Genomic DNA, 41599 nt, shown 5'->3' with positions numbered 1-41599 from the left:
GATCGCCGGAAAGATTGCGGAAGCGCGGCAGGATGATGCTGTCGCTAACCCGGCGCATCAGGCGCTGAATGTCGTGATCGAGCGGGTTCATACCCACCACATCACGAACGGTAATCGGCGTTGATCGAGATGTAACCGTGGGTCAGGTCGCAGGTCCACACCGTGGCTTGGCCCTCGCCAATGCCGAGATCGACGGTGATGTCGATATCCTGCCCCTTGAGATGCTCAGCCACCGGAGCCTCGTCATAATCCTCAACCGGAAGGCCGTGTTTCGCGGACCAGATTCCGCCGAACGCGATCGAGAGCTTGTCACGGTCTGCAGGCTCGCCTGCCTTGCCCACGGCCATAACCACGCGGCCCCAATTGGCGTCTTCGCCCGCGATTGCTGTCTTGACCAGCGGTGAATTGGCGATCGACATGCCGACGCGGTGCGCACTTTCATCAGAGGCCGCGCCAGTAATGCGGATCGCGATGAACTTGCTCGCGCCTTCGCCGTCGCGGACCACCAGCTGTGCGAGCTGACGGCAGATGTCCTCCAGTGCGGCGGCAAAGGCATCCGCACCCACACTCTCGAAATTGGCGAGCGGAGCGTTGCCCGCCTTGCCTGTCGCAAAAGCGAGCACAGTGTCGCTGGTCGAAGTGTCGCCATCGACTGTGATGCATGAGAATGTGCGCGTGTTTGCATCGGCCAGCAATGCCTGCAGGAAAGCGGGCTCAACCGCCGCATCGGTGAAGATATAGCCGAGCATGGTCGCCATGTCGGGCGCGATCATGCCGCTGCCCTTGATAATGCCGACCAGCTCCACTGTCTTGCCGTCCACTACCGCGCTTGCTTTCGCTGCCTTTGGGAAAGTGTCGGTCGTGCCGATCGCATTGGTGGCGTCGATCCAGCCGCAGGGCGCGGCCTCCAGCGCTTTCGCGACCCCTTCGCGCGCCTTGTCCTTGGGCAGCGGCACGCCGATTACGCCGGTCGAGGAGACGAACACTTCGTCCTGCGCGCAACCCAGATGCCCGGCCACTTGCGTAATGATCTGGTCGACAGCCTCGCGCCCGCGATAGCCGGTGAAGGCGTTCGAATTGCCTGCATTGACAATCAGCGCCCGCGCGCGGCCCTGCTTCACCTGCTCGCGGCCCATCTCCACCTCGGAAGATGCGCAGGCGCTTTGCGTAAAGACACCCGCGACTGCTGTTCCTTCCGCCAGCTCGGCAAAGGTCAGGTCGGCACGTTCAGGGTCATTGGCCCAATCCTTGTATCGCGCTTTGGAAACGCGCAGCGTCACCCCCTCGATCGAAGGGAGGTCGGGGAAGGGCAGAGCGAGGGGCGAAGCTTCGAGATCCATGGCTCCGCCTGTAAGAGCGCTTCACTGCACAGTAAATGCGGTAATGCGGTGGACGAATTGAGGCCAAGGGACTATATTCCGCGCCATCATGCTACGCCGCCTGCTCGCCTGCCTTGCGCTTTTATCAGGACTTGCCGCCATTGGCGCGCCTTCGAGTCCCGCCTTGGCCGAGGCAACGACAGGAGAAATCGGCGCTAGCCTGGTGGCCCAGCAGGCCGAAGCCCTGCAGGATTGCCCCAGCACTTCACCGTCGCCGGTCATGCCGGTCCGCGAACCGCGTGCGACCCCGGGATCTACGCAACGCAAGATCCGGATTCACATACCGACGGTGCAATTCGGGGCCGACCGAGCCTTCGAATAGCGCCTGACCGCGCAACTCCATTTCTTCCGGTAGCTGGCGCCAATGCGCGGGGCTGCCGATTCCCGCATATCCAATCGTTACGGCCCGTCCGTCACCCACAGGACCACATTCATGTTCCAAACCATCGCCAAATCCATCTTCGGCTCGTCGAACGACCGCTACGTCAAATCGATGGGGAAGATTGTTAATCAAATCAATGCTCTGGAGCCGCAGATTCAGGCTCTTTCCGATGAGGAGCTGAAGGCGCAAACGGACAAATTCCGCCGCCAGATGGACGAGGGCGCATCGCTTGACGATATTCTGCCCGAAGCATTCGCAACCGTGCGCGAGGCGTCGGTCCGGGTTCTGGGTATGCGGCATTTCGATGTCCAGATGATTGGCGGCATCGTGCTTCATCGTGGTGAAATCTCCGAGATGAAGACGGGCGAGGGCAAGACGCTGGTGGCGACGCTGGCAACTTATCTGAACGCAATCGAGGGCAAGGGCGTTCACGTAGTCACCGTCAACGATTATCTCGCCAGCCGCGACGCAGAATGGATGGGGCGGCTCTACAACTGGCTGGGCCTGAGCGTTGGCGTGATCGTGCCCAACCTTGGCGAGCACCAGCGGCGCGAGAGCTACAATGCCGATATCACCTACGGCACCAATAACGAGTTCGGTTTCGACTATCTGCGCGACAATATGAAGCATTCGCGCAGCGAGATGGTGCAGCGTCCCTTCAATTTTGCAATCGTTGACGAAGTCGACTCGATCCTGATCGACGAAGCACGTACGCCGCTGATCATCTCGGGTCCGACCGAAGACAAGTCCGACCTCTATGTCGCTCTCGACGAGGTGGTGAAAGGCATCCCCGAGGATTGGTTCGAGAAGGACGAGAAGACCAAGAGTATCCAGCTGACCGAAGATGGCACCGAGGAAATCGAGAAGCTGCTGATCGAGAAGGGGCTCCTCGAAACCGACAATCTATACGATGTCGAGAACACGCAGGTCGTCCACCACATGGACCAGGCCCTGAAGGCTGTCCACATGTTCAAGAAGGACACCGACTACATCGTCAAGGACGACAAGGTCGTGATCATTGACGAGTTCACTGGACGCATGATGGACGGCCGGCGTTGGTCGAATGGTCTGCACCAGGCGGTCGAGGCCAAGGAGGGCGTCAAGATCGAGCCTGAGAACCAGACCATGGCATCGATCACCTTCCAGAACTACTTCCGCATGTATCCCAAACTGTCGGGCATGACCGGCACCGCAGCGACCGAAGCGGCCGAGTTCTGGGACATCTACAAGATGAATGTGGTGGAGATCCCCACCAATGTGCCGATCCAGCGGATCGACGAGGAAGACGAGTTCTACAAAAACACGCTCGACAAGTTCGGCGCCATTGCCAAGGCGATCAAGGAGAAGAACGAGATCGGCCAGCCAGTGCTGGTTGGTACGGTCTCGATCGAGAAATCGGAGCTTCTCAGCCAGTTCCTTGAGAAGGAAGGTGTGAAACACGAAGTGCTCAATGCGCGCCAGCACGAGCGCGAAGCCCATATCGTGGCGCAGGCCGGGCGCATCGGTGCGGTGACCATTGCCACCAACATGGCTGGTCGCGGCACCGACATTCAGCTTGGCGGCAATGCCGAGTTCCGCATTGGCGACGAGCTGGCTGAGCTTTCCGAAGACGATCCCAAGCGCCAGCTCGAAATCGACCGGATCAAGGCCGAAGTTGAAGCGGAAAAGCAGAGAGTTCTGGAAGCGGGCGGATTGTTCGTGCTCGGTACCGAACGGCACGAAAGCCGCCGGATCGACAACCAGCTTCGCGGCCGTTCGGGCCGTCAGGGTGACCCGGGCCTGTCGCGTTTCTATCTCTGCCTTGAAGACGATCTGCTGCGCATCTTTGGTCCGGACACGCTGTTCTCCAAGATGATGAATTCGAACCTGGCCGATGGCGAGGCGATCGGGTCCAAGTGGCTGTCAAAGGCGATCGAGACCGCGCAGAAGAAGGTCGAGGCGCGCAATTATGACGTGCGCAAGCAGGTCGTTCAGTACGACGATGTGATGAACGACCAGCGCAAGGTGATCTACGAGCAGCGCGGCGAGATCATGGAGGCCGATATGGTCGACGATGTCGTGCTCGACATGCGGCATGATACGATCAACGCCATCGTCAGCGATGCCTGCCCGCCGGGATCCTATCCCGAGCAGTGGAATATCGAAGGGCTGAAGGAGCGGGTCGAGGATATCCTCGGCATAGCTCCTCCGATCGATGCATGGATGGAAGAAGACCATGTCGAGCCCGAGCTGATCGAGGAGCGTATCCGCGAACAGACTGACGAGATCATGGAAAGGAAGATCGCCACACATGATTCCGCCATGTGGCGCCAGATTGAAAAGAGCGTGCTGCTGGAGCGGCTCGACTACCACTGGAAGGAACACCTCGCGACGCTGGATGCTCTGCGGCAGGTCGTGTTCCTGCGCGCCTACGCGCAAAAGCAACCGATCAACGAATACAAGCAGGAAGCATTTGGCCTGTTCGAGCGCCTGCTCGACACGCTGCGCGAGGACGTCACCAAGATTCTGGTCAAGGCAGAAATTCGCGCCGCGCCTCCAATCGAGACTCAGGACCTTCCCGACCTGCCCGATTTCCTCACCGGCCACATCGATCCGTTCAGCGGATTGGAAAATTCGAATGATGGCGATGGCTCTTTCGAGCGTCCTGAACTGTTTGGCTCGCTTGCCGGTTCGCCGCGTGCGGCTGTGGGGCCAGGTGGTGCTGCGAGCGAAGATCCCTATGCCGGCATGGAGATCAGCCGCAATGCGCCGTGCCCATGCGGTTCGGGCAACAAGTACAAGCATTGCCATGGTGCCGCAGGAGGCAAGGCGGCCTGAGGGGATTTGGTTACGCCGTCAGCGCGGTTTGCGCAGCATGGCTTCGAGCGGAGGGCACCCTTCAACCGGGTAGATCATCTCGACCCGCTCGAAACCATGCGCGTTGTAGAACCCGCGATTTTCGGGATTTGAGTTTTCCAGGTAGGCGGGTACGCCTTCGCGGTCGCATGCTTCCAGCATCGGCTTGAACAGCTCGCGGCCCAATCCCTTTCCCTGTGCCGTTTGGCGTACACCGATGGTGAAGAGATAGGCGTGCGGGAATTGCGGATGATGTGCCTCCATCGCTTCCGTCGTGCGCCGGATGCGCGTGAAACCGCCGCGGCTGCTGGCCATGATCGAACGTAGCAATGTCGGAAGCGTAATGAGTGGAAGCGAGCTGTCACCACCGGGCAGCATCCACATTGCCGCACCTTCGTCTCCCAATCGGTAGCAGAAGCCGCGCCTGGTATAGAGGTGTCTCGCCAGCCCAATAAAGGCGATTTCCATCGCTCTGAAATTGCCGAACAGCCAACGGTTGAAGGGATCGTTGCGGAAGGCGTCGGCGGTGATGTCGCCGATCCGGTCAGCCCCATCATGCATCGCACGAGTAAGCGGGGCGTTCAGTTCGATCGTGTTCGCCTGCATTTCCCGTGCGGTCCTTTCTCTCTTCCAAAGCCACTAGCATGAAGCCCATTCGCCCGATAGGGAGCCGCGATGCCGTTGCTAGCCGCCGCCTTTTTCGTCACCGCCGTCCTTTATGCTGCGGTCGGGTTCGGTGGTGGATCGACCTACAATGCGCTGCTGGCGCTTTCCGGCATGGATTATCGCCTGCTGCCGGTGCTGGCGCTGTCCTGCAACCTGGTGGTGGTGGCGGGCGGCAGCGTGCGATTTGCTCGCGCAAAGGTCACACCATGGCGTGGAGCGGCGCTGCTCACTGCGATCGCGGCCCCAGCCGCGTTTCTCGGAGGACTGACACCGATTGGCGAAGATGCTTTCCTCACCATTTTGGGTGTGAGCCTGTTGCTGACCGGGCTGACCATGCTGTTGCCGATTACGCAAAGCGATGAAGCCCGGCCCACCAGGCTGGCGCGCTTTATGCCACTGGTGGCTGCGCCAATCGGCTATCTGGCCGGGCTGGTGGGCATTGGTGGAGGCATTTTTCTCGCGCCACTGCTGCATCTTACTCGCTGGCGCGATGCTCATGCGGTGGCGGCCACGGCCAGCTTCTTTATCCTGGTAAACTCGGGATTTGGACTTGTCGGGCAGCTGATCAAGAACGGCAGCGGCATGTTGGGCGCCGCCGTGGAGAGCGGGCTTCCGCTGCTGATTGCCGTGGCGGTTGGCGGCCAGATCGGCAGTTTCATGGCAGTGCGATTCCTGCCGCAACGCGTGATCCGGTGGATGACGGCTGCACTGGTGATCTGGGTCGGGTTACGTCTCTTGTACGGCGGGTAGGGGCCTGATGTCAGGCTCGAGTTGCTTGATCTCGACGCGGCCGAGAAGGCGCCAGAATGCCCAGACGCAGATGATTGAAACAATGCCATCCCAGGCATAATGCCATGCGAGGTGGAAGCTGCCGATCCAGATCAGCAGCGTGAAACATCCGGCCGCTGCGACAGCCCAGGCTTTGCGATATTTCTCCCACACTACAAGATAGGTGAAATAGGCGATCGCCACATGGACCGATGGCATGGCGGAGATTCCGCTGCCCATCTGGCCGCTTTCGCGCATTTCCAGCAGCCAATCGGCGATTGGCAACATGGCCAGTGGCGAAATGGAGTCGGCGCGGCGCAACTCCGTCATCAACGGAACGTAATAGTCCGAACCGTAGAACTCCTGATAGAACACCGGCCCGCTGGAAGAGAGCGCCATGGCGGCGAAGGCGCCAAGGCCGATCCAGATGAAGAACAGGGTCAGGATTCCGCGCAGTTGGAAAGTACGATCGCTTGAAGCGACGATTGCAGCCCCCAGGAAGGGGATCAGGCTGAACCAGGCAATATAGACCTTGTCGAGGAAGATGGTGCCATAGTCGCCTAGCAAAGCATGCGAGACACGCCACGGATCATGTCCCAGGAACAGCCAGCGATCTGCCATCACGAATAAGGGATCGCTGTAGAAGGGCACGTATTTGGGAATTGCGTCCTTGAGGTAGGAAAAGGCGCTGCTCGGATAGGCTGCGAGCAGGATAAGCCCTGGTGGCGTTAAGACCAGAGATGGGCGTTCCTGGACGCGCGCAACAAGATATCGGGTAGGGCTCGCTTCCCTTGCACGCAGCGCTTCAAACAGGATGAGGCATATCGCGCCAATCGTGGCCAGCGCGGCAATCGCAATCACCTGCTGCGAGAATGGCAATCCATAGAGCCATTCTGGCCCATCGAAGAACGCGAGCGCTATGCCGGTCGGCAGCAGGGCAAGGAATGCTACCAGCCCCAATGCAACGGGATAGGATATCCTCAGCAAGTGCGTCTCTTTCGGGCGATTGGCGAATTGCCGTTAATGAATAACGGCATCGCATTTACCGTCCAGTCGCTGAGAAAGTATTACACAGCGCTGGATGCCCTCTAGCGCGCTCCAAACAGCCGGGCGAAGAATCCGGGCTCTTCTTCCATCGGCAGCACGGGCCCGTAGTGGTGCTCGCGCAGGAGCGGATTCGAGGTCGGGCGCGGACTGCTCCACCTGTCGGGGGCGCTCGAGCGGAATGTATATTGCGACATGGCGCTTGCCTCCTTTCGGCAGCAAGGAACATGCCCGCGTGCAATCACAGTCCCTATCGCGTTAACCGGGCGTGTCCCGCAATGGGATCGGCGCGCGCGCATGGGTTAAGCGCCTCTACGGCCCAATGCTGTTGATTTATGGATTAAAATGGCTCCCCGAGTTGGATTCGAACCAACGACCAAGTGATTAACAGTCACCTACTCTACCGCTGAGCTATCGGGGAGCAGCCCTCCAAGCGGTATGGAGGAGGGCGGAGGCGAGCCTATATGGGCGAGGCGAGGGCTTTGCAACCCCCGTTTTGCGTCACTTGCGGGCTCTCAGGTTACGAACTGTTCGGCGACGATACGTTCGTCCAGCGCATGGCCGGGATCGAACAGTAACGTCAGCTCGTTCTCGCGCGCGATTTCCAGCGAAACCTCTGCAATATCACGCAGTTCCTTCTGATCTGCGACGACCGAAACGGGGCGTTTTTCCGGCTCGCGCACGCGGAATTTGATCGCGCTGCGATCGGGCAGGATCGCACCGCTCCAGCGGCGCGGCCGGAATGCACTGATCGGAGTGAGCGCGAGAAGCTGCGAATCGAGTGGCAGGATGGGGCCATTGGCGGACAGGTTGTAGGCGGTCGAACCGGCGGGAGTCGCAACAAGCACACCGTCGCAAACCAGCTCCTCGATCCGCACGCGGTCATCTACGGAGACTTCTATCTTTGCCGTCTGGCGCGTTTCACGCAGCAGGGAAACCTCGTTGATCGCGCGCCAATCGCAGGTCGCGCCGGTTTGCGTTACCGCGTGCATGCGCAAGGGCGCTATGGCCATTGCGCGAGCCTTCGCTAGCCGTTTGTCCAGGTTCGCGCCATTGCGGTAGCGATTCATCAGGAAGCCGACTGTGCCTAGGTTCATTCCATAAGCGGGTATGACTCGCCCCGCATCAAGCATGGCGTGGAGCGTGTGCAGCATGAAACCGTCGCCGCCCAGCACAACCACTGCGTCGGCTTCGTCCATTGATACCCATTCACGCTGACCGGAAAGCTCGGCAAAGGCCTCCTGCGCGCGGGGGGTTTCCGATGCGACCAGCGCAATATGTTCGATATTCAACGACTTGGCCAATTGGTTGCTCCCCCGTGTCTCGCAGGACCCGGCAATTCTCCGGTTGTCACTCCTATGGTGGGTTGTGCCATTTTTCAACGGAACTGATTTTATACAGGCAATCTACCACGGCAGCGCTATTCCTTGTGCCATGGCAAGCAAACCAATTCCATCGCGATCGACGCGCAGCGGCGGGCTCTCTCCTGCTGTGGCAAAGGCGTTGGAGGGAGAGCTCATAAAGGCGTTGGGGCATGAAGAGATCGTGGTTCTGTTCCAGCCGCAGTTTTCCTGCCGGGACGGCGCGATCCTGGGGGCAGAGGCATTGGCGCGCTGGCAACATCCGACCTTGGGGACGATCGGCGCGCGCGACCTGTTCGCCATTGCAGAAGGCGCGGGCCTGGTGGCGCCCATCTCTCGCCATGTTGTGGCGCAAGCGCTGGTGCAGGCCGCGCAATGGCCCAAACATCTGCGATTGGCGCTGAACGTTACGCCGGAAGAAATTGCCGAACCCAGCTTTTCGCGTGCTTTCGCGTCATTGGTGGGCCGATCCAAGATGGCTCCAGACCGGTTGACGATGGAGATCACCGAAGACGTGCTGCTGGGCGATCTCGGCCTGGCGGCGGAGGCGCTTGCCGTACTCAAACAAAGCGGAATGCGGGTTGCGCTGGACGATTTCGGCGCGGGATTCTGCAATTTTCACTATCTCAAGCAGCTGCCGCTCGATGCAATCAAGCTCGATCGCACCATGGTGGTCGGGATCTGCCGCGACGAACGTGACCTCGCTGTACTGCGCGCGATTGTGCAACTTGCCGCGGCGCTTGGGCTGGAAGTCGTGGCCGAAGGGATCGAGACAGAAGCTCAGCGTGATGCGGTGATCGCGGAGGGCTGCGCCTATTGGCAGGGCTTCCTGCAGGCCGAACCCATGCGCAATGATGAGATGCTGCGAATGGTAGCGAAGGCGGCCTGACGCCCTAGGCGGCCTGTTTCGCACCCTTCTTTGCCTTCGTGACAATGCCCGATAGCCCCTTGGTCAGCTGGAACAGACCGTTGAGGCGGCTCTGCGGATCGCCCCATGCCCGGTTGATCACCAGCTTCATGTCTGGGCGCAACTTGGCCGTGTCCTTCAATCGCTCGACATAGGACAAGAGACCGACCGGATCGGGGAAATCGTCCTTGTGGAATGTCACCAGCGTGCCGCGCGGTCCGACATCGATCTTGGCGATATTTGCCGTGATTGCCTGATGCTTGATCTCGATCAGGCGGACGAGATTGGCCGTCGAATCGGGAAGTGGCCCAAAGCGGTCGATCATTTCTGCAGCCAGCGCTTCGATCTCCGCCTTGTCGGCAGCATCGTTGAGTCGGCGATAGAGCGCCATGCGCACGGCGAGATCGGGCACGTAATCCTCTGGGATCATGATCGGCGCATCGACGGTGATTTGCGGGCTGATCGAATCGCGTTCCGGCGCAAGACCCGCTTCGCCCGCCTTGGCGGCCAGGATCGCATCCTCCAGCATCGATTGGTAAAGCTCGAACCCGACTTCGCGGATATGGCCCGATTGCTCGTCGCCCAACAGGTTCCCCGCGCCGCGAATGTCGAGGTCGTGGCTCGCAAGCTGGAAGCCGGCGCCAAGGCTGTCGAGATCGCCCAGCACCTTAAGGCGCTTTTCTGCGACTTCGGATAGCTGCACGTCACGGCCATAGGTGAGATAGGCATAGGCGCGCAGTTTCGCGCGACCCACGCGCCCACGCAGCTGATAAAGCTGGGCCAGGCCAAATCGATCTGCACGGTGGATGATGATGGTGTTGGCCGTCGGAATGTCGAGCCCGCTTTCGACGATCGTGGTCGATAGCAGCACGTCATATTTGCGGTCGTAGAAAGCGCTCATGCGTTCCTCGACTTCGCCAGCACCCATTTGCCCATGCGCGGCAATGAACTTCACCTCGGGCACATGCTCGTGCAGCCAGTCCTCGACTTCGGCCATATCGGAGATGCGCGGCACGACAATGAAGCTCTGCCCGCCGCGGTGATGTTCGCGCAGCAATGCCTCACGCATCACCATGTCGTCCCATTCCATCACATAGGTGCGCACAGCGAGCCGATCGACGGGAGGTGTCTGGATGGTCGAGAGTTCGCGCAGGCCCGTCATCGCCATCTGCAGCGTACGTGGGATTGGTGTGGCGGTAAGCGTCAGCACATGCACATCGGCGCGAAGCTGTTTGAGCCTTTCCTTGTGCGTGACGCCGAAGCGCTGCTCCTCATCTACGATCACCAGGCCGAGATTGCGGAAGGCGGTGCTCTTGGAAAGGATCGCATGGGTGCCGATCACAATATCGACATCGCCCTTTTCCAGCCCTTCGCGCGTTTCCGCCATTTCCTTTGACGGGACGAGCCGTGAAAGGCGCCCGATCTTGAGCGGAAAGCCGGCAAATCGTTCGCAGAAATTGCTGTAGTGCTGGCGCGCCAGCAGTGTGGTGGGGGCGACCACGGCCACCTGCTCGCCGTTCATCGCCGCCACGAAGGCCGCGCGCAGTGCCACTTCGGTTTTGCCGAAACCGACATCGCCGCAGACCAGCCGATCCATCGGACGACCGCTTTCGAGATCGCGCAATACGTCTTCGATGGCGCGATCCTGATCGTCGGTCTCGTCCCAGGGGAACTTCTCGACGAACTGGTTGTAGACCGAATCCTCCGCCGCCAGCACAGGCGCCTTCCTCAGCGCGCGTTGCGCCGCGACCAGCATCAGCTCGCCAGCGATCTCGCGGATGCGTTCTTTCAGCCGTGCACGGCGTTTCTGCCATGCCTCGCCGCCAAGCCGGTCGAGCATGACCGCTTCTTCGCTGCTGCCATAGCGGCTGAGAACGTCGATATTTTCGACCGGGATGTATAGCTTGTCGCCGCCGCGGTACTCCAGCATCACGCAGTCATGCTGGCTCTTGCCGACGGGGACGGGCTCCAGCCCAAGATATTTGCCGATTCCGTGCTCGACATGGACCACCAGATCGCCGCGATTGAGCGCCTGCAGTTCGGCCAGGAAAGCGTCAGAATCCTTGCGGCGTTTCTTGCGGCGGACGAGCCGGTCGCCAAGCACGTCCTGTTCAGTCAGCAGCTCCAGCTCGCTATTGGAGAAGCCGGTTTCGAGCGGCAGCACTGTCGCCACCGGCTGTCCCTTGGCCGCGAGGCCCAGCGCTTCCTGCCATGTATCGGCGAGCTTGGTCTTACAGCCTGCTTCGCTGAGGATCGAAGCAATACGCGCGCGGCTGCCGGTGGAATAGGCGGCCAGCAAGGGTCGCTTGCCCGCCTTGCCCAGCGCGGCGAGATGTTTGGCCGCCGATTCATAAACATTGTCGCCACGCGCTCGCTCGGGAGCGAAATCGCGCGCCGATGCAAAGCCGAAATCGATCACGTGGTCGCTTTCGGGTTCGGCAAAGATGACGCTGCGATGGACAGGAGCAACTTTCAGCGCAGCGCTGAATTCGTCCGAACTGACGTAGAGCGTGGAGTCTTCCAGCGGGCGGTAGCTGCCCGCCGCCTGACCCGCTGTCTTCTGGCGAGCCTGATGGTAGTCGGCGATATCCTTGAAGCGCTCGTCGGCGGCGGAAAGTGCGGCGCTGTCGATCACCACCACGTCATCTGCGACGAGATAGTCGAACAGGGTCGCCAGCCGTTCTTCGAACAGCGGCAGCCAATGCTCCATTCCGGCCAGCCGCCGACCCTCGCTGACCGCTTCGTAGAGAGGATCCTGCGTCGCCATGGCTCCGAACAGTTCGCGGTAGCGGCTGCGGAAACGCTTGATCGTTTCTTCGTCAAGCAGCGCTTCGCTGGCGGGCAGCAGCAGATGCGATTTGAGCGTTCCGGTGCTCATCTGCGTGGTCGGATCGAACAGTCGCAGGCTTTCCAGCTCGTCACCGAAGAAATCTAGCCGCAATCCCTGTTCGAGGCTGGAAGGGAAGATATCGACGATTGAACCTCGCAGCGCATATTCGCCGTGGTCGATCACCGTGTCCGTGCGTGAATAGCCCTGACGTTGCAGCAACGCGGACAGGCTCTGGTGGCCGATCGTGGTGCCAGGTTTGAACTCGCGCACGCTTTCACGGATGCGGAAAGGCGTGAGCACGCGTTGAAGCACCGCATTGATAGTAGTCACCAGCAGCTGCGAACCTGCTGTGCCGTCGCTTTGCCCAGCCTGGAGCCGGAACAGTGCGGAGAGGCGACGCGCGCTGACAGAGAGGGCGGGGCTGGCGCGGTCATAGGGGAGGCAGTCCCATGCCGGGAACTCGATAACTTCCAGTTCTGGCGCGAAGAATTGCGCGGCTTCGCTGACAGAACGCATCGCCGCTTCGTCCGGTGCGATGAACACCGCGCGGCCCTTCGCTGCGCGCGCCAGATCGCTCATCACAAGCGGCTGTGCACCGCGAGCGATCGAGGTCAGTGTAAGCGGCTTTTTGGCCGAGAGAATACGGGAGAAATCAGGCATATTTGTTGTGTTCAGGCACAGGTTTGCCGCCATTTGCCCTTCGACAAGCTCGGGGTAAACGGGTTGAGGGTCATTCGGGTTCAGTTACCAAGTAACCGCTCGTGATGAACCTGTCGAACTGCGAATGCGTCAGCGCGGAATATCGACGTAATCGAGCTGCTGCATCAGATCCATCATCGGCCCGCGAAAGAAGTCCGGCACGGGCTGGCTTTGCATCGCCCAAGCCATGATCTCCACATCGTCCTCTTCCAGCAGCGCTTCGAACCAGGTGAGGGCCGCCTCGTCCCAGCCTTCCGAATAGCGGTCGAAATAGCCGCCGATCATGAAATCGGCTTCGCGTGTGCCGCGATGCCAGGCGCGAAACTTGGCGCGGGCCAGGCGGGCAGGGAAGGTAAGAGCTTGAGGCATGAAAAGGGCGCCAATCTTGCAGGAGTGGCGCCCCTCTGTCCGATCACGGCCCCGTAATCAACCTGTAATCAGGGGCCGCTTCTGTCACGGGTGGGTGTGGCTGAATGTCTGCATGCTTTCCGTTTCAAGAGAATCGGATTCATCCGTGATTTTCTTGGCCGCTTCTTCCGATCCGGCAATCTTGGCGAGAGCTTCGTTGAATGCCTTGCGTTCGGGCGATGCATGTGTGTCGAGCGAGGCCATGCCACGCGGCATCGTGAAGATCATCATGATGTCCCACGGCCCGGCCACCAGCCAGTGTACTTGTGCCTTGGGCAGTCCGGCTGCTTCTGCAGCAGGCTCGAAATACTTTTCCTCCAATTCGCTCCACCGTTGCCCGGATCCATCCTTTAGCTTGATGTATTCAATCATGTAGGTGGTTCGTGGTGCTTCAGGATCGTCCTGCGCATGGGCAGGCGCAGCGAAGGCAAGGGTAGCGGCAGCCGCAAGGCCGAGTGCGAACTTATTCAACATCTTCATTCTCCCCCAGTTAGGTTCCACGACCCGAGGAGACTGGCTGTGTCAGTTCCGCATTGCTTCCCGACCCCGGAAAAGCCGCCTGGGCGGCGTTAGACGCCTTAATTGACGTGTTGGCAATAGGCGGGGCACATCTTCGCAGGAAGGCGCAAAGCGGTTAGGACAATGCGATGCGTCCCGAAGCACTCAATCCGCTGTTCGTCGAATGTGATGCGCTGGATGGCGTAGGGCCGAAGATCAAGAAGCCGCTCGACAAGCTGGGGCTCACTCGCGTGCGCGATCTGGCGTATCATTTGCCGGAGCGGTTCGTGACGCGGCGCCCGGTCGAAGACCTCGACCAGGCGAGCGAGGGCGAGCAGATCGTCATTGCACTTACGCCGGTGGAACACCGTGCGCCACGCAACAATCGCGGCCCCTATCGCGTGTTGGCGCAGGATAGTGTGGGCAATATCTGCGCGCTGACCTATTTCGGGCGCGCGTCCTACACGGCAAAGAAGCTGCTGCCGGTGGGCGAGAAGCGTTGGGTATCGGGCAGGCTCGACCGCTATGGCGATATGCTTCAGATCGTTCATCCCGATCATGTCGAGAAAGAGGGCGGCGGCGCGCTCGCGCGGCTCAACGAGCCGGTCTATGGCCTGTCCGAAGGGTTAACCCAGCCGCGTGTTGTCGGTTTGGTGGAACAGGCGCTGGCGCGGCTCCCTGAACTTCCCGAATGGATCGAACCCTCGCAATTCGAACGCGAGGGCTGGCCTGCTTGGCGCGATGCAATGCACTTGGCGCACAAGAGCGAGAATGCCAGCGCGCGTGACCGGCTTGCCTATGACGAGTTGCTGGCCAATTCGCTTGCGCTGATGCTGGTGCGGGCGGACAATCGCAGCCGCAAGGGACAGTCGCTAAGGGGTGACGGGAGCCTGCGCGGCCAACTCCAGCTGCCGTTCCCGCTAACGGGCGCGCAGACCCGTTCGATCAGTGAAATCGAGGGCGACCTGGCGCAGGAAGCGCCGATGTTGAGGCTGCTGCAAGGCGATGTCGGCGCGGGCAAGACAGTGGTTGCACTCGAAGCCATGCTGATCGCCAATGAAGCGGGCAAGCAGGCGGCATTGCTCGCACCTACGGAGATCCTGGCACGCCAGCATTACGAAACGATCCGCAGCATGGCCGCACCGACCGGCGTCGAGGTCGCGCTGCTGACTGGCCGCGACAAGGGAAGGGCGCGCGAAAGCATATTGATGGGGCTGATGGATGGCTCGATCGATATCGTGATCGGCACTCACGCGATCTTCCAGGATAGCGTCGCCTACAAGGATCTGGCGCTGGTGGTGGTGGATGAGCAGCACCGCTTTGGCGTGCAACAGCGCTTGCAGCTCGCCAGCAAGGGCAAGCGTACGCCGCATACTCTGGCGATGACCGCGACGCCGATCCCGCGCACGCTCACGCTGGCGCAATATGGCGAGATGGATGTCAGCCGGCTCGACGAGATGCCGCCGGGCCGCAAACCGATCATCACCCGTGTCATGTCGATGGAGCGGATGGGCGAGATCGTGGACGGGGTCGCGCGCCACCTCAAAACCGGGCAGCAGGCCTTCTGGGTCTGCCCGATGGTTCACGAAAGCGAGGCTGCCGATCTTGCTGCCGCCGAAGCGCGTTATGCCGCACTAAATGATCGATTCGGAGATGCGGTTGTGCTCGTCCACGGGCAGATGAAGCCGGAGGAGAAGGACGCGGCAATGGAGCGTTTCGTCTCGGGCGAGGCGAGCCTGCTGGTCGCGACGACCGTGATTGAAGTCGGGGTGGACGTGCCCAATGCAACTCTGGTTGTCGTCGAGCAGGCCGAGCATTTCGGGCTCGCGCAACTGCACCAGCTCCGCGGCCGGGTAGGGCGGGGGAGCGAACAGGCGGTGTGTTTGCTGCTGCGAAGCAATGCGCTTTCCGAAACGGCCAAGCGTCGCCTTGCCCTGATGCGCGAGACGCAGGACGGTTTCCGCATCGCCGAAGAAGATCTCGAACTGCGCGGCGGCGGCGAATTGCTCGGTACGCGGCAATCGGGCGATACGCCCTTCCGGGTAGCCAATCTTGAGCAGATCACACGGCTGCTCCCGGCCGCCCATGCCGATGCGCGACTGCTGATGGAGCGCGATGGCGGGCTGTCGTCCGAGCGGGGGAAGGCCGCCCGGCTATTGCTCTATCTGTTCGAACGCGATTGGGGCGTGCAGTTGCTGCGGGGCGGTTAGTCTTGTCAGTGAAATTGTAAGATACTCATGCGATACCTCATAATTCGATGGGAGTATATGATCATGAATACTGTTCATTATTCTAAAGTGCGCATGATAATCATGTTCGTTGGGGTTTGTCTTTTTGTAGTACTTGGTGCTTGGGCCAATGCCAGACTCGAAGGTCGCGCTGCCTTTGCCGGGTTCATACTGATGTGTCTTGGCGCGATCACCTTTCCGATCTTCGCGCGGTACATGCTCATCGGCGCCAAGGTACTGGAATTCGATAGCACCATTGTAACATTTCATGGTCTACTGGGCAGCAAGACGGTGCGCTGGGATAGAGTTACCTCGATTGATATCTATACAGTCACAGTCAATTGGTTTTCCAAGACTCGCCATCTCAGGATTCACGGGCCATTCGGCATCATGGGTTATGCCAGCATTTCCGAAAAGATGCTGACGAGCGAGCATCGTCCTCTGGAGAAGCTCATCGCCGCAATCTCAGAGGCGCATGCGCGGCCGGCGAGGCAAGCACCCCGCCGCGAGGAATCAGCGATCATTCCAGCATCGCCTATGCCGCGAGAAGCCGGTTTCGGTCGTAAAGGTATCTAAAAACTCAGCGCGGCAAGCTCGCGTTCCACTGCACCGCGATAGGAGCTGCCAAACAGGCGCAGGTGCACCAGCCATGGCCATAGGCGATAGAGCGGTTGCCGCTCGTGCCAGCCCTCTTCTGGATCAAGTGCAGCAAAGAAGCTTTCGGGCGGATGATCGAACAGCGTCAACATGGCCCAGTCAACCTCGCGATGGCCGTAATAGCAGGCTGGGTCGATCAACACTGCTTGCTCGCCAGACCAGATGATATTGCCGCCCCACAAATCGCCGTGAAGCAGCGAGATCGGTGGGGCGTGCGGCAAGAGATCTTCGATCGAATGCGCGAGGCACTCGATGCGGCGGGCAAGGCTCTCATCGATATGCGGGCAATGACAAAGCAGGCGGTTTTCGGCCCAGAAAAGTGGCCAGCTGTCGTTCCGCGTGTTTCCGATCGCGACTGGCCCGAAGGCGTAGTCTTGATCCCATCCACATGCTTCCGGGGTAGGCTGGTGCAGGTGGCGTAGCGTTTCAGCAAGCGTCCGCCACCTGTCACCTGAAGGTGCCGCCTCGATATCGTCCATCACCAGCCAGCCATCGCCGTTGTAGAACACTAGCGGGGCAGGCGTGCCGGTTTCAGCAATAGCACGCAGCATTTCGCCCTCTGCAAGTACGAGCGGGCCGCTTTTGGCTACGATATGGCGGCCATCTGCGAGGGTAAGTCTGGTCGCACCTGAGATGTCCCCGCCTGCCAGACGTGCGCTCTCGGTGACGGGAGAGCCGAGTGCAGGCTCGATCCAGTCGAAGCCCTGTCTCAAGCCAGCCCACGCCTGAGCATGGCGACCAGCGCCTGCGCGGCGGCATCGACATCGGCCCAGGTTTCGAGAAACCCGTCCGCGCCGCCATAATAGGGATCGGGCACGGCCTCTCCCGCGCGGCCCTCGACCACATCCATCAGCAGGCCGACATGCGCGGTGGCCTCTTCAGGCATACGCGACAAGATCGCGTCGAGATTGGAATGGTCCAGCGCAAAGATGTGCGTGAATCTGGTGTAATCGTGGTGTGCGAGCTGCCTGCCGCGATAATGCGCGATGTCCACGCCCATGTGCGCCGCCGTTGCGATGCTGCGCGGATCTGGTGGTTCGCCGACATGGTAGGCGGCGGTGCCGGCGCTATCGGCATGGGCATCCAGCCCCGCGTCCTCCGCTGCCTTGCGGAACGCGGCCTCTGCCAGTGGCGAGCGGCAGATATTGCCGAGACATACGAAGAGAACTGACGGCTTACTCAGAGCTTCCTCCCGCGCTATCGCTTGGGACCAAATCGGCCGAAAGTGTCTCCCAGACACTTTCGTGTCGCGATTTGCTGGTCGGGGAGAGAGGATTCGAACCTCCGGCCCCTGCCTCCCGAAGACAGTGCTCTACCAGGCTGAGCTACTCCCCGACCGTGTCGGCCCCACAAAGTTGTGGGTCGAGGCAAGGCGCGCCCTATAGGCAGCGTTTGCCGGGGTGGCAAGCGGGCAATTGCGGGTTTAGGAACACATTATGGCGAGCATCGCGATTCCCCCTGCCGGAACCTCCACGCGTCACCCTGAGTGGCAGTATCTAGAGTTGATGCGCCGCATCTGGGAAGACGGCAGCGAGCGGATCGACCGCACCGGGGTGGGGACACGCTCGGTTGCAGGCGCCATGCTGCGATTTGATCTGGATGGTGGCGCGATGCCGCTGCTCACCACCAAGCGAGTCTATTGGAAGACAGCCACACGCGAAATGCTGTGGTTCCTCACCGGCGATACCAATATCCGTCCGCTGGTTCTGCAAGGCGTAAAGATCTGGAACGAATGGCCGCATGTCCGCTACGTCAAGGAAACGGGTGAGGACGTTTCGCTGGAGGACTTTATCCAGCGGATCGCCGATGACGAGGCCTTTGCCGCCGAATGGGGCGATCTTGGCCCAGTTTATGGCAAGCAATGGGTCGACTGGCCGACCTATCGCTATCGGCCTGATGGGCTTTACGAGAAGGGGCCGGGCATCAACCAGGTGGCCGAAGTGGTCGAAAGCCTGCGCACCAGCCCAGGCAGCCGCCGCCACATCATCGAAGGCTGGAATGTGGCCGAGCTGGACCGGATGGCACTGCCGCCGTGCCACAAGACCTACCAGTTCCATGTCGCAGGCGAGGGCGAGAATGCACGGCTCAACTGCCTGCTCTACCAGCGCAGTTGTGACGTCGCGCTAGGGCTGCCATTCAACCTGTGGTCGGCGGCGCTGCTCACCCGGATGATGGCACAGCAGACCGATATGGAAGCTGGCGAACTTGTGTGGATGGGGGGCGATGTGCACCTCTACCTCAACCACGAACATCTCATTACCGAGCAGCTGACACGCGAACCGCAAGGTCATCCACGGCTCGAAATCACGCGCAAGCCATCCAGCATCTTCGACTACGCCATCGAGGATTTCGAGGTGCATGATTATGCCCCGTTAGGCCCGATAAAGGCTCCTGTAGCGGTCTGAGGGATGCCTCAGCGGGGGCCAACTTGACCTGAGAGCGTGTTTGTAATAAAATAACGTGGTCGCGTAAGATTGATGCTCATGCGATTTCTCGAAGGGAGAGCGTTGTTATGGCCGACAGGCCTGATGGTGCAGGTGCTGCAGGGCGCAACCGGCCCGCGCTGGCACTGCACGTACCCGAACCGAAATTCCGCCCCGGCGACACGGTCGACTATTCGCATCTCGATGTCGGTGCACCGGGCGATATGCCGCGACCTGACGAGAGCTGCGATCCGTCGGATATGCGCGACTTGGCCTTTGGCCTGGTGCGTGTGCTGGGCGACGACAATCTTGCCGCGGGCCCATGGGATCCGAAGCTCGATCCGGATACGCTGCGCGAAATGCTGGGCCATATGGCGCTGGTGCGCGCCTTTGATGAGCGCATGTTCCGTGGCCAGCGGCAGGGCAAGACCAGCTTCTACATGAAATGCACCGGTGAGGAAGCGACGAGCGTTGCCGCCGCTATGGCTCTTGCCAGCGACGACATGGTGTTCCCCAGCTATCGCCAGCAAGGCATCCTGATCTCTCGCGGCTATCCGATGGTCGAGATGATCAACCAGATATATTCGAACAAGGCGGACAAGTTGATGGGCCGCCAGCTGCCGATCATGTATTCGAGCCGCGAGCACAGCTTCTTTTCGATCAGCGGCAATCTCGCCACGCAATGCCCGCAAGCCGTGGGATGGGCGATGGCGAGCGCAATCAAGGGCGACAGCCGGATCGCGGCAAGCTGGGTGGGCGAGGGCTCGACGGCGGAAGGTGACTTCCACTCCGCCTGCACCTTCGCGTCGGTCTACAACGCTCCGGTGATCCTCAACGTGATCAACAACCAATGGGCAATTTCCAGCTTCTCGGGTTTTGCCGGTTCAGAACGCACCACTTTCGCCGCGCGCGCGCTGGGTCACGGCATTGCTGGCCTGCGCGTCGACGGGAACGATGCGCTGGCTGTCTATGCTGCAGAGCGCTGGGCTGCCAACCGCGCCCGCGCCAATGCCGGGCCGACGCTGATCGAACATTTTACCTATCGCGCGGAGGGGCATTCCACCTCCGACGATCCGACCGGCTATCGCAGCGCGCAGGAACGCGAGGAATGGCCGCTGGGCGATCCGATCATGCGGCTGAAGCGCCACCTCATCGCGATCGGCGAATGGGACCTGGAACGGCAGGAAAAGATGGATCTGGAAGCATCCGAACGGGTCAAGGCAGCGACCAAGGAGGCCGAGAAGAACGGCATCCTCGGCCACGGCTTGCACCATCCGTTCCGCACCATGTTCCAGGACGTTTACGAAGAACTGCCCTGGCACCTGAAGGAACAGGCCGCGCAGGCCCACCGCGAGCGACTGATCAAATGGCCTGAAGGGAGGCCTGAGGAATGAGCGCGCAGGTCAAGGAAGCTGCGGCACAAGAAGCCGCTGTCGAACGCCGGATCAACATGATCGAGGCAATCAACGATGCGCTCGACATCATGCTTGCCCGCGATCCCGATGTGATCGTGATGGGCGAGGATGTGGGCTATTTCGGCGGTGTGTTCCGCTGCACTGCCGGTCTGCAGGAAAAGCACGGCAAGACGCGTGTGTTTGACACGCCCATTTCCGAATGCGGGATCATCGGCGTGGCGGTGGGGATGGGCGCCTATGGCCTGCGGCCGGTGCCCGAGATCCAGTTCGCGGACTATATCTATCCCGGCCTCGATCAGCTTATCAGCGAAGCCGCGCGGCTGCGCTATCGCTCGGCCTGCGATTATATCGCGCCGTTGACTGTGCGCTCGCCTTTCGGTGGCGGTATCTTCGGCGGTCAGACCCATAGCCAGAGCCCGGAAGCGCTGTTCACCCATGTGGCGGGGCTCAAGACGGTGATCCCTGCGACCCCCTATGATGCAAAGGGACTGCTGATTGCGGCGATAGAAGACAACGACCCGGTGATCTTCTTCGAGCCGAAGCGCATCTATAACGGGCCGTTCTCCGGATTTTACGACAAGCCGGTTGAGCCGTGGAAGAAGCATAAGGACAGCGTGGTGCCCGAAGGCTACTATCGCATCCCGCTAGGCAAGGCGCGGACGGTATCCGAAGGCGAGGACCTGACCGTGCTCGCCTATGGCACCATGGTCCATGTGGCGGAAGCGGTTTGCCGGGAGAAGGGCGTTGATGCCGAGATCCTCGACCTGCGCACTCTGGTGCCGCTCGACATCGAAGCGATCGAGGCTTCGGTCGAGAAGACAGGGCGCTGCCTGATCGTCCACGAAGCGACCCGTACTTCAGGTTTTGGGGCGGAACTTTCCGCGCTCGTCACGGAACGCTGTTTCTACCATCTCGAAGCGCCCGTTGAACGCGTGACGGGCTTCGATACACCCTATCCACACAGCCTCGAATGGGCCTATTTCCCTGGCCCGGTCCGTATTGGCGAGGCCATCGACAAGATCCTCAAGGACTGACCGCGATGAGCAAGTTCACATTCAACATGCCCGATGTGGGCGAAGGCGTGGCCGAGGCGGAGATCGTCGAATGGCATGTGAAGCCGGGCGACACGGTCGAGGAAGACCAGCATCTTGTCGACGTGATGACCGACAAGGCGACGATTGACATCGAAAGCCCGGTGACGGGCACAGTGCTGGAGGTATCAGGCGAGGCGGGCGACACGATTTCCGTGGGCGCGATGCTGCTGGTGATCGAAGTCGAAGGCGAGGCCACTGTAGCAAGCGGAAGCTCCGGGGAAGAACACGCGGAAGCTCCAGCGCCGAAGTCGGAAGCGGTGGAAGAGCGGATCGAGGTCGAAACTTCGGATGCTTCGGATGCCGACGATGCGCTGGCTGCAGACCCGCATCCCGAGCCGCTTCCAGCGCCGACTCTGGCCCCCCAGCCGCGGCACGAAGCCAAGGTCCTCGCGAGCCCGGCAGTGCGCCAGCGCGCGCGCGATCTGGGTATCGACCTCGCGGAAGTGAAGCCGGCGGCTGACGGCCGGATCCGTCACGCCGATCTCGATCAGTTCCTGGCCTACAATGCCGGCGGCGGCTTTGCCCCCGTTGGCCAGTCGCGCGCCGACGAGGAGAAAAAGGTCATCGGTTTGCGCAAGCGCATCGCGCAGAACATGGCTGCATCCAAACGCAACATCCCGCATTTCTCCTATGTCGAGGAAGTGGATGTGACAGAGCTCGAGCGCATGCGTGCCGATCTCAACGCCAATCGTGGCAGCAAGCCGAAGCTGACCATGCTTCCGCTGCTGATCGGCGCGGTCTGCAGGCTGATTCCGCAGTATCCGATGATCAATGCGCGCTATGACGATGAGGTGGGGATCGTCACCCGGCACGGTGCGGTGCACATGGGCATGGCAACGCAGACCGATGGCGGGCTGATGGTGCCTGTCATCCGCGACGCGCAGGCGAAGAACCTGTGGCAGCTTGCCCATGAGATCGGACGGCTTGCCAATGCTGCGCGCGACGGTTCGGCCAAGTCGGAGGAGCTATCCGGTTCCACGCTAACCGTTACTTCGCTCGGTCCCCTGGGCGGCGTTGCGACAACCCCGGTCATCAACCGGCCCGAAGTTGCGATCATCGGCCCGAACCGCATTATCGAACGCCCGATGTATGTGCCTGACGGCGTGGGCGGCGAGCGAATCGAGAAGCGCAAGCTGATGAATATTTCGATCAGTTGCGACCACCGCGTGGTCGATGGATACGATGCGGCGAGCTTCATTCAGGAGCTCAAGAAGTTGATCGAAACGCCAGTTTTGCTGTTGACTGATTAAACCGCCAAAACGGCCATTGACAGCATCAGCCGCAAGCCTTAGTGGCGCGGCTCCCAAGCGGTGCTTGCCCATTTATGCGGGTGTAGCTCAGTTGGTTAGAGCGCCGGCCTGTCACGCCGGAGGTCGCGAGTTCAAGTCTCGTCACTCGCGCCACTTGGGACCTTCAAGAAAGCTTTCGGCAGTCATCCATCATCGGGTGCATGCCAGCGTCCTGTCTCCATCCAGATCAGGAAACGTTTGAGCGGAAGCAGCCAGATCACGCCGAGCACAACATAGGCGATGGTCTGTAGCCACATCGGCCAGCCTGCGATTACGCCCGGCACATATCGCGCAATCACGGTCGCATAGACGATCAGCGAAGCCAGCAGGGCCAGTATGCCTGCGGGAATGCGCCATGTGGGTTCCGTTCGCATCAGAACGGCCCGTAAAAGCGAGTCGGCGTGACGATGGCGGAGAGCGGCATGTCGTGCGCCTCCACAGGAAGCTCGTCGACCTGCTGCACGTCCCACGCCATGCCAATGGCGATTGTATCGGGATGTGCGGCGAGCCAGCGGTCATAGAATCCTCCGCCCTGGCCGAGCCGCTCACCTCTCTCGGTAAAACCGACCAGCGGCATGAACAGCACGTCGGGCGCCAGTGAGGGGGCGTCGGCAGCGGGCTGTCGCAGCCCCATTACGCCATCTTCTAGGTCGCTCTCGCCATATGGATCGGTGTGCAGGTGGAAGGTCATGGGCTGGTCCAACCCGTCAATACGGGGCAGGGCGATTGTGTGGCCGCGCTCATGGAAGAAGGCAGTGTATGCGGCGGCAGGGGCTTCCTCCGGCATGGCACGATAAAGGCCAATCGTGGCCCCATCGGGCACCAGTTCCAGCGCAGGAGCAGGTGGGTGGCGGAATACCAGCCCCCGCATCGATTCGGGAAGCGACGCTGCATGTTCGCGCCGAGCCTTGCGAAGCTGTTTGCGTATTTGCTTCTTGGTATCCACCGTTCGCCCCGAGCTTGTCGAAGGGCCGTTCTTCCTTCGCAGGTTTCGGTCAAAAAGAAGTGCAGGGCTTTGACAGGCTCAGCCCGAACGGATCTTCAGAATTGCACTTCGCAAATTATAGTAGCGGAACCACCATGGGTCGGTTGCCCGAGAAATCCTCTGACGCCTAAACGTCAGGTGGGCGCCGTATGCCCCGATCCCCCGGACGAACCAGTAAACCAGGGCAGGGACAGCTCCCTTGGATTGCTTATAGCCTCAGGGATATTCAAACGGCTCGTGCCGGGCAGTCCCGCCGTGCCCTATCTAGGGAGCGACAAGCTTCTCCTCAAGCATTGTTGCACAGCTTTCGAGACCTGCGGCCAGGAGTTCGAGTTGATGAGCCATTGCGCTGTCGTCCTGCGCCTCTGGTTGAGCATCTGCCGCCTGTTTCAGTGCGAGGTTTTCGCGCAAGGCCTCTTCATGCTCGGTCCGGGCGACGTCCAGCTCAAGCTTGAGCTCCTCGATCTTGCGCAAGGCCCTTTCGAGTTTGGCCTGGTCGGCCGGGGCGGTTTCGTCCCCTACAGATTTTGCCTCCTGCAGTTCGTCAGCCAGCAACAGTGCTGCAAATAGCAGGTTCTGCGCAGGGGAAGGGCTGAGATTGCCGCCAAGCTGGCCAAGCTTCTGATCGATGATCGCGCCCAGCTTCGTCACTTGCGCTTCCTGCCCCGGATCGCAGGCAAGTGTGTAGCTCCGTCCCCCGATCGAGACCGAAACCTGGCTCATTGTTCGATTTCCTCGATCAGTTTGTCGAGGTCGCGCATGGTCGAAGCGACTTCTTCGCGCAAAGCTTCGTGCTTGTTGACGAGGCTCATAACATTCGGATTGGCGGCGGGAATTTTCGCGGAGGCAGCATTGATGCGGGCCAAAGCGGCCTCGATCCGCGTAAGCGCAATCTCGCTACGGTCCCTTTCCATTGGCGGAAATTACCAAGAATCGCCAGTATAGGCAAAGGTTTGGCGCATCCTGTTGATAAGTGGTCTGCAGCGGGAGCCGCAAAAATGCGAGCGGGGATGCGGTGCGCGAGTCGCTTGACCTCCTTGGCGCGCTCCGCGAAGGGTTCGCGCGCGCCGAATCGTGCCGAATCGAGATGCCGGGCCACAGCCTTTTTCAACAGGCCCGCTGACCAGCAGGAGCCTGCCTAGAATGAGCCTCGACACCGCCCGCCTGCAGAACATGGCGAATGCCATCCGCGCGCTATCCATGGACGCGGTCCAGGCAGCAAACTCGGGTCATCCCGGAATGCCGATGGGTATGGCCGATGTAGCGAGTGTGCTTTGGTCGAAATATCTCAAGTTCGACCCCGCCGCGCCCGAATGGGCCGATCGTGACCGTTTCGTGCTGAGCGCGGGCCACGGCTCGATGCTGATCTACAGCCTGCTGAACCTTTCCGGCTACGCTTCGCCGACGATGGAGGACATCCGCAACTTCCGCCAGCTTGGCAGTCCGTGCGCGGGCCACCCGGAAAACTTCCTCATCCCCGGTGTCGAATGCACGACCGGCCCGCTGGGCCAGGGTCTGGCGATGGCAGTCGGCATGGCGATGGCCGAGCGTCACCTCAATGCGTTGTTCAGTGACGAAGTCGTCAATCACCGGACCTGGGTGATTGCGGGCGATGGCTGCCTGATGGAAGGCATCAACCACGAAGCGATCGGGCTCGCGGCGCATCTCAAGCTCGGCAAGATGAATGTGTTCTGGGACGACAATCAGATCACCATTGACGGCAGCACAGACCTTTCGACCAGCGAGAACATCAAGGCCCGCTATGAAGCGACGGGCTGGCACGTAGTGAGCTGCGACGGGCACGATTATGCCGATATCGAGCGCGCTATCGACGAAGCGCTGGCTCACGAGCGGCCCTCGCTGATCGCCTGCAAGACGGTGATCGGGAAGGGCGCACCCAATAAGCAGGGCACCAGCGCGACGCATGGTGCGCCGCTTGGTCCGGAAGAAATTGCGGCTGCACGGGTTGAGCTGGGCTGGGACTCTGCGCCCTTCGAAGTGCCTGATCAGATCGCAGCAGATTGGCGTGCCACTGGCGAGCGCGGCGCGGCTGCGCATTCGGCGTGGAAAGAACGTCTCACCGCTTCCGGCAAGCGAGCCGATTTCGAGAACCACATGAAGGGTGTCTCCGACCTCGCGGCACCGGCGCTTGAAGAGTACATCGCTGCTCTGGCTGCCGATCCCAAGAAGGTCGCAACCCGCAAGGCCTCCGAAATGGCGCTTGGCCCGCTGACCGAAAAGCTGCCGCAGCTGATCGGCGGTTCGGCCGATCTTACCGGATCGAACAACACCAAGACGCCGTCGACCGAACCCTTCCTCGCGGACAATTACGCCGGGCGCTATGTCTATTACGGCATTCGCGAGTTCGGCATGGCCGCAGCGATGAATGGCATGGCGTTGCATGGCGGCGTCGTACCATATGGCGGCACCTTCCTGATTTTCAGCGATTATTGCCGCAATGCAATCCGCCTTTCTGCACTGCAGCAGGTTGGTGTCGTCTATGTCATGACGCATGACTCGATCGGCTTGGGCGAAGACGGCCCGACGCACCAGCCGGTGGAACAGGTCATGAGCCTGCGCCTCGTCCCCAATCTCAACGTCTATCGTCCCTGCGACACGATCGAAACCGCCGAATGCTGGGCGCTGGCGCTGCAAACGCCGGAAACGCCTTCGGTGCTGGCACTTTCGCGCCAGAACCTGCCGCAGCTGCGCGGCGAGGGCGATGAAAGCTGGAGTGCGCTTTCCAACCGTAGCGCCAAGGGCGCCTATCGCCTCGTATCGGCCACGGCAGACCGCAAGGTTGTGCTGGTTGCAACCGGTTCGGAGGTTGAACTCGCCACCGATGTTGCCAGCGCCCTTGAAGAGCAGGGCATCGGCGCCGATGTCGTCTCCATGCCTTGCATGGAACTGTTCGCGCAGCAGGACGCAGCCTATCGCGCAGACGTATTCCCGGCCGATTGCCTGAAAGTTTCGATAGAAGCGGGCTCGACTCTGGGTTGGGAACGCTATGTCGGCCAGGATGGCTTGACCATCGGGCTCGACCGCTTCGGCGCTTCCGCACCGGCAGGCGAACTGTTTGCCAAATTCGGTTTCACAGCGGACGCGATCGTTCCGCAAATAGTCAACAAGCTCAACGGTTAAACAGGAGTTTCTTTCATGGCGACCAAGGTTGCGATCAACGGTTTCGGACGTATCGGGCGGCTTGTCGCCCGCGCTATCCTGGAGCGCACCGACCACGATCTCGAACTCGTATCGATCAACGATCTGGCTGACACCAAGTCCAATGCCCTGCTGTTTGGTTTCGACAGCACGCATGGCCGTTTCCCCGGCACAGTCGAAGTCGATGGCAACGATCTGGTCGTCAATGGCAAACACATCAAGGTGACGGCAGAACGCGATCCGGGCAAATTGCCGCATGGCGAAAACGGCGTCGATATCGTGATGGAATGCACCGGCTTCTTCCAGTCAGACGAAGCAGCGCGTCCGCACCTTTCCGCTGGCGCCAAGCGCGTGATCATCTCGGCCCCCGCAACGGGCGTTTCGAAGACGATCGTCTATGGCGTCAACCACGACCAGCTGACTGCGGATGACGACATCATCTCCAACGCCAGCTGCACCACCAATTGCCTCTCGCCCGTCGCCAAGGTCCTCAACGACCTGGTCGGGATCGAGCGTGGCTTCATGACCACGATCCACAGCTACACCAATGACCAGCGGATGCTTGACCAGATCCACAAGGATCTGCGCCGTGCACGCGGTGGTGCGCAGAACATGATCCCGACGACGACTGGCGCTGCGCGCGCGGTTGGCCTGGTCCTGCCCGAACTGAAGGGCAAGCTGGACGGTTCATCGGTTCGCGTGCCGACGCCCAATGTCAGCCTGGTCGACCTGGTCTTCACGCCGGGCCGCGAAACCAGCGCCGAAGAACTGAACGCCGCGCTCAAGGCGGCTGCCGAAGGCCCGATGAAGGGTGTGCTCGACTATACCGAACAGCCGCTCGTCAGCAGCGACTTCAACCACCACCCGGCAAGCTCGACGGTCGACAGCCTCGAAACCTCGGTGATGGAAGGCAAGCTTGCGCGCGTGGTGAGCTGGTATGACAATGAGTGGGGCTTCTCCAACCGCATGATCGACACCACCGGCGTGATGGCGAGCTTCCTTTAAGGCCCTTCCTCCCCGCAAGCGGGGAGGGGGACCACCGAAGGTGGTGGAGGGGTACCTGCCACCATTCGGAACATCTGCGAGTGCCCCTCCACCCCGCGCTTCGCGCGCGGTTCCCCTCCCCCGGTGGGGAGGATTGGAGTTCGCAAATGGCTAGTTTCAATACTCTCGACGACCTTGGTGATGTGACAGGCAAGGTCGCATTGGTGCGCGTCGATCTTAACCTTCCGATGAAGGATGGCTCGGCGACCGACGTCACCCGTGTCGAAGCGGTCAAGCCGACCATACTCGAACTGGCCGAGAAGGGCGCCAAGGTCATCCTGCTCGCCCACTTCGGGCGACCGGGCGGCAAGCGCAGCTCGGCGCTTTCGACCAGCTTTGTGCAAGGCGATGTCGAGAAGGTGCTGGGCAAGGAGATCATGTTCATCCCCGAAGTCTCTGGACCAGTTGCCGAGCAGGCAATCGGTATATTGGGGCCGGGCGATATCGGGCTGATGGACAACGTCCGCTTCTGGCCGGGCGAGGAAGCCAACGATCCCGTGTTCGCGAAAGGCATCGCGGCACTGGGCGATTTCTACGTCAACGACGCCTTCTCCGCCGCGCACCGCGCGCATGCTTCAACCGAAGGGCTGGCGCATCTTCTTCCGGCCTATGCGGGCCGTGCGATGGAGAAGGAGCTGACCGCGCTCGACGCTGCGCTCGGCAATCCGGAAACGCCGGTTGCCGCGGTTGTGGGCGGAGCCAAGGTCTCGACCAAGCTCGCGGTGCTCGAAAACCTGGTCGGCAAGGTCCAGCACCTGATTATCGGCGGCGGGATGGCGAACACCTTCCTCGCGGCGAAGGGTGTGGATGTCGGCAAGAGCCTGTGCGAACATGATCTGACCGAAACGGCAAACAAGATCATGGACGAGGCCGACCATGCCGGCTGCACCGTGCATTTGCCCTATGACGTCGTGGTGGCGAAGGAGTTTGCCGCCAATCCGCCGAGCTTGCGGACCTGCAATGTGCATGAGGTTGCAGCGGACGAGATGATTCTCGATGTCGGGCCGCTAGCGGTCGAGGCACTAGGCGACGTGCTCAAGACTTGTCGCACGCTGGTATGGAACGGGCCAATGGGCGCGTTCGAGATCGTGCCTTTTGATGCTGCCACCGTGGCGCTGGCCCGGACGGCGGCCGCGCTGACGCAGGAAGGTTCGCTGGTCTCGGTCGCAGGCGGGGGTGATACCGTGGCGGCATTGGCCCATGCCGGTGTGACCGAAGATGTGACATACATCTCGACTGCGGGCGGTGCCTTTCTTGAATGGATGGAAGGCAAGGAATTGCCCGGCGTAAGCGCTCTGTCGAAATAACCCGTTCCGGCGGTTGCGGTGTGGCTTCGGGGTGGCTAAGGGCGCGCCAATGCATTCGTATGCACGCTCGAGATCAACGACCAGGGAACCACTCATGAATCGCGACCAGATGACCACCAAGATTGCCAATGGTGACGGCTTTATCGCCGCACTTGACCAATCGGGCGGCTCAACCCCCAAGGCGCTTCGCGGATATGGCGTCGGCGACGATGAGTGGAACGGCGATGACGAGATGTTCGCACGCATCCACGAGATGCGCAGCCGCGTAATTACCTCGCCCAGCTTTGGCTGCGGCAAGGTGATCGGCGCGATCCTGTTCGAAAAGACCATGGACGGCGAAGTCGATGGCAAGCCCGCCGCTGATGCACTGAAGGAACGCGGCGTGGTTCCCTTCATCAAGGTCGATCAGGGTCTGGCCGAGGAACAGAATGGCGTGCAGCTGATGAAGCCGCTCGACAAGCTTCCTGCGCTGCTTGAGAAGTCCGTCGCCAAGGGCATGTTCGGAACGAAGATGCGCTCGGTTATCAAATCCGCCAATCCGGCAGGGATCGCGGCCATCGTTGCGCAGCAGTTTGAAGTGGGCAATCAAATCGCAGATGCCGGGCTGATGCCGATGCTCGAGCCCGAATATGACATTACCGCTGCCGATCGCGCCGAGGGCGAAAAGATCCTGCGCGACGAGGTTCTGAAAGGACTTGATGCGCTGCCCGAAGGCCGCCAGGTCATGCTCAAGCTCTCCATTCCGGTCGAACCGGGTCTCTACGATCCGGTGATCGCGCACCCGGCGGTGCTCAAGGTGGTGGCACTTTCAGGCGGATATTCGACGGAGGAGGCCTGTGAGCATCTGGCGAAGAATGCGGGCATGATCGCCAGCTTTAGCCGCGGATTGCTGCAGGATCTGCGCAAGGACCAGAGCGGAGCGGATTTCGATGGTGCTCTTGGCAAGGCGATCGACGCGATCCATGCCGCGTCAGTCGCTGGGTAATCCCGGAATAGCCGGTTAACGGTAGAAGCTATAATCCAGCTGGTATTCAGGCAGCGGCGTCGCTCCGCTTAACCGGGGCTGTGTCGGGCTACCGGTCAATTCAAGCCAGCCATCGGCGACAGGCACGGGCACTCCCATTTCCAGCATCATGTCTCGCCGTTGACCGTCCACGGTGACGACTACGCCGACTACCAGCCGCTCGTCCTGAAAACACAGCTTCGGATCGTTGCAGCGCGTGTCGCGCATTATGCCGTAGGTTACTAGCGAGACATCGTCGCTGAGCTGCGCACGGGCAAACATCGGGACGCTGGCCGATTCCGCGCCGGCGCTGCTCGCGCCCAAAGTAAGTGCTGCGAATGCAAGAATGGGCTTGTGCATGACTGCCTCCGTGGTTTCCGAATCATTACCACAGGGATGGGTGGAGCCGATGCGCCGGTTTTCCTCTGTCCTGATTGGACACAGACCGGGGCGGCGGCAATCTGTAAGCGGCGCTAATCGCCCATAATGTCCGGCGCGAAACTGAAGCGAAAGCGATAGCTTGCGCCGGTCCCATCCGCTCCTGCTGGAGGACCGGCATTGGCTAGCGTTAGCATTCCGCCAAAAATATGCGTCGGCACGTCCAGCTCAAGCAATCGTTCCTGCGATTGCCCGCCTTTTTCGATTTTCGCGCGCAGCACCAATCTGCCAGCCCAGACACAGATGGCGCCGCCGGGGCAGCGGCTGTCTTCTTCCACTGCGAGCGGAGTCACCGAAACGCCGTGGCCGACATCCATGGTCTCGCCAAGCCCGACTGTGCCTGAAGCATCAGGTGTTGGAGCGCTCTCGGAAGCCGAGCTGGATTTTCCGCAAGCTCTGGCCTCTGGCGCGGCGGCGGCAAGCAGCGGGATCGCAGCGAGTGCAACGATCAGTGAAACGGCGGTCTTCATGGCTGAAATGATGGCGGAATCAGGCTGAATGAATGCCGAACGCTTGGCGTCGCCAGCAGGAGCGACTACATGCCCGCCATGCCCGACAGCAATCCAACATGCCAACTCTACCTGATCTCCCCACTTGATGTGAGCGGCGATTTCCCCGCGCGGCTCGAACGCGCGCTTGCGGCAGGCGAGGGGTTGGTGACTGCCTTTCAATTTCGCGTGAAGGACATGGATCAGCATGAAGCGGCGGCGCTGGCTGAGCCGCTGCAGGCCATCTGTGCGGCGCATGAGGTTGGTTTCATCGTCAATGACAATGTTGCGCTGGCCAGGCGACTGAAGGCCGATGGTGTGCATCTGGGCCAGCAGGACGGAAACCCGCGTGAAGCACGTGAGGAGCTAGGCCGTGACGCGCAGATCGGCGTCACCTGCCATGATTCAAGGCATCTGGCGATGGAAGCGGGCGAGGCGGGCGCAGACTATGTCGCCTTCGGTGCGTTTTTCCCTTCCACCACCAAGGAGACGGAACACAGGGCCGAGCTCGATCTTCTCGAATGGTGGTCGCAATTGTTCGAAATCCCCTGTGTCGCGATAAGCGGAATAACGCCTGAGAACTGCGGGCCGCTGGTTGAGGCGGGGGCCGATTTTCTGGCGGTGTCGGGCGCCGTCTGGAATGGCGACGAGGCTGCTGCAATCGAGGCGTTTCGTGCAGCGATCGGGTCTGGACCTTCTGACTAACGACTGCCGCCGGTGCGCACGCAAAGCTGCTTGCCCAGCGAACCGTCGGGCTGGATAATCTGCAGCTCGTTTGGCCCCGTCCGCCGATATTGCGTTCCCTTCAACGGCCCGCGAGTGAAGATAAACTCGTCTCCCTTGAGCAGATAGGTGCCGCGTCCGCCTTCGCTGCGATAGCTGGAGGCATTGGCCAGCCGGAAGCTGGCGCCGGGGACCGGCTCCCACGGCGGGCCCGACGCATCGCCCGGCAATCCGCATTGATATGATCCGTGCGGCATTGTCTTGAGCAGCCCGCCCTTCGCCGCAAGCGGCGCTGTCGTTGCGAGGCCTGCCGTTGTCGCAATAGTAACCAGCGCAGAAAGGATAATAGTCATTTTCATGGTGCAGCGGGTTATCATGGAGATCGCAAGACCGCCAGCCGCCTTGCCGTCAGCCCAAGCCTGAGCTAAGGGCGCGGCGCTAATGGCGGGCGCGTGGTGCCTGCATTCCCCACAAGAAGGTTTAGTTCGATGAAGATCAGCGGTGTCGATATCCGCCCCGGCAATATCCTGGAGTATGAAGGCGGCATCTGGAAAGTCGCCAAGATCCAGCACACCCAGCCAGGCAAGGGCGGGGCCTATATGCAGGTCGAAATGAAAAACCTGCAGGATGGCCGCAAGACAAACGTGCGTTTCCGCAGTGCCGACACGGTTGAGCGCGTACGGCTCGACACGAAGGAATTCCAGTTCCTCTATGAAGACGGCGATATGCTGGTCTTCATGGACCAGGAAAGCTTTGAGCAGATCAGCCTGCCATCGGACCTGCTGGGCGATGCACGACCCTTCCTGCAGGACGGGATGCAGGTCCAGCTTGAGCTGTGGGAGGAAAAGCCCATCAGCGTCGAACTGCCACAACAGGTCGAAGCCGAAATTGTCGAGGCCGATGCGGTGGTTAAGGGACAGACTGCATCGTCGAGCTACAAGCCGGCGGTGCTTGACAATGGCGTGCGTATCATGGTGCCTCCGCATATCGAAAGCGGAACGCGGATCGTGGTCGACGTCTATGAACAGGCCTACGTCGGGAAAGCCGGATAACGGAGCAAATTATGGCGGGTGCATCACATCCTAAACTGGAAGGGATCGACCTCGGGACAAGCTACATCCTGGGCGTGATCTACGATGACGAATCCCTCACGCTTGAGATGGACTTCCACCTGCTTGATAACCATCCGAACTATGAGCAGAGCGACAGTGACGAAGGCTGCTATCGCAAGGGCTTCATCCGCTTTGCCGATATGGACGATCTGCGGCTGAAGAAGGCCAAGGCGGAAGAAGGCAAGGACATCGACTTCAGCGTGATCGACTCCGCCACCATCGAAGGCGACTATGCCTTTATCGAGAGCGGATGGGGTGAGATCGAGCTGACCGCGCAATCGATCCGCATTGCGCTCGACTGACAGGAATTATTGAGAAAATGGCAGTTCTTTCCGGCCTTATCCGCGTGATGGAGCGCGCAGCGCGTAAGGCGGGCGGCCGCTTGCGCCGCGATTTCGGCGAGATCGAACATTTGCAGGTCAGCCGCAAGGGCCCTGCCGATTTCGTCAGCAAGGCCGATATGCGTGCCGAACGCACCTTGTATGACGAGCTCAGTCAGGCCCGGCCAGACTGGGGATTCGTGCTGGAAGAAGCCGGCATCGTCGAGGGCGATCCCACTAAGCCGCGGTGGATCATTGACCCGCTCGACGGGACCAGCAATTTTCTACACGGCATGCCGCACTTCGCGATCTCTATCGCGGTGCAGGAACCCAGGCTGGACGGATCGGGCTGGGGCGATGTGACCGCCGCCTGCATCTACCAGCCGATCACCGACGAGACGTTCTGGGCCGAGAAGTCACGCGGAGCATGGCTGCATGACGCACGTTTGCGCGTCTCCTCCCGCTCGCGCCTCAGCGAAGCGCTGATCGCAACCGGCATTCCCTTCCAGGGTGCGGGTGATCCCGCAGAATGGATGAAGATCTACGGTGCAATCGGGCCTGAAGTGGCCGGAATTCGCCGTTTCGGCGCTGCGTCGCTCGATCTCGCCTGGGTCGCTGCTGGCCGTTTTGACGGTTTCTGGGAAACCGGGCTCAAGGATTGGGACACGGCGGCAGGGTGCTTGCTGATACGGGAAGCCGGAGGTTTCGTAAGCGACTATCGTGGCCGGACGGAACCGATCCATGCGCAACAGGTATTGGCAGCCAATGATTCGCTGCATTCCAAGCTGCATAAATTGCTTGCTGGCGCTTTGAAGGCTTGAAGCAAGCGAGAGGCGCCGCTATCCGCCTCGCTCCCGTAACAGTGCCTCTGTGGCGGAATTGGTAGACGCGCTCGACTCAAAATCGAGTTACTTCGGTAGTGCCGGTTCGACTCCGGCCAGAGGCACCATTTTCCTGCGCTGCGTGAGCGTTTTCTTTTTTGCCTCAAGCGCCGGCTGTTTGAGCGCAGATCGTCGCTGCGGGCGGCCGGTCGGCCTCGCGATCCGCCTTCGGCGGTTCGAAGATCTCGGTTAGCGTCCGGGTAATCCGAGGCACCAAACTCATAAACAGCTTGTAATTTTGCGCGCGCTTTGGGAATCACTGCGCGAGAGATGCTGGCGCTACCTTCCTTCCATGCAATGGCAGCGATGGCGGTTACCGTCGCGATGTTCATCGCCTTTGCGCGTGGGCGCATGTCGGTGGAGATCATTTCGCTGCTGACGATCGCGGTCATCGCGGTCGGCCTCTATTTTTTTCCGCTCGAAGGTCACCAGAAAATTGACGGGCTTGGGATCGCCTTCGGCGGTTTCGGGCATCACGCACTGATCACGATTTGCGCGCTGATGATCCTGGGGAGAGGGCTTGTCGTGACCGGCGCGCTCGATCCCGCGGCACGATTGCTCGAGGGACTGTTCAAGCTGAACCTGCAGCTTGGCTTGCTGGTTTCGTTGCTGATTGCCTTTTCGCTGTCGATGGTGGTCAACAACACGCCTGTGCTCGTGCTGTTAATGCCGATATTCGTATCGCTCGCGGCGCGAGGCGCAATGCCGGCTTCAAAGACGCTGATTCCCTTGAATGCGGCTTCGCTGCTGGGCGGTGTTTCGACCACTATCGGCACCTCCACCAATATTCTGGTCGTTTCGATCGCGGTCGATCTGGGCATGAAGCAGATGAGCGTGTTCCATTTCACGCCGATTGTCCTCACCGCTTCGCTGATCGCGCTGCCCTACCTCTGGCTGGTCATGCCTCGGTTGCTCTCTGACAACAGTGTCACCGATGCGGCCGAAGCTCGCCGCTTCTACACGCGCTTGAGAATTGCCGGCGACAGCTCACTGGTCGGCGAGGAGATTTCGGCCATTCTCACCCGCTTGCCGAAGGGCATTGCGATCGTCGATCAGCCTTCCGGCCCGATCCAGCCCCAGCAACGCCTGCTTATCTCCGGAACGCACGAAGCGCTGGAGGACGCAACGCGGATACTGAAGGGCGAATTGGCCCCGAGCTGGGTGCTCGACCGGATACGGCGCGAATCTTCCAGCAAGGATCTCGACATCCATGTCGTTGAGATGACGGTTACGGCGGATTCCCGGCTTATCAGCCGGACGCTGCCGACATCGGGTATTGCTGACCTGCACGGGGTGGCAGTGCTGGGCATCCATCGGCCCGAACGGCTGTTGGGAGAGAAGGACGAATATAGCGAAGGCGGCGATTTGCGGATCGCAGAAGGCGATGTGCTGCTGGTCATGGGCCTGCCCGAAGAGCTGCAGTCATTTGCCCGTAGCGATAGCCTGCTGATGCTGGAAGGTGCGCGTGAATTGCCACGCCGATCCAAGGCGCTGCTTGCTGGCGCGATTATGGGCGTTTCCGTGTTTACTGCCGCCGTGGGCATCTTCCCGATCGCAATTTCGGCGCTGGCGGGTGCCATCCTGATGTTCGTGACGGGCTGTGTGAAGTTCGATCGCGTGGGCCGTGCGCTTTCGGCAAAGGTGATTGTGCTGGTGGCGGCGAGTATCGCCATAGGTCGGATCATTGACGAGAGCGGAGCGGCCCAATGGCTGGGCGAGGCATTGGGGCTGGGCCTGCAGTATCTTTCGCCGGCAGCAGTGCTCGCGGCAATTATGCTGTTCGTGACCCTGCTTACCAATTTCGCTTCGAATGCCACGGCCGCGACCGTCGGTACGCCGATCGCCTTCAGCATTGCCAAGCAGTTGGGGCTTCCGGCAGAGCCGCTGGTGCTTGCGGTGTTGTTTGGTTGCAACCTTTGTTACGCGACGCCGATTGCCTACCAGACCAACATGCTCATCATGTCCGAGGGCAGCTACGAATTTAAAGACTATATCCGAACGGGATTGCCATTGGTGTTGCTGATGGTGACGACGCTCTCGGTTCTGCTGGTCATGCGCTATGGCATGTAGGGCCGGAGCGGCGCGCCTTCTCACCATGTAGTTTCAACCGCCCGGCGTGTGGACGTTTGGCTTGTATAGCAACGATATATTGAAAGTCCGGAAGTCTGCGCACCGTCAGCTTTGTCACTCAAATCCTGCATCAAGGAACCCAGCATGAAGGCCACGATCAGTAAGTTCGCCATAGCCGCCGCATTGATTTCCCTGGGTTCGGGTCCTGCCTATGCTGACGATCTGAGCAGCGGCGTGGCGGCTGACATGCCTGAACTGATGGAGCTTTACCGCGACCTGCACGCCAACCCTGAACTTAGTTTCCAGGAAGTCGGGACTTCGAAGAAACTGGCCGCGCGTGCGCGGGCGCTTGGCTTCGATGTGACCGAAGGAGTGGGCAAGACCGGTGTGGTCGCCGTGATGCGCAATGGGGAAGGGCCGACTGTTCTGATCCGTGCGGATATGGACGCGCTTCCGGTGGTCGAGCAGACCGGCTTGCCATTTGCATCAAAAGTGGTTGGTGTTCCGGCATCGGGCGTTGAAACGGGAGTCATGCACGCCTGCGGGCACGATACGCATATGGCCGCCTGGGTCGGCACGGCGCAGCAGCTCGCAGAGCGCAAGGACCAATGGCAGGGCACGCTGGTGATGATACTGCAGCCCGCCGAAGAACTGGGCGAGGGTGCCCTGGCAATGCTGGATGACGGGTTGTTCACGCGCTTTCCCAAACCGGATTTTGTCATCGGCTTCCACGACGCAGCGCAGTTTCCTGCCGGTATGATCGGCTATTCGAGTGGCTATGCCCTGGCCAATGTCGACAGCGTCGACATATCCGTGCCGGGCATCGGCGGACACGGGGCCTATCCACACACCGCCAAGGATCCGATCGTGATCGCCAGCGCTATCGTGATGCGGCTGCAGACGCTTGTGAGCCGTGAGAGCAGTCCGCTCGATCCGGCGGTAGTTACGGTGGGCAGCTTTCATGCGGGGGCGAAGCACAACATCATTTCCGACGAAGCCAGGCTGCAACTGACGGTGCGATCCTACAGCGACGCATCGCGCAAACTGCTGCTTGATGGTATCACCCGCATCGCGATAGCCGAAGCGATGGCGGCGGGTATGCCGGAAGACAAGCTGCCGACGGTGACGGTGCAGGAGCCCTATACGCCCTCGACCTACAACACGCCCGCATTCACAGAGCGGATGGCTGCGGAGTTTCGGGAGCGGTTCGGTGATGATCGGGTGATGAAAGTACCCTCGGTTATGGGGGGCGAAGACTTCGGCCAGTTCTATCGTGCGGATCCCGACCACATTCAGTCACTGATATTCTGGGTCGGCGGCGTTCCGCATGACCAGATTGACAAGGCAAAGGCGGGCGAGATTTCCTTGCCGTCGCTGCATTCACCCTTCTGGGCGCCCGATGCGGAAAAGGTGATCGCGACAGGGGCGGAGGCGTTGGCGGGCGCTGCACTATCGCTGATGCCGCGCGCTGGCGGCTGATTTAAGGGGGCGCTGTGGTCCCCGAATTTAGACGGCCGCCGGAGCTTTGGGGGCGCTCCGACGGCCGTCACTCCTCCCCAGGAGCTTGTTGACCGGGTGTCAGCTGCCAGTAGTCAGCTGTAAGTGCCGAGCCGGTGGTGCAGGGCGTTGATCTTGGCGAGTTCCTCGCGATCTTCGGTTGCCTTGGCGTGGCTTTCCAGCGCCCTGCGCAGCAGTTTGAAATCGGCGGTCGAGAGCAGGGCCCTGGCCCGTCCCGGTTCGCGCGGCTTTGTCGTTTCTTCAGTCATGATCATGTTCCTTCCTGATCACGCAGATCCGAACCGGGGCCCGGAGGCTGCCACCTAGGCAGCCTCGAACTGGTTCATCGTGTTTTCCTTGCCGCCAGCCTTGAGGGCTGCTTCGCCGGCAAAGTATTCCTTATGGTCGTCGCCGATGTCGGATCCGGCCATATTCTGGTGCTTCACGCAGGCGATACCCTGGCGGATTTCCTGACGCTGCACGTTCTTAACATAGCCGAGCATGGCCTGTTCGCCGAAATATTCCTTGGCAAGGTTGTCCGTGCTCAGCGCAGCCGTGTGATAGGTCGGCAGCGTGATCAGGTGGTGGAAGATACCGGCACGCTTCGAAGCATCACGCTGGAAGGTACGGATCTTCTCGTCGGCGGCGATCGCCAGATCGGTCGCGTCGTAATCCACGCTCATCAGCTTGGCCCGGTCGTATGCCGAGACATCCACGCCTTCCGCTTCCCAGGCATCATAAATCTGCTGGCGGAAATTGAGCGTCCAGTTGAAGCTGGGCGAGTTGTTGTAAACCAGCTTCGCATTGGGAACGGCTTCGCGGATGCGATCGACCATGCCGGCAATCTGTTCGACATGCGGCTTCTCGGTTTCGATCCACAGCAGGTCCGCACCGTTCTGCAGGGCAGTGATGCAATCCAGCACGCAGCGATCCTCACCCGTACCCGGACGGAACTGGTAGAGGTTGCTGGGCAGACGCTTGGGGCTCAGCAACTTGCCGTCGCGGCTGATGAATACCTGGCCATTGGTGATGTTGGCCGGATCCACTTCGTCGCAATCGAGGAAGGCATTGTACTGGTCGCCCAGATCGCCGGGCTCCGTGGTGAAAGCGATCTGCTTCGTCAGACCGGCGCCGAGCGAGTCGGTCCGGGCGACGATGATGCCGTCTTCCACGCCGAGTTCGAGGAAGGCGTGGCGGATCGCACGGATCTTCTGCAGGAAGTCCTCATGCGGAACAGTCACCTTGCCGTCCTGGTGGCCGCACTGCTTCTCGTCGGACACCTGGTTCTCGATCTGCAGCGCGCAGGCACCGGCTTCGATCATCTTCTTGGCGAGCAGGTAAGTCGCTTCAGCGTTGCCGAAACCGGCATCGATGTCGGCGATGATCGGAACGACATGCGTTTCGTAGTTGTCGATCGCGTTCTCTAGACGCCTGGTTTCGACCTCGTCGCCACGCTCGCGCGCTGCGTCGAGTTCGCGGAACATCATGCCCAACTCACGAGAGTCAGCTTGACGCAGGAAGGTGTAGAGTTCCTCGATCAGCGCAGGAACCGACGTCTTCTCATGCATCGACTGGTCGGGCAGCGGGCCGAACTCGCTCCGCAACGCAGCGATCATCCACCCGGAGAGATAGAGGTAACGCTGCTTGGTCGAGCCGAAGTGTTTCTTGATGGAAATCATCTTCTGCTGCGCGATGAATCCGTGCCAGCAGCCCAGCGACTGGGTGTAGTTGGCCGGATCGGCATCATAGGCATCCATATCGGCGCGCATGATTTTCGCGGTGTACTTTGCGATATCGAGGCCCGTCGGGAAACGATTCTGGATCGTCATACGGGCTGCGCTTTCAGGATCGATGGAAGCCCAGCTCTGGCCATTGCCTTCAATGGTCTTGCGGAACTCTTTGATCTTGGCCTGATAGGTCACTGTACTTCTCCATGATTGGGTGGGGAGGTGCCCCTTGCCCATGGAAAATGCCGACCTTGAGTGCGATTGGACAGAAAAACTTACAAACTTTGTTGTCTTTTTGAGCGTAATTGGCGATTATGCTCTGTGAAGATGTAAATATATTTACAAATGGGGAAGGCAATATCCATGTCTGACGGTTCGATTTTTGCCGGTCCGGCATTGCGCCGCCTGCGCAAGCGCGAAGGGATGACACAGGCTGCGATGGCTGCATCGCTGGGTATTTCTCCGAGTTACCTCAACCTGATAGAACGCAATCAGCGCCCATTGTCCGCACGCGTGTTGGTCCAGGTGATCGAGCATTTCGACTTCGATCCACGAGCGCTGCGAGAAGACGAATCGATCGGCGGGGTCGATGGACTTGCGCGACGCTTCGCGGATGAACGCTTTTCGGACCTTGGAATCGATCGCGACGAAGTAAGCGAGTTTCTGGCGACAACACCGCAGGCGGCCGCTGCATTCGCCCGGCTTTATGACCGCAGTGGCCCGGAATCGGTGGGTATGGCTGGAGACGCACTGGTCGAATCGCGCCGCGAAATCGAGCGGTGGCGCAACCATTTTGCCGACCTCGACCATGCGGCAGAGGAACTGGCGGACGAAATGCGCCTCTCTCGCGAAGATCTAAGCGCAGCGCTGACGGACCGATTGCGCGAGAGGCACCAGCTCTCGGTCCGGATCCTGCCGCTCGACGTGATGCCCGGAGCTGTGCGCCGCCTCGATCTGCATGCGCGCCAGTTGCAGCTTTCCGAGATGCTCGACCGATCCTCGCGCAATTTTCACATCGCCCTGCAGATCGCTCAGCTCGAGCAGCGCGAGGCGATCGACAATCTTGTTGCCGGTGCGCAATTGGTCGATCAGTCAGCGCGCCAGCTCTTCGAACGGCACCTGACCGGATATGTCGCTGCAGCCCTACTGATGCCCTATGGCCGCTTCCTGCGTGCCTGTGAGCAGACTGGATATGACCTGACGATCCTGCAGCGCCGCTTCGGGACGAGTTATGAGCAGGTCGCGCATCGTCTCACTACGCTGCAACGCGTCGGACAACGGGGCCTGCCATTCTTCATGGCTCGGGTCGATCGAGCGGGGCAATTCTCCAAGCGTTTTTCGGGCGCGAGCGGTGCGACATTGCTCGAAAGTGAAGCGAGTTGTCCGCTCTGGATTGTGCATGAGGCGTTTGAGCGGCGCGGCGAGTTATGCGTTCAGTCGATCAAGGTTGATGGCGTCGACGCCGGACCGGCGCATTGGCTGACCATGGCGCGCACGGTGGAGGCGAGCGGTGCGGTCGGTGAAGCGCGCTTTGCTATCGTTCTGGGAATCGAGGCGCGACTGGCGGGCGATCTGGCAATCGCCAAGGACGTTCGGCTCAATGAGGAAGCAGCTCAGCCCATCGGAATGGGATGCTCGCGCTGCCACATCGAGGGGTGTCGCCAGCGTTCATTGCCGCCGCGGGGCGTACCACTCGAGATCGACCGGATCACGCGGGGCCTGACGCCTTTCGAGTTCAGGCCGCTTGCCGAGCGGCCTTAACGCTTGGAAGTAACCCTCGCTTAATCGTCAAAAACGGGAAATTCCCGAGGCTTGTGGTGCTACTGTAAAGTTTACCGACATTTCATCTCTCGCGCGTAAGGCTCGGCTGAATTGATAGCTGACAAATGCGGGACCGATGATCCGTCTATTCAAACACTACATTCCCCATGCCGTTATCCTGCTCGGCCTGCTGGACTTTGG

General features: G+C 60.6%; 39 protein-coding genes, 4 tRNA genes and 1 other RNA gene. 22 read left to right on the top strand and 22 right to left on the bottom strand.

Annotated features, from left to right (window positions below):
* Positions 1-101: 101 nt before the first annotated feature.
* Positions 102-1340 (bottom strand): bifunctional glutamate N-acetyltransferase/amino-acid acetyltransferase ArgJ, encoded by a 1239-nt coding sequence (gene argJ, locus ACQY6C_RS13200; RefSeq protein WP_427969473.1) that lies wholly within the window; start codon positions 1338-1340, stop codon positions 102-104.
* A gap of 472 nt (positions 1341-1812) precedes the next feature.
* Here argJ and secA point away from each other — a divergent pair, with 472 nt between their 5' ends.
* A complete protein-coding gene (gene secA, locus ACQY6C_RS13195; protein ID WP_427969471.1) occupies positions 1813-4578 on the top strand; it encodes a preprotein translocase subunit SecA in 2766 nt (921 codons plus the stop codon).
* Positions 4579-4596: 18 nt separating this feature from the next.
* Here secA and ACQY6C_RS13190 read toward each other — a convergent pair whose 3' ends face one another.
* A complete protein-coding gene (locus ACQY6C_RS13190) occupies positions 4597-5202 on the bottom strand; it encodes a GNAT family N-acetyltransferase (RefSeq protein ID WP_427969469.1) in 606 nt (201 codons plus the stop codon).
* Between the two features lie 69 nt (positions 5203-5271).
* On the opposite strand from ACQY6C_RS13190, the gene ACQY6C_RS13185 reads away from it, so the two are divergent.
* A complete protein-coding gene (locus tag ACQY6C_RS13185) occupies positions 5272-6012 on the top strand; it encodes a sulfite exporter TauE/SafE family protein (RefSeq protein WP_427969468.1) in 741 nt (246 codons plus the stop codon).
* On the opposite strand, the gene ACQY6C_RS13180 is transcribed toward ACQY6C_RS13185, so the two are convergent.
* The 4 genes from ACQY6C_RS13180 to ACQY6C_RS13165 all read right to left on the bottom strand — a co-directional run bounded on the left by ACQY6C_RS13180 (position 5989) and on the right by ACQY6C_RS13165 (position 8378).
* The gene (locus ACQY6C_RS13180; protein WP_427969466.1) at positions 5989-7017 is read right to left on the bottom strand and encodes a phosphatase PAP2 family protein; all 1029 of its coding nucleotides are present in this window, start codon (positions 7015-7017) and stop codon (positions 5989-5991) included. The two genes, ACQY6C_RS13185 and ACQY6C_RS13180, sit on opposite strands and share 24 nt — an antisense overlap.
* Positions 7018-7118: 101 nt before the next feature.
* Entirely contained in the window at positions 7119-7271 is a 153-nt protein-coding gene (locus ACQY6C_RS13175; RefSeq protein WP_427969464.1) for a hypothetical protein, read from the bottom strand.
* 149 nt (positions 7272-7420) lie between these two features.
* Positions 7421-7495 (bottom strand) — tRNA-Asn (locus tag ACQY6C_RS13170).
* A 94-nt stretch (positions 7496-7589) separates the two neighbouring features.
* The gene (locus ACQY6C_RS13165; protein ID WP_427969462.1) at positions 7590-8378 is read right to left on the bottom strand and encodes an NAD kinase; all 789 of its coding nucleotides are present in this window, start codon (positions 8376-8378) and stop codon (positions 7590-7592) included.
* Positions 8379-8508: 130 nt separating this feature from the next.
* On the opposite strand from ACQY6C_RS13165, the gene ACQY6C_RS13160 reads away from it, so the two are divergent.
* On the top strand, positions 8509-9324 hold the full coding sequence (locus ACQY6C_RS13160; RefSeq protein WP_427969460.1) for an EAL domain-containing protein: 816 nt from the start codon (positions 8509-8511) through the stop codon (positions 9322-9324).
* Positions 9325-9328: 4 nt separating this feature from the next.
* Here ACQY6C_RS13160 and mfd read toward each other — a convergent pair whose 3' ends face one another.
* The 3 genes from mfd to ACQY6C_RS13145 form a co-directional block, all read right to left on the bottom strand.
* Positions 9329-12832, bottom strand: a complete 3504-nt coding sequence (mfd, locus tag ACQY6C_RS13155; RefSeq protein WP_427969458.1) for a transcription-repair coupling factor — start codon at positions 12830-12832, stop codon at positions 9329-9331.
* Positions 12833-12961: 129 nt separating this feature from the next.
* Positions 12962-13240, bottom strand: a complete 279-nt coding sequence (locus ACQY6C_RS13150) for a succinate dehydrogenase assembly factor 2 (protein WP_427969456.1) — start codon at positions 13238-13240, stop codon at positions 12962-12964.
* Between the two features lie 84 nt (positions 13241-13324).
* Positions 13325-13753 carry a hypothetical protein gene (locus tag ACQY6C_RS13145; RefSeq protein WP_427969454.1) on the bottom strand — a complete coding sequence of 143 codons (429 nt, stop codon included), beginning with the start codon at positions 13751-13753 and terminating at the stop codon, positions 13325-13327.
* Positions 13754-13926: 173 nt separating this feature from the next.
* Here ACQY6C_RS13145 and recG point away from each other — a divergent pair, with 173 nt between their 5' ends.
* Positions 13927-15987 (top strand): ATP-dependent DNA helicase RecG, encoded by a 2061-nt coding sequence (gene recG / locus ACQY6C_RS13140; protein WP_427969452.1) that lies wholly within the window; start codon positions 13927-13929, stop codon positions 15985-15987.
* Positions 15988-16050: 63 nt separating this feature from the next.
* On the top strand, positions 16051-16581 hold the full coding sequence (locus tag ACQY6C_RS13135) for a hypothetical protein (RefSeq protein ID WP_427969451.1): 531 nt from the start codon (positions 16051-16053) through the stop codon (positions 16579-16581).
* On the opposite strand, the gene ACQY6C_RS13130 is transcribed toward ACQY6C_RS13135, so the two are convergent.
* The 3 genes from ACQY6C_RS13130 to ACQY6C_RS13120 form a co-directional block, all read right to left on the bottom strand.
* Positions 16578-17375 (bottom strand): fructosamine kinase family protein, encoded by a 798-nt coding sequence (locus tag ACQY6C_RS13130; RefSeq protein ID WP_427969450.1) that lies wholly within the window; start codon positions 17373-17375, stop codon positions 16578-16580. The genes ACQY6C_RS13135 and ACQY6C_RS13130 overlap by 4 nt on opposite strands.
* Positions 17372-17845 carry a low molecular weight protein-tyrosine-phosphatase gene (locus ACQY6C_RS13125; RefSeq protein ID WP_427969475.1) on the bottom strand — a complete coding sequence of 158 codons (474 nt, stop codon included), beginning with the start codon at positions 17843-17845 and terminating at the stop codon, positions 17372-17374. The genes ACQY6C_RS13130 and ACQY6C_RS13125 overlap by 4 nt, the downstream gene beginning before the upstream one ends.
* Positions 17846-17920: 75 nt before the next feature.
* Positions 17921-17997: transfer RNA gene (locus ACQY6C_RS13120), tRNA-Pro, on the bottom strand.
* 101 nt (positions 17998-18098) lie between these two features.
* On the opposite strand from ACQY6C_RS13120, the gene thyA reads away from it, so the two are divergent.
* From thyA to ACQY6C_RS13095, 5 genes are all read left to right on the top strand, one after another.
* Positions 18099-19067: a thymidylate synthase gene (gene thyA / locus ACQY6C_RS13115; protein WP_427969448.1), complete on the top strand. Its 969-nt coding sequence runs from the start codon at positions 18099-18101 to the stop codon at positions 19065-19067.
* Positions 19068-19174: 107 nt separating this feature from the next.
* Positions 19175-20479, top strand: coding sequence for a 3-methyl-2-oxobutanoate dehydrogenase (2-methylpropanoyl-transferring) subunit alpha (locus ACQY6C_RS13110; protein ID WP_427969446.1), 1305 nt, complete (start codon positions 19175-19177; stop codon positions 20477-20479).
* On the top strand, positions 20476-21534 hold the full coding sequence (locus ACQY6C_RS13105) for an alpha-ketoacid dehydrogenase subunit beta (protein WP_427969444.1): 1059 nt from the start codon (positions 20476-20478) through the stop codon (positions 21532-21534). Before ACQY6C_RS13110 ends, ACQY6C_RS13105 begins: the two co-directional genes overlap by 4 nt.
* A 5-nt stretch (positions 21535-21539) precedes the next feature.
* Positions 21540-22844 (top strand): dihydrolipoamide acetyltransferase family protein, encoded by a 1305-nt coding sequence (locus ACQY6C_RS13100; RefSeq protein WP_427969442.1) that lies wholly within the window; start codon positions 21540-21542, stop codon positions 22842-22844.
* 76 nt (positions 22845-22920) lie between these two features.
* Positions 22921-22997, top strand: a tRNA-Asp gene (locus ACQY6C_RS13095).
* Between the two features lie 29 nt (positions 22998-23026).
* Here ACQY6C_RS13095 and ACQY6C_RS13090 read toward each other — a convergent pair.
* The 5 genes from ACQY6C_RS13090 to ACQY6C_RS13070 all read right to left on the bottom strand — a co-directional run bounded on the left by ACQY6C_RS13090 (position 23027) and on the right by ACQY6C_RS13070 (position 24782).
* Complete coding sequence (locus tag ACQY6C_RS13090) at positions 23027-23257, bottom strand: DUF2842 domain-containing protein (RefSeq protein WP_427969440.1); 231 nt, start codon at positions 23255-23257, stop codon at positions 23027-23029.
* On the bottom strand, positions 23257-23829 hold the full coding sequence (locus ACQY6C_RS13085; protein ID WP_427969438.1) for a 5-formyltetrahydrofolate cyclo-ligase: 573 nt from the start codon (positions 23827-23829) through the stop codon (positions 23257-23259). Before ACQY6C_RS13085 ends, ACQY6C_RS13090 begins: the two co-directional genes overlap by 1 nt.
* 122 nt (positions 23830-23951) lie before the next feature.
* A non-coding RNA gene (ssrS, locus tag ACQY6C_RS13080) (6S RNA) lies at positions 23952-24122 on the bottom strand.
* A gap of 10 nt (positions 24123-24132) precedes the next feature.
* Positions 24133-24591 carry a cell division protein ZapA gene (locus ACQY6C_RS13075; protein ID WP_427969436.1) on the bottom strand — a complete coding sequence of 153 codons (459 nt, stop codon included), beginning with the start codon at positions 24589-24591 and terminating at the stop codon, positions 24133-24135.
* Positions 24588-24782, bottom strand: coding sequence for a hypothetical protein (locus tag ACQY6C_RS13070; protein ID WP_427969434.1), 195 nt, complete (start codon positions 24780-24782; stop codon positions 24588-24590). The genes ACQY6C_RS13075 and ACQY6C_RS13070 overlap by 4 nt, the downstream gene beginning before the upstream one ends.
* Before the next feature lie 229 nt (positions 24783-25011).
* On the opposite strand from ACQY6C_RS13070, the gene tkt reads away from it, so the two are divergent.
* From tkt to ACQY6C_RS13050, 4 genes are all read left to right on the top strand, one after another.
* Entirely contained in the window at positions 25012-27009 is a 1998-nt protein-coding gene (gene tkt / locus ACQY6C_RS13065) for a transketolase (RefSeq protein ID WP_427969432.1), read from the top strand.
* A 15-nt stretch (positions 27010-27024) separates the two neighbouring features.
* A complete protein-coding gene (gap, locus tag ACQY6C_RS13060) occupies positions 27025-28032 on the top strand; it encodes a type I glyceraldehyde-3-phosphate dehydrogenase (protein ID WP_427969430.1) in 1008 nt (335 codons plus the stop codon).
* Positions 28033-28178: 146 nt separating this feature from the next.
* Entirely contained in the window at positions 28179-29378 is a 1200-nt protein-coding gene (locus ACQY6C_RS13055) for a phosphoglycerate kinase (protein ID WP_427969429.1), read from the top strand.
* Between the two features lie 94 nt (positions 29379-29472).
* Positions 29473-30363, top strand: a complete 891-nt coding sequence (locus ACQY6C_RS13050) for a fructose bisphosphate aldolase (protein WP_427969427.1) — start codon at positions 29473-29475, stop codon at positions 30361-30363.
* A gap of 15 nt (positions 30364-30378) precedes the next feature.
* Here ACQY6C_RS13050 and ACQY6C_RS13045 read toward each other — a convergent pair whose 3' ends face one another.
* Positions 30379-30741 (bottom strand): hypothetical protein, encoded by a 363-nt coding sequence (locus ACQY6C_RS13045; protein WP_427969425.1) that lies wholly within the window; start codon positions 30739-30741, stop codon positions 30379-30381.
* 113 nt (positions 30742-30854) lie between these two features.
* Entirely contained in the window at positions 30855-31289 is a 435-nt protein-coding gene (locus ACQY6C_RS13040; RefSeq protein WP_427969423.1) for a hypothetical protein, read from the bottom strand.
* Positions 31290-31358: 69 nt separating this feature from the next.
* Here ACQY6C_RS13040 and thiE point away from each other — a divergent pair, with 69 nt between their 5' ends.
* On the top strand, positions 31359-32012 hold the full coding sequence (thiE, locus tag ACQY6C_RS13035) for a thiamine phosphate synthase (protein ID WP_427969421.1): 654 nt from the start codon (positions 31359-31361) through the stop codon (positions 32010-32012).
* Here thiE and ACQY6C_RS13030 read toward each other — a convergent pair.
* Positions 32009-32383, bottom strand: a complete 375-nt coding sequence (locus ACQY6C_RS13030) for an elongation factor P (protein WP_427969419.1) — start codon at positions 32381-32383, stop codon at positions 32009-32011. The two genes, thiE and ACQY6C_RS13030, sit on opposite strands and share 4 nt — an antisense overlap.
* A 135-nt stretch (positions 32384-32518) precedes the next feature.
* On the opposite strand from ACQY6C_RS13030, the gene efp reads away from it, so the two are divergent.
* From efp to ACQY6C_RS13000, 6 genes are all read left to right on the top strand, one after another.
* Entirely contained in the window at positions 32519-33082 is a 564-nt protein-coding gene (gene efp, locus ACQY6C_RS13025; RefSeq protein ID WP_427969417.1) for an elongation factor P, read from the top strand.
* A gap of 11 nt (positions 33083-33093) precedes the next feature.
* Positions 33094-33444, top strand: coding sequence for a hypothetical protein (locus tag ACQY6C_RS13020; protein WP_427969415.1), 351 nt, complete (start codon positions 33094-33096; stop codon positions 33442-33444).
* Between the two features lie 17 nt (positions 33445-33461).
* Entirely contained in the window at positions 33462-34283 is an 822-nt protein-coding gene (locus ACQY6C_RS13015; RefSeq protein ID WP_427969413.1) for an inositol monophosphatase family protein, read from the top strand.
* Between the two features lie 43 nt (positions 34284-34326).
* Positions 34327-34411, top strand: a tRNA-Leu gene (locus ACQY6C_RS13010).
* Positions 34412-34640: 229 nt separating this feature from the next.
* A complete protein-coding gene (locus ACQY6C_RS13005) occupies positions 34641-36413 on the top strand; it encodes an SLC13 family permease (protein ID WP_427969411.1) in 1773 nt (590 codons plus the stop codon).
* Between the two features lie 144 nt (positions 36414-36557).
* A complete protein-coding gene (locus tag ACQY6C_RS13000) occupies positions 36558-37892 on the top strand; it encodes an amidohydrolase (RefSeq protein WP_427969409.1) in 1335 nt (444 codons plus the stop codon).
* Positions 37893-38005: 113 nt separating this feature from the next.
* On the opposite strand, the gene ACQY6C_RS12995 is transcribed toward ACQY6C_RS13000, so the two are convergent.
* Both ACQY6C_RS12995 and ACQY6C_RS12990 read right to left on the bottom strand, forming a co-directional pair.
* Positions 38006-38179, bottom strand: coding sequence for a hypothetical protein (locus tag ACQY6C_RS12995; RefSeq protein ID WP_427969407.1), 174 nt, complete (start codon positions 38177-38179; stop codon positions 38006-38008).
* Between the two features lie 54 nt (positions 38180-38233).
* Positions 38234-39832 carry an isocitrate lyase gene (locus ACQY6C_RS12990; RefSeq protein ID WP_427969406.1) on the bottom strand — a complete coding sequence of 533 codons (1599 nt, stop codon included), beginning with the start codon at positions 39830-39832 and terminating at the stop codon, positions 38234-38236.
* Between the two features lie 168 nt (positions 39833-40000).
* Between ACQY6C_RS12990 and ACQY6C_RS12985 the strand changes: the two genes are divergently transcribed.
* A complete protein-coding gene (locus tag ACQY6C_RS12985) occupies positions 40001-41398 on the top strand; it encodes a helix-turn-helix domain-containing protein (RefSeq protein ID WP_427969404.1) in 1398 nt (465 codons plus the stop codon).
* Positions 41399-41599: the final 201 nt, after the last annotated feature.

This window comes from Altererythrobacter sp., assembly GCF_050299635.1.
Taxonomy (GTDB): Bacteria; Pseudomonadota; Alphaproteobacteria; order Sphingomonadales; family Sphingomonadaceae; genus Erythrobacter.
The sequence above is the reverse complement of the archived record's forward strand: the minus strand, read 5'-3'. Positions and strand labels throughout refer to the sequence as shown.

Bases quoted from the DNA above. Each gene is read 5' to 3' on its own strand.
- argJ (WP_427969473.1), bottom strand. From the start codon at position 1,340: ATGGATCTCGAAGCTTCGCCCCTCGCTCTGCCCTTCCCCGACCTCCCT.
- secA (WP_427969471.1), top strand. From the start codon at position 1,813: ATGTTCCAAACCATCGCCAAATCCATCTTCGGCTCGTCGAACGACCGC.
- ACQY6C_RS13190 (WP_427969469.1), bottom strand. From the start codon at position 5,202: ATGCAGGCGAACACGATCGAACTGAACGCCCCGCTTACTCGTGCGATG.
- ACQY6C_RS13185 (WP_427969468.1), top strand. From the start codon at position 5,272: ATGCCGTTGCTAGCCGCCGCCTTTTTCGTCACCGCCGTCCTTTATGCT.
- ACQY6C_RS13175 (WP_427969464.1), bottom strand. From the start codon at position 7,271: ATGTCGCAATATACATTCCGCTCGAGCGCCCCCGACAGGTGGAGCAGT.
- ACQY6C_RS13160 (WP_427969460.1), top strand. From the start codon at position 8,509: ATGGCAAGCAAACCAATTCCATCGCGATCGACGCGCAGCGGCGGGCTC.
- mfd (WP_427969458.1), bottom strand. From the start codon at position 12,832: ATGCCTGATTTCTCCCGTATTCTCTCGGCCAAAAAGCCGCTTACACTG.
- ACQY6C_RS13150 (WP_427969456.1), bottom strand. From the start codon at position 13,240: ATGCCTCAAGCTCTTACCTTCCCTGCCCGCCTGGCCCGCGCCAAGTTT.
- ACQY6C_RS13145 (WP_427969454.1), bottom strand. From the start codon at position 13,753: ATGTTGAATAAGTTCGCACTCGGCCTTGCGGCTGCCGCTACCCTTGCC.
- recG (WP_427969452.1), top strand. From the start codon at position 13,927: ATGCGTCCCGAAGCACTCAATCCGCTGTTCGTCGAATGTGATGCGCTG.
- ACQY6C_RS13135 (WP_427969451.1), top strand. From the start codon at position 16,051: ATGAATACTGTTCATTATTCTAAAGTGCGCATGATAATCATGTTCGTT.
- thyA (WP_427969448.1), top strand. From the start codon at position 18,099: ATGGCGAGCATCGCGATTCCCCCTGCCGGAACCTCCACGCGTCACCCT.
- ACQY6C_RS13110 (WP_427969446.1), top strand. From the start codon at position 19,175: ATGGCCGACAGGCCTGATGGTGCAGGTGCTGCAGGGCGCAACCGGCCC.
- ACQY6C_RS13105 (WP_427969444.1), top strand. From the start codon at position 20,476: ATGAGCGCGCAGGTCAAGGAAGCTGCGGCACAAGAAGCCGCTGTCGAA.
- ACQY6C_RS13100 (WP_427969442.1), top strand. From the start codon at position 21,540: ATGAGCAAGTTCACATTCAACATGCCCGATGTGGGCGAAGGCGTGGCC.
- ACQY6C_RS13090 (WP_427969440.1), bottom strand. From the start codon at position 23,257: ATGCGAACGGAACCCACATGGCGCATTCCCGCAGGCATACTGGCCCTG.
- ACQY6C_RS13075 (WP_427969436.1), bottom strand. From the start codon at position 24,591: ATGAGCCAGGTTTCGGTCTCGATCGGGGGACGGAGCTACACACTTGCC.
- ACQY6C_RS13070 (WP_427969434.1), bottom strand. From the start codon at position 24,782: ATGGAAAGGGACCGTAGCGAGATTGCGCTTACGCGGATCGAGGCCGCT.
- tkt (WP_427969432.1), top strand. From the start codon at position 25,012: ATGAGCCTCGACACCGCCCGCCTGCAGAACATGGCGAATGCCATCCGC.
- gap (WP_427969430.1), top strand. From the start codon at position 27,025: ATGGCGACCAAGGTTGCGATCAACGGTTTCGGACGTATCGGGCGGCTT.
- ACQY6C_RS13055 (WP_427969429.1), top strand. From the start codon at position 28,179: ATGGCTAGTTTCAATACTCTCGACGACCTTGGTGATGTGACAGGCAAG.
- ACQY6C_RS13050 (WP_427969427.1), top strand. From the start codon at position 29,473: ATGAATCGCGACCAGATGACCACCAAGATTGCCAATGGTGACGGCTTT.
- ACQY6C_RS13045 (WP_427969425.1), bottom strand. From the start codon at position 30,741: ATGCACAAGCCCATTCTTGCATTCGCAGCACTTACTTTGGGCGCGAGC.
- ACQY6C_RS13040 (WP_427969423.1), bottom strand. From the start codon at position 31,289: ATGAAGACCGCCGTTTCACTGATCGTTGCACTCGCTGCGATCCCGCTG.
- thiE (WP_427969421.1), top strand. From the start codon at position 31,359: ATGCCCGCCATGCCCGACAGCAATCCAACATGCCAACTCTACCTGATC.
- ACQY6C_RS13030 (WP_427969419.1), bottom strand. From the start codon at position 32,383: ATGACTATTATCCTTTCTGCGCTGGTTACTATTGCGACAACGGCAGGC.
- efp (WP_427969417.1), top strand. From the start codon at position 32,519: ATGAAGATCAGCGGTGTCGATATCCGCCCCGGCAATATCCTGGAGTAT.
- ACQY6C_RS13020 (WP_427969415.1), top strand. From the start codon at position 33,094: ATGGCGGGTGCATCACATCCTAAACTGGAAGGGATCGACCTCGGGACA.
- ACQY6C_RS13015 (WP_427969413.1), top strand. From the start codon at position 33,462: ATGGCAGTTCTTTCCGGCCTTATCCGCGTGATGGAGCGCGCAGCGCGT.
- ACQY6C_RS13005 (WP_427969411.1), top strand. From the start codon at position 34,641: ATGGCAGCGATGGCGGTTACCGTCGCGATGTTCATCGCCTTTGCGCGT.
- ACQY6C_RS13000 (WP_427969409.1), top strand. From the start codon at position 36,558: ATGAAGGCCACGATCAGTAAGTTCGCCATAGCCGCCGCATTGATTTCC.
- ACQY6C_RS12995 (WP_427969407.1), bottom strand. From the start codon at position 38,179: ATGACTGAAGAAACGACAAAGCCGCGCGAACCGGGACGGGCCAGGGCC.
- ACQY6C_RS12985 (WP_427969404.1), top strand. From the start codon at position 40,001: ATGTCTGACGGTTCGATTTTTGCCGGTCCGGCATTGCGCCGCCTGCGC.